This window comes from Vreelandella aquamarina (assembly GCF_900110265.1).
Classification (GTDB): domain Bacteria; phylum Pseudomonadota; class Gammaproteobacteria; order Pseudomonadales; family Halomonadaceae; genus Vreelandella; species Vreelandella aquamarina.
The window spans coordinates 1-55953 of sequence record NZ_FODB01000017.1 but is presented as its reverse complement, the minus strand read 5'-3'; the positions used below and the strand labels follow the sequence as shown (position 1 = coordinate 55953).

56 protein-coding genes, 1 other RNA gene and 1 pseudogene (1 of these 58 only partly in view) are annotated in these 55953 nt (G+C 56.1%); 29 read left to right on the top strand and 29 right to left on the bottom strand.

What is annotated here, in order from left to right:
- The 3 genes from BMY49_RS06585 to BMY49_RS06575 all read right to left on the bottom strand — a co-directional run.
- Positions 1-45, bottom strand: partial view of a 16S rRNA (uracil(1498)-N(3))-methyltransferase gene (locus tag BMY49_RS06585; protein ID WP_074211226.1) — the start only. The gene continues 723 nt to the left of window position 1, outside the view; only the first 45 of its 768 coding nucleotides appear in the window; its start codon is at positions 43-45; its stop codon lies off the left edge, out of view.
- Positions 46-48: 3 nt separating this feature from the next.
- A complete protein-coding gene (gene secB, locus BMY49_RS06580; protein ID WP_044628537.1) occupies positions 49-558 on the bottom strand; it encodes a protein-export chaperone SecB in 510 nt (169 codons plus the stop codon).
- 64 nt (positions 559-622) lie between these two features.
- Positions 623-1045, bottom strand: a complete 423-nt coding sequence (locus BMY49_RS06575) for a rhodanese-like domain-containing protein (RefSeq protein WP_062361468.1) — start codon at positions 1043-1045, stop codon at positions 623-625.
- A 254-nt stretch (positions 1046-1299) separates the two neighbouring features.
- Between BMY49_RS06575 and gpmI the strand changes: the two genes are divergently transcribed.
- The 3 genes from gpmI to BMY49_RS06560 all read left to right on the top strand — a co-directional run bounded on the left by gpmI (position 1300) and on the right by BMY49_RS06560 (position 5408).
- Positions 1300-2862 carry a 2,3-bisphosphoglycerate-independent phosphoglycerate mutase gene (gpmI, locus tag BMY49_RS06570; protein ID WP_074211228.1) on the top strand — a complete coding sequence of 521 codons (1563 nt, stop codon included), beginning with the start codon at positions 1300-1302 and terminating at the stop codon, positions 2860-2862.
- Entirely contained in the window at positions 2862-4019 is a 1158-nt protein-coding gene (locus tag BMY49_RS06565; protein WP_074211229.1) for a murein hydrolase activator EnvC family protein, read from the top strand. Before gpmI ends, BMY49_RS06565 begins: the two co-directional genes overlap by 1 nt.
- Positions 4020-4106: 87 nt before the next feature.
- Positions 4107-5408 (top strand): S41 family peptidase, encoded by a 1302-nt coding sequence (locus tag BMY49_RS06560; protein WP_044628541.1) that lies wholly within the window; start codon positions 4107-4109, stop codon positions 5406-5408.
- Here BMY49_RS06560 and BMY49_RS06555 read toward each other — a convergent pair whose 3' ends face one another.
- The 4 genes from BMY49_RS06555 to BMY49_RS06540 all read right to left on the bottom strand — a co-directional run bounded on the left by BMY49_RS06555 (position 5409) and on the right by BMY49_RS06540 (position 10010).
- Positions 5409-6665, bottom strand: a complete 1257-nt coding sequence (locus BMY49_RS06555) for a UbiH/UbiF/VisC/COQ6 family ubiquinone biosynthesis hydroxylase (RefSeq protein ID WP_089675232.1) — start codon at positions 6663-6665, stop codon at positions 5409-5411. It abuts the gene before it with no gap.
- A gap of 43 nt (positions 6666-6708) precedes the next feature.
- The gene (ubiH, locus tag BMY49_RS06550) at positions 6709-7947 is read right to left on the bottom strand and encodes a 2-octaprenyl-6-methoxyphenyl hydroxylase (RefSeq protein ID WP_044628543.1); all 1239 of its coding nucleotides are present in this window, start codon (positions 7945-7947) and stop codon (positions 6709-6711) included.
- Positions 7948-8064: 117 nt separating this feature from the next.
- Complete coding sequence (gene pepP / locus BMY49_RS06545) at positions 8065-9402, bottom strand: Xaa-Pro aminopeptidase (RefSeq protein WP_058577297.1); 1338 nt, start codon at positions 9400-9402, stop codon at positions 8065-8067.
- A gap of 29 nt (positions 9403-9431) precedes the next feature.
- On the bottom strand, positions 9432-10010 hold the full coding sequence (locus tag BMY49_RS06540) for a UPF0149 family protein (protein ID WP_044628545.1): 579 nt from the start codon (positions 10008-10010) through the stop codon (positions 9432-9434).
- Positions 10011-10177: 167 nt separating this feature from the next.
- Here BMY49_RS06540 and BMY49_RS06535 point away from each other — a divergent pair, with 167 nt between their 5' ends.
- The 3 genes from BMY49_RS06535 to BMY49_RS06525 all read left to right on the top strand — a co-directional run bounded on the left by BMY49_RS06535 (position 10178) and on the right by BMY49_RS06525 (position 11370).
- Positions 10178-10486, top strand: coding sequence for a cell division protein ZapA (locus BMY49_RS06535; protein ID WP_044628546.1), 309 nt, complete (start codon positions 10178-10180; stop codon positions 10484-10486).
- A gap of 59 nt (positions 10487-10545) precedes the next feature.
- Positions 10546-10728, top strand: a non-coding RNA gene (gene ssrS, locus BMY49_RS06530) — 6S RNA.
- 21 nt (positions 10729-10749) lie between these two features.
- Positions 10750-11370 (top strand): 5-formyltetrahydrofolate cyclo-ligase, encoded by a 621-nt coding sequence (locus BMY49_RS06525; RefSeq protein ID WP_082051408.1) that lies wholly within the window; start codon positions 10750-10752, stop codon positions 11368-11370.
- Positions 11371-11776: 406 nt separating this feature from the next.
- On the opposite strand, the gene ilvA is transcribed toward BMY49_RS06525, so the two are convergent.
- On the bottom strand, positions 11777-13291 hold the full coding sequence (gene ilvA, locus BMY49_RS06520; protein ID WP_044628548.1) for a threonine ammonia-lyase, biosynthetic: 1515 nt from the start codon (positions 13289-13291) through the stop codon (positions 11777-11779).
- Positions 13292-13449: 158 nt separating this feature from the next.
- Between ilvA and rpiA the strand changes: the two genes are divergently transcribed.
- Positions 13450-14121: a ribose-5-phosphate isomerase RpiA gene (gene rpiA / locus BMY49_RS06515; protein WP_089675231.1), complete on the top strand. Its 672-nt coding sequence runs from the start codon at positions 13450-13452 to the stop codon at positions 14119-14121.
- On the opposite strand, the gene waaA is transcribed toward rpiA, so the two are convergent.
- Genes waaA through BMY49_RS06500 form a run of 3 tightly spaced genes read right to left on the bottom strand, consistent with a single transcriptional unit; the run spans position 14116 to position 17919 of the window.
- Positions 14116-15402 carry a lipid IV(A) 3-deoxy-D-manno-octulosonic acid transferase gene (gene waaA / locus BMY49_RS06510; protein WP_089675230.1) on the bottom strand — a complete coding sequence of 429 codons (1287 nt, stop codon included), beginning with the start codon at positions 15400-15402 and terminating at the stop codon, positions 14116-14118. The two genes, rpiA and waaA, sit on opposite strands and share 6 nt — an antisense overlap.
- Positions 15402-16832: a bifunctional D-glycero-beta-D-manno-heptose-7-phosphate kinase/D-glycero-beta-D-manno-heptose 1-phosphate adenylyltransferase HldE gene (hldE, locus tag BMY49_RS06505; RefSeq protein WP_089675229.1), complete on the bottom strand. Its 1431-nt coding sequence runs from the start codon at positions 16830-16832 to the stop codon at positions 15402-15404. The genes waaA and hldE overlap by 1 nt, the downstream gene beginning before the upstream one ends.
- Positions 16822-17919: a glycosyltransferase family 9 protein gene (locus BMY49_RS06500; RefSeq protein ID WP_074211234.1), complete on the bottom strand. Its 1098-nt coding sequence runs from the start codon at positions 17917-17919 to the stop codon at positions 16822-16824. Before BMY49_RS06500 ends, hldE begins: the two co-directional genes overlap by 11 nt.
- Here BMY49_RS06500 and BMY49_RS06495 point away from each other — a divergent pair.
- Entirely contained in the window at positions 17918-18652 is a 735-nt protein-coding gene (locus BMY49_RS06495) for a 3-deoxy-D-manno-octulosonic acid kinase (protein ID WP_089675228.1), read from the top strand. The genes BMY49_RS06500 and BMY49_RS06495 overlap by 2 nt on opposite strands.
- On the opposite strand, the gene BMY49_RS06490 is transcribed toward BMY49_RS06495, so the two are convergent.
- Complete coding sequence (locus BMY49_RS06490; RefSeq protein WP_167359357.1) at positions 18637-19710, bottom strand: glycosyltransferase family 4 protein; 1074 nt, start codon at positions 19708-19710, stop codon at positions 18637-18639. The genes BMY49_RS06495 and BMY49_RS06490 overlap by 16 nt on opposite strands.
- An 84-nt stretch (positions 19711-19794) precedes the next feature.
- Between BMY49_RS06490 and BMY49_RS06485 the strand changes: the two genes are divergently transcribed.
- On the top strand, positions 19795-20880 hold the full coding sequence (locus BMY49_RS06485; RefSeq protein WP_074211235.1) for a glycosyltransferase family 9 protein: 1086 nt from the start codon (positions 19795-19797) through the stop codon (positions 20878-20880).
- On the opposite strand, the gene BMY49_RS06480 is transcribed toward BMY49_RS06485, so the two are convergent.
- Both BMY49_RS06480 and BMY49_RS06475 read right to left on the bottom strand, forming a co-directional pair.
- The gene (locus BMY49_RS06480) at positions 20818-21579 is read right to left on the bottom strand and encodes a glycosyltransferase family 2 protein (RefSeq protein ID WP_062372240.1); all 762 of its coding nucleotides are present in this window, start codon (positions 21577-21579) and stop codon (positions 20818-20820) included. The genes BMY49_RS06485 and BMY49_RS06480 overlap by 63 nt on opposite strands.
- A gap of 75 nt (positions 21580-21654) precedes the next feature.
- Positions 21655-22575, bottom strand: coding sequence for a glycosyltransferase family 2 protein (locus BMY49_RS06475; RefSeq protein WP_062361519.1), 921 nt, complete (start codon positions 22573-22575; stop codon positions 21655-21657).
- Between the two features lie 144 nt (positions 22576-22719).
- Here BMY49_RS06475 and BMY49_RS06470 point away from each other — a divergent pair, with 144 nt between their 5' ends.
- Complete coding sequence (locus BMY49_RS06470; protein ID WP_074211236.1) at positions 22720-24372, top strand: sulfatase-like hydrolase/transferase; 1653 nt, start codon at positions 22720-22722, stop codon at positions 24370-24372.
- On the opposite strand, the gene waaF is transcribed toward BMY49_RS06470, so the two are convergent.
- Positions 24362-25408 (bottom strand): lipopolysaccharide heptosyltransferase II, encoded by a 1047-nt coding sequence (waaF, locus tag BMY49_RS06465; protein WP_062361526.1) that lies wholly within the window; start codon positions 25406-25408, stop codon positions 24362-24364. The two genes, BMY49_RS06470 and waaF, sit on opposite strands and share 11 nt — an antisense overlap.
- Positions 25401-26357: an ADP-glyceromanno-heptose 6-epimerase gene (gene rfaD / locus BMY49_RS06460; RefSeq protein WP_054641217.1), complete on the bottom strand. Its 957-nt coding sequence runs from the start codon at positions 26355-26357 to the stop codon at positions 25401-25403. Before rfaD ends, waaF begins: the two co-directional genes overlap by 8 nt.
- A gap of 109 nt (positions 26358-26466) precedes the next feature.
- Between rfaD and glyQ the strand changes: the two genes are divergently transcribed.
- The 3 genes from glyQ to gmhB all read left to right on the top strand — a co-directional run bounded on the left by glyQ (position 26467) and on the right by gmhB (position 30239).
- Positions 26467-27438, top strand: a complete 972-nt coding sequence (glyQ, locus tag BMY49_RS06455; RefSeq protein ID WP_054641216.1) for a glycine--tRNA ligase subunit alpha — start codon at positions 26467-26469, stop codon at positions 27436-27438.
- Positions 27438-29504 (top strand): glycine--tRNA ligase subunit beta, encoded by a 2067-nt coding sequence (glyS, locus tag BMY49_RS06450; protein ID WP_074211237.1) that lies wholly within the window; start codon positions 27438-27440, stop codon positions 29502-29504. Before glyQ ends, glyS begins: the two co-directional genes overlap by 1 nt.
- 174 nt (positions 29505-29678) lie before the next feature.
- Positions 29679-30239, top strand: a complete 561-nt coding sequence (gene gmhB, locus BMY49_RS06445; protein WP_058577310.1) for a D-glycero-beta-D-manno-heptose 1,7-bisphosphate 7-phosphatase — start codon at positions 29679-29681, stop codon at positions 30237-30239.
- Positions 30240-30356: 117 nt separating this feature from the next.
- Here the strand turns inward: gmhB and gyrB are convergent, their stop codons facing one another.
- The 4 genes from gyrB to dnaA all read right to left on the bottom strand — a co-directional run bounded on the left by gyrB (position 30357) and on the right by dnaA (position 36659).
- Positions 30357-32777: a DNA topoisomerase (ATP-hydrolyzing) subunit B gene (gyrB, locus tag BMY49_RS06440; protein ID WP_062361536.1), complete on the bottom strand. Its 2421-nt coding sequence runs from the start codon at positions 32775-32777 to the stop codon at positions 30357-30359.
- A gap of 39 nt (positions 32778-32816) precedes the next feature.
- Positions 32817-33920: a DNA replication/repair protein RecF gene (recF, locus tag BMY49_RS06435; RefSeq protein WP_054641215.1), complete on the bottom strand. Its 1104-nt coding sequence runs from the start codon at positions 33918-33920 to the stop codon at positions 32817-32819.
- Between the two features lie 107 nt (positions 33921-34027).
- Positions 34028-35131, bottom strand: coding sequence for a DNA polymerase III subunit beta (gene dnaN / locus BMY49_RS06430; protein ID WP_044628566.1), 1104 nt, complete (start codon positions 35129-35131; stop codon positions 34028-34030).
- A gap of 58 nt (positions 35132-35189) precedes the next feature.
- Positions 35190-36659 carry a chromosomal replication initiator protein DnaA gene (gene dnaA, locus BMY49_RS06425; RefSeq protein ID WP_058577312.1) on the bottom strand — a complete coding sequence of 490 codons (1470 nt, stop codon included), beginning with the start codon at positions 36657-36659 and terminating at the stop codon, positions 35190-35192.
- A 534-nt stretch (positions 36660-37193) separates the two neighbouring features.
- Here dnaA and rpmH point away from each other — a divergent pair.
- The 4 genes from rpmH to mnmE all read left to right on the top strand — a co-directional run bounded on the left by rpmH (position 37194) and on the right by mnmE (position 41033).
- On the top strand, positions 37194-37328 hold the full coding sequence (gene rpmH / locus BMY49_RS06420) for a 50S ribosomal protein L34 (protein WP_009723348.1): 135 nt from the start codon (positions 37194-37196) through the stop codon (positions 37326-37328).
- Between the two features lie 13 nt (positions 37329-37341).
- Positions 37342-37743: a ribonuclease P protein component gene (gene rnpA, locus BMY49_RS06415; protein ID WP_089675226.1), complete on the top strand. Its 402-nt coding sequence runs from the start codon at positions 37342-37344 to the stop codon at positions 37741-37743.
- A gap of 115 nt (positions 37744-37858) precedes the next feature.
- On the top strand, positions 37859-39541 hold the full coding sequence (yidC, locus tag BMY49_RS06410; protein ID WP_044628569.1) for a membrane protein insertase YidC: 1683 nt from the start codon (positions 37859-37861) through the stop codon (positions 39539-39541).
- A 121-nt stretch (positions 39542-39662) separates the two neighbouring features.
- Positions 39663-41033 (top strand): tRNA uridine-5-carboxymethylaminomethyl(34) synthesis GTPase MnmE, encoded by a 1371-nt coding sequence (gene mnmE, locus BMY49_RS06405; protein ID WP_089675225.1) that lies wholly within the window; start codon positions 39663-39665, stop codon positions 41031-41033.
- A 284-nt stretch (positions 41034-41317) separates the two neighbouring features.
- On the opposite strand, the gene BMY49_RS06400 is transcribed toward mnmE, so the two are convergent.
- From BMY49_RS06400 to BMY49_RS06390, 3 genes are all read right to left on the bottom strand, one after another.
- Positions 41318-41875, bottom strand: coding sequence for a DUF927 domain-containing protein (locus BMY49_RS06400; protein ID WP_082051405.1), 558 nt, complete (start codon positions 41873-41875; stop codon positions 41318-41320).
- Positions 41876-41888: 13 nt separating this feature from the next.
- On the bottom strand, positions 41889-42086 hold the full coding sequence (locus tag BMY49_RS06395; RefSeq protein WP_082051406.1) for a helix-turn-helix transcriptional regulator: 198 nt from the start codon (positions 42084-42086) through the stop codon (positions 41889-41891).
- Between the two features lie 254 nt (positions 42087-42340).
- Positions 42341-43231 carry a LysR family transcriptional regulator gene (locus tag BMY49_RS06390; RefSeq protein WP_208596176.1) on the bottom strand — a complete coding sequence of 297 codons (891 nt, stop codon included), beginning with the start codon at positions 43229-43231 and terminating at the stop codon, positions 42341-42343.
- Between the two features lie 138 nt (positions 43232-43369).
- On the opposite strand from BMY49_RS06390, the gene BMY49_RS06385 reads away from it, so the two are divergent.
- From BMY49_RS06385 to BMY49_RS06360, 7 genes are all read left to right on the top strand, one after another.
- The gene (locus BMY49_RS06385; protein ID WP_089675223.1) at positions 43370-44191 is read left to right on the top strand and encodes a DODA-type extradiol aromatic ring-opening family dioxygenase; all 822 of its coding nucleotides are present in this window, start codon (positions 43370-43372) and stop codon (positions 44189-44191) included.
- Between the two features lie 45 nt (positions 44192-44236).
- Positions 44237-45031 (top strand): SDR family NAD(P)-dependent oxidoreductase, encoded by a 795-nt coding sequence (locus BMY49_RS06380; protein WP_089675222.1) that lies wholly within the window; start codon positions 44237-44239, stop codon positions 45029-45031.
- Between the two features lie 63 nt (positions 45032-45094).
- Entirely contained in the window at positions 45095-46045 is a 951-nt protein-coding gene (locus BMY49_RS06375; RefSeq protein ID WP_089675221.1) for an aldo/keto reductase, read from the top strand.
- Between the two features lie 18 nt (positions 46046-46063).
- Positions 46064-46663 carry a cytochrome b gene (locus tag BMY49_RS06370; RefSeq protein ID WP_208596175.1) on the top strand — a complete coding sequence of 200 codons (600 nt, stop codon included), beginning with the start codon at positions 46064-46066 and terminating at the stop codon, positions 46661-46663.
- 287 nt (positions 46664-46950) lie between these two features.
- The gene (locus BMY49_RS17755; protein ID WP_244154925.1) at positions 46951-47415 is read left to right on the top strand and encodes a hypothetical protein; all 465 of its coding nucleotides are present in this window, start codon (positions 46951-46953) and stop codon (positions 47413-47415) included.
- Positions 47412-47882: an FUSC family protein gene (locus tag BMY49_RS17750; protein WP_244154924.1), complete on the top strand. Its 471-nt coding sequence runs from the start codon at positions 47412-47414 to the stop codon at positions 47880-47882. The genes BMY49_RS17755 and BMY49_RS17750 overlap by 4 nt, the downstream gene beginning before the upstream one ends.
- Positions 47883-47943: 61 nt before the next feature.
- Entirely contained in the window at positions 47944-48291 is a 348-nt protein-coding gene (locus BMY49_RS06360; RefSeq protein ID WP_089675220.1) for a helicase-related protein, read from the top strand.
- A gap of 43 nt (positions 48292-48334) precedes the next feature.
- Here the strand turns inward: BMY49_RS06360 and BMY49_RS06355 are convergent, their stop codons facing one another.
- The 6 genes from BMY49_RS06355 to rdgB form a co-directional block, all read right to left on the bottom strand.
- The gene (locus BMY49_RS06355; RefSeq protein ID WP_044628575.1) at positions 48335-48658 is read right to left on the bottom strand and encodes a HigA family addiction module antitoxin; all 324 of its coding nucleotides are present in this window, start codon (positions 48656-48658) and stop codon (positions 48335-48337) included.
- A gap of 14 nt (positions 48659-48672) precedes the next feature.
- On the bottom strand, positions 48673-48966 hold the full coding sequence (locus tag BMY49_RS06350; protein WP_044628576.1) for a type II toxin-antitoxin system RelE/ParE family toxin: 294 nt from the start codon (positions 48964-48966) through the stop codon (positions 48673-48675).
- A 377-nt stretch (positions 48967-49343) separates the two neighbouring features.
- The gene (locus BMY49_RS06345; RefSeq protein WP_089675219.1) at positions 49344-50189 is read right to left on the bottom strand and encodes a 23S rRNA (adenine(2030)-N(6))-methyltransferase RlmJ; all 846 of its coding nucleotides are present in this window, start codon (positions 50187-50189) and stop codon (positions 49344-49346) included.
- Between the two features lie 85 nt (positions 50190-50274).
- Positions 50275-50946 carry an OmpA family protein gene (locus BMY49_RS06340; RefSeq protein ID WP_062361041.1) on the bottom strand — a complete coding sequence of 224 codons (672 nt, stop codon included), beginning with the start codon at positions 50944-50946 and terminating at the stop codon, positions 50275-50277.
- A 78-nt stretch (positions 50947-51024) separates the two neighbouring features.
- A complete protein-coding gene (gene hemW / locus BMY49_RS06335) occupies positions 51025-52194 on the bottom strand; it encodes a radical SAM family heme chaperone HemW (protein ID WP_089675218.1) in 1170 nt (389 codons plus the stop codon).
- Entirely contained in the window at positions 52187-52795 is a 609-nt protein-coding gene (gene rdgB / locus BMY49_RS06330; protein WP_054641669.1) for an RdgB/HAM1 family non-canonical purine NTP pyrophosphatase, read from the bottom strand. Before rdgB ends, hemW begins: the two co-directional genes overlap by 8 nt.
- 285 nt (positions 52796-53080) lie before the next feature.
- Here rdgB and BMY49_RS06325 point away from each other — a divergent pair, with 285 nt between their 5' ends.
- The 5 genes and pseudogenes from BMY49_RS06325 to BMY49_RS06305 form a co-directional block, all read left to right on the top strand.
- The gene (locus BMY49_RS06325; RefSeq protein WP_044628581.1) at positions 53081-53776 is read left to right on the top strand and encodes a LuxR C-terminal-related transcriptional regulator; all 696 of its coding nucleotides are present in this window, start codon (positions 53081-53083) and stop codon (positions 53774-53776) included.
- A 221-nt stretch (positions 53777-53997) separates the two neighbouring features.
- A complete protein-coding gene (locus BMY49_RS17745; protein WP_228168954.1) occupies positions 53998-54309 on the top strand; it encodes a curli production assembly/transport protein CsgE in 312 nt (103 codons plus the stop codon).
- Positions 54309-54719: a curli assembly protein CsgF gene (locus tag BMY49_RS06315; protein WP_044628583.1), complete on the top strand. Its 411-nt coding sequence runs from the start codon at positions 54309-54311 to the stop codon at positions 54717-54719. The genes BMY49_RS17745 and BMY49_RS06315 overlap by 1 nt, the downstream gene beginning before the upstream one ends.
- A 55-nt stretch (positions 54720-54774) precedes the next feature.
- Positions 54775-55605, top strand: a complete 831-nt coding sequence (locus BMY49_RS06310; protein WP_089675217.1) for a CsgG/HfaB family protein — start codon at positions 54775-54777, stop codon at positions 55603-55605.
- A 111-nt stretch (positions 55606-55716) separates the two neighbouring features.
- Positions 55717-55953: pseudogene (locus BMY49_RS06305) on the top strand (IS1380 family transposase); the annotation flags it as partial.

Genomic DNA, 55953 nt, shown 5'->3' with positions numbered 1-55953 from the left:
GCCGTGTAGCGCGATCCAACCAGCGGCGTTTAACGAACCCGACATAGCTTAGTGCGTGTTCTCAGCCGCTTGGCTTGCCTGCTGCGCTTCGCGCTGCTTGCGCTGGGCGTACATGGCTTCGAAGTTGACCGGCGCCAGCATCAGCGGCGGGAAACCTCCACGGTTGACCAGGTTGTCAACACACTCACGGGCGTACGGGAACAGCAGGTTAGGGCAGAACGCACCCAGCGTTTGCTCAAGCTGTGCGCCTTCGATGCCGGAAATACGGAACAGGCCCGCCTGCTCGACTTCTGCCAAAAACGAGGTGGTGCCAGTTTCGCTGTCGTTGACCTGCGCGGTCACTTTGACGACCACTTCATACTGGTCGTCGGCCACTTTCTGGCTGGTGGTGTTCAGGTCCAGATTCACCTTCGGCTTGAACGCCTGCTTGAACACAGAAGGAGAGTTCGGCGCTTCAAAGGAAATGTCTTTCACGTAAATACGCTGTAAAGAGAATTTCAGCTGGGGCTTTTCGCCTTCTGCGGCGCCTGCCTGCGGGGTGTTGTTATCTTCCGCCATGGGATACTCCTAATTGTTCATCCAATAAAAATATGCGCAGCTGCGCAGCTACTTATGCTCTCGTTTACTTCTTAACCACCGGAAGGCCATCCGACTGCCACTGCATCATGCCGCCGCGCAGCTTCATTGCCCGCTCAAACCCGGCTTTGGCAAGCTTTGCCTGGGCAGCGCCCGAACTTTGACCATGCTTGCACACCACGATGATCGGCTGGCTCTTCACTTTCTCCAGCTCGTTCATGCGGCTATCCAGGCTGCTTTGGGGAATGTTGCGAGCGCCAGCGATATGTCCGGCTTTGAAGTCTTTGCTCTCACGAATGTCCAGCACCACCGCGTCTTCGCGGTTGATGAGCTGAGTGGCCTGGGTAGAGGACACCGCATTCGAGGAGGCGCTACGCGTTTCATAAACAATCCACGCTATGAGCACCAGCAAAAATGCCCCCACGAGGAGGGGGTGGTTCATTACGAATTCGAACAGCTGATCGATCATCGCGAACACAATCTCTTGGTCTATGCAGAAAAAAGCGGCCTAACCGCCCTCAGAAACGCGACAAGTATACACGTCACAGGGCATACCGCGCAGGCCATGACGCCCGACGGCTGCCTGCGTTATGATGCCCCAAGCGCGCGCCTGTCGCGACCCCGATTATCAGGTGTTGTCTGAAAACTGGCTGAGCCGCCCTCACCAGCGTTTCAAACTGCACCTCATGTCGCTTGGCTGACTCAAATACGAGGGAATTTTCAATGACAACACCTGCACCGCGCCCCGTTGCGCTGATTATCCTAGACGGCTACGGCCACAACCCCGACAACGCCCACAACGCTGTCGCTGCGGCCAATACCCCAGTGATGGACGCACTGTGGGCTAACCGCCCTCACGCCTTCGTGCATACCGATGGCCGTCATGTGGGGCTACCCGACGGCCAGATGGGCAACTCCGAAGTCGGCCATATGAACCTGGGTGCCGGGCGTATCGTTTACCAAGACTTCACGCGCATCACCAAAGCCATTGAAGATGGCGACCTGGATACCAACGAGGTGCTCACCAAGCCCATCGACGCAGCAGTCGCCAATGGCCGTGCCGTGCATCTGCTGGGCCTGCTCTCTCCAGGCGGTGTCCACAGCCACGAAGACCACTTTATCGCCATGGCCGAGCTGGCAGCGCGGCGCGGTGCCCAGCGCATCTACGTGCACGCCTTTCTAGATGGCCGGGATATGCCGCCGCAAAGCGCACTGGCGTCTATCGAGCGCGCCAACGCCCGCCTTTCAGAACTGGTCGGGGCCGATAACGGTTTTGTGGCTTCCATCATTGGTCGATTCTTCGCCATGGACCGCGACAACCGCTGGGAGCGCATTGAGCAAGCCTACCGCCTGCTCACCGACGGCCACGCCGATTACACCGCCACCAGCGCGGAAAGCGGACTACGCGACGCCTACCAGCGCGGCGAAACTGACGAATTTGTGGCGGCGACCAGCGTGCCGGTTAACGGTAACGCCATCACATTACAAGATGGCGACGCAGCGATATTCCTAAACTTCCGCTCCGACCGCGCTCGTGAGCTGACCCGCGCCTTCACCGATGCAGAGTTCACCGGCTTTGAGCGCCGTGCGCGCCCAACGCTTGCCGGTGATGGCTTGGTCATGATGACGCGTTACGCAGCGGACATCGCCGCGCCAGCCGCGTTTCCGCCCACCGACTTAACCGACACCCTAGGCGAAGTGGTCGCTAAGCGCGGCCTCACCCAACTGCGGATTGCCGAAACAGAGAAGTACCCCCACGTGACGTTCTTCTTCTCCGGCGGTAACGAAGCTGAGTACGAAGGTGAAGAGCGCATCCTGGTGCCGTCGCCTCGTGATGTGAAAACCTACGACGAAAAGCCGGAAATGAGCGCCTATGAGATTACCGACAAGCTGGTAGAAGCCATTGATAGCGGCCGTTTCGATCTCATGGTGTGCAACTACGCCAATGGCGACATGGTAGGCCACACTGGGGATTTCGACGCCGCCGTGAAAGCGATTGAGACCGTCGATATTTGCGTTGGCCGCGTGGTGGAAGCGATTGAGCGCGCGGGCGGTGCCTGCCTGATCACTGCCGACCACGGCAATGCCGAGCAGATGGTTCACCCGGAAACCGGTGCACCGCAAACTGCCCACACCACCTTTGTGGTGCCGCTAGTATACGTTGGTGAGCGCGCCGCCCAGCTCGAAGATGGCCGCCTGTGCGATCTTGCCCCCACGCTGCTGACCATGATGAATCAGCCACAGCCTGAGGCGATGACCGGAACTCCGCTGCTGCGCTTCGAGTAATGCCCATGTGGCAACAGCTAGCTCGAACGGCCTTATTAACGACGGCCTTGCTAATGCTGGGCTATTCGTCGACGGCGATGGCACAACAGGACGAGCAGGCCGCCAGAGAGCAGCTCGATGCCCTCGGTCAACAGATTGACGCCATGGCCGAGCGGCTGAGTGCCACCGGCCAAGCGCGGAACAGCGCCCAGCAAGAGCTAAGGGAAGTGGAAACAGAGCTGGCCCAGACCCACCAGCGGCTGGACCAGCTACAGGCCGAGCGACGCCAGCTCGCCGATGAAACCACCCAGCTACGCCAGCACCGCGAACGCTTAGAGGGTGAACGCGATGCCCAGTACGCCGCGCTAGGTCAGCAGCTTGCCGCGCTTTACCGGCTGGGGCCAACGCCCCAGCTGAAGCTGCTGCTCAACCAAAGCGATCCCGCTGAACTTGACCGCATGCAGGCCTACTTAAACCGGCTAACACAGGCGCGCCAGCAGCGCTTGACCGATATCGCCCGTCTGGATACCGCGCTTGTGGATACCGAGCAGGCGCTGGCCGAGCGCCAGACCCGGCTGGATGCCCTGGCGGACGAACTGGAAGCGCAAAGCGCGCTGCTGGCCCGCCGTACCGAGGAGCGGCGCAGCGTCGTGACCACGCTGGATGATCGTTACGAGAGCGAAGCCGACCGCCTGGCCGATCTCAGCCAGAGCCGCGAACAGGCCGAGCAGCAGCTCCGCGCGATTCAAGCCGAACTGGCGCGGCTGGCAGAGCCCACGCCTACCACCAACATCACCCGCACCCAAGGCGATTTGCCTTGGCCCGTGCAAGGCAGCATCACCGCCAGCTTTCAGCGGCGGAACGGGGTTCACTACAACGGCATCGTGATTCAGGCCAGCGAAGGCACGGCAGTCACGGCGGTTCATTCAGGCCGTGTGGTGTTTGCCGACTGGATGCGAGGGTTCGGTAACTTATTGATCATCGACCACGGTGACCAGATCATGACGCTCTACGCCCACTTGCAGCAGTTCAGCGCCCGCCCGGGGCAGCAAGTGAGCCGTGGCGATGAAATTGGCCGTGTAGGCAGTAGCGGCGGCCAAGCCAGCCCCTCGCTTTACTTTGAGGTGCGCCACAGCGGCGAACCAATTAATCCGCAACGTTGGATTGCGCGCCGTTGACGGGATAAGCTGGTGATAGTGGCTTTATGATGAACGTCTCAACCTGAGCAGCGCGGCTGGCGCTGCCTTTCGCCTAGCGGAGTCCGCATGACGCTATCTGTTACCGAGGTATCGGCCCCTGCCAAGCGCTTCTTGGCTACCCTGCTTCCGCTCGCGCTGCTGGCTGCTCCGCTACCCTTGGCAGCCCAACCGGCGAACAGCGTTGCCGACGACCTGCCACTAGAAGAGATACAAACCTTCGCGGAAGTATTCGAGCGCATCAAACGCGGCTATGTAGAAGAAGTGGATGACCGCACCTTACTGCGCAATGCCATGCGCGGCATGCTCAACGAGCTAGACCCTCACTCGGCCTATTTAGACGAGGAGGAGTATCAGAGCCTGCGAGAGTCTACCCAAGGTGAGTTTGGCGGTATCGGCATTGAAGTGGGCACCCAGAATGGCCAACTGATGGTCGTCACGCCCATTGATGACACGCCCGCTTCACGGGCCGGCCTGCTGTCTCAGGATATTATCGTCGCCATCGATGGCACCCCCACCGATAGCCTATCGCTGCAGGAAGCCGTCAACTTAATGCGCGGCGAACCCGGCACGCCACTGCGTTTAACTATTTTGCGCTCAGGTGAAGAGTCGCCCCGAGAGTTCACGCTCACCCGCGAAGTGATCCGCAGTGAGAGTGTCAAACATGAAACGCTGGAGCCAGGCTACGGCTACCTGCGTATCAGCCAGTTTCAGTCACGTACCCCCGAACAGGCGCGCCAAGCCATTGAGCGCATGATGCGCGATCAGCCGCTGGAAGGTTTAATTCTGGATCTGCGTAATAACCCCGGTGGCGTTCTTCAGGCGGCGGTCGGAGTGACGGATCTCTTTCTAGATGAAGGGCTGATTGTGTATACCGAAGGGCGACTCTCGGATACCGAAATGTCGTTTTCTGCCTCTCCGGATACGCCCGCTGGCGACATACCGCTCGTGGTGCTAATCAACAGCGGCAGCGCATCAGCGGCTGAAATTGTCGCAGGCGCTCTGCAAGACCAGCGCCGGGGCGTCATCATGGGCACTGAAAGCTTTGGTAAGGGCTCGGTACAGCAGATCATGCCGTTGGGCAATGGCGAAGGTTTGAAGCTCACTACCGCCCTTTACTACACCCCGAATGGCCGCTCGATTCAGGCGCAAGGCATCGAGCCGGATGTCGAGGTGGTACGTGGCCGCCTGGAAGTGGCGGAGGCACGACGCGCCATTCGTGAGGCGGACCTGGACGGACACCTCGGTAGCCAAAGCGACATGCCTCCCGAGCGCGCCGCCATGTCTCAGCGGCTGCGCGACGACTACCAGCTCAGCGAAGCCCTTAACCTGCTGAAAGCGCTGAACGTGGTGGATCGCCGCCGCGGCTAGCTAGCGGCACGACGCCGGCAGGCGGCCCCGCTCTCCGGTCGCCTGCCGCATCACCACACGCTTAAGCGGCACGAGCTGGTTCATGCCACTCATCCCCAGGTTGCGCGCCAGCGTAAACACTGGCTGATGGCTGCCAAACAGTACCTTAAAGCCTTTCATTAAGCCCAGCATGGCCGTGTTATCCAAGCGCCGACGGCGCTCATAGCGACTCAGCGTGGCCAAGCTACCCCAAGGGGCACCCCGGTGCCATGCCGCCACCACCTCTTCGGCTAATACCGCCGCGTCCATTAATCCCAAATTAACGCCCTGCCCGGCCAGCGGATGAATGCTATGGGCGGCATCGCCTACTAGAGCAAAGTTGGGCTGCACATAATGCTGGGCGTGGCGCTGCACCAGCGGAAACCGATAGGCGCTATCCACGGGCATGACATCGCCCAGGCGATGGTCGAAAGCCTCGCCAAGCGCCTTCCCCAGTGCCTCAGCAGAGTAAGCGGTGAGTTCACTGGCATGCTCAGGCGTTGTGGACCATACAATGGAACAGAAGCGATCATCTCCATTGACAGTGAGCGGTAAGAAAGCCATCGGACGACCACCGATAAAGGCTTGGCGAGCGGTAGCGCCGTGGGACTGTGCGCAGCGCACCGTGGTGACAACCGCCTCTTGCTCCATGGACTCCTCCGCCACCGAGATGCCTGCTAGCTCTCGCAAGGCAGAGCGTGCGCCGTCGGCAGCGATCACCAGCGGCGTTTGTAGCTGGCTACCGTCCTCCAGTACCAGCCAGCGGCCGCTGGCCGTGGTTTGCAGTGCCGACACGCTGATGCCATCGAAGCGTGTCAGGGTCGGCTGCTTAGCAGTTTGCTCATTCAGCGCGGCCTGCGTGACATCGTTTTCCACAATATGGCCAAGCACGGCGGTGCCCGCTTCGTCCGCCGAGAAGTGAATATGGCCACTACCCTCAGCATCCCACACCTGCATATAGCGGTAAGGCGTTACCCTTGCCGCCGCCATGGCGGGCCATACGCCCAAATGCGTGAGCAGCCGTTGGGACACCGGGGTCAGCGCGCTAACGCGGGGGGCAGGAATCTCGCCAGCGACGTCATCCAGGCGCAGCGGCGATGCCTTGGCTTCCACCAGCGCCACCTGCATTCCCGCTTCTGCCAGTAGCCCGGCCAGCGCAGCGCCCACCATACCCGCGCCAACAATTACCGCATCGAAACGCGTGACGGGCGGCTTAGCTGCTTGTGATTGCGTTGTCATAACACTCCTTGGCTTGGGTCATTGAGGGCACTGGATAAGAGCGTCAGCGCTCCAGGCCCATCGCGCGGCGTGCCAAGCCACGGCGCAGCGGGCCAATCAAATTAAGGCCGATCAACCCAGCGCCACGGGCGTGGGGCAGCAGCGGCAATGAGTAACCAAACAGCCGCACTAAGCCGTCACTAAAGCGGATCACATTGGCGCGGTCTTGGGCGCGGCGGCGCTCAAACGCCTGCAACGTGCTCATATCTCCCAAGGAGCGCTGCTGCTGAGCACCTTGGGAGAGCGCTTCAACCAAATCCATCACCGAACGCAGCGCTAAATTGAAGCCCTGGCCAGCTACCGGGTGCAACGCATGGGCCGCATTGCCCAGCACGGCTAAGCCGGGGCGCACAGGCTCTTCTGCAGTCACCAGCGAAAGCGGATAGCTAAACCGCTGGCCAATGCGGGTAAAGCGCCCGACTCGGTCGCCAAACGCCTGCTGAAGCTGGCTCAAGAAGGCATGATCCGGTAGCGATAATCGTGCCTGCTCGCTACCGCTGGCATGGGTCCAGACCAGCTCCATAGCCTGCCCCGGCAGTGGCAGCAGCGCGATGGGTCCCTCGGAGGTAAAGCGTTCGTAAGCAATCCCTTGATGGGGCTGGCTAATGCCCACATGGGCAATGACCGCCGTCTGCTCATAGGAGTGGCGGCGGCTAGCAATCCCTAGCTGTTCCTTCAGCCCCGAGCGGCCGCCATCGGCCAAAATGGTCAGCGCGGCCGTTAGCTCGCTGCCATCGGAAAGCCGCAAATGGTGGCCGCTGGCCGTGGGAGTCATCTGTGCCACCGTGGCTGGGCAGTGCCACTCAATCGGTAATTGCTGCAGCTTCTGATGCAACACGCGTCCCATCCAAGCGTTGGGTATCACGTGACCCAAGGCAGCGACGCCTAGCTCTTGTGCATTAAGACGCGTCGCGCCCAAACGGCCCCGCTCGCTGATATGAATACGATTAATCGGTGTGGCCTCGACCTGCATCGCTTCCCACACGCCTAGCTGTCGAAAGCGCTGTGCCGAGCCTTCAGCAATGGCGCTGGCGCGGGCATCAAAGCTTGGCTGCCACGTCGTTTCCTCGGCGCTCTGCGGTAGCGCATTGGCCTCAATGATGGCGACGCGCCAGCCATAGCGCTCAATCAGCGGTGCCAATGCACAGCCCAAGCTGGCACCCACCAGCCCACCGCCCACAATCACGATGTCATGGGTGGGCGACTGCTGCTGTGCAGGCGTTACCTGTTCTGCCCCATGCATTGGCTTCTCCTCTTCACAATACGCGCTTATATAACGCACTTACATTATAAGCACCTTGGCTAAACGTAATTTCGTAACGTAGTTTACATAAACAAAAAAACAGACCGTTTTTGCTGGTTATTTTTTAACCATCAACTGCTCTATTTCGTCTACCTGTTTCGGCACGCCATCAGTGAGAATGTCATGCCCCTGTTCGGTAACCACAACGTTATCTTCAATACGAATGCCAATACCGCGATAGGCAGCGGGAATATCGTCTTCATCAGGGATATAGAGCCCAGGTTCCACGGTAAGCACCATGCCTGGGGCAAGCAGGCGCGGCGTCGCTTCGTCCAAGCGGTAGGTGCCCACATCGTGTACATCCAACCCTAACCAGTGAGAAGTGGAATGGAGGTAAAAGCGCCGATAGCTTTCGTCATCAATGCGCGCCTGAACGTCTCCCTCTAAAAGCCCCAGCTCAATCAGGCCAACCGTAAGGTCATGCACCACGCCCTGATGGATGTCCGCTAGCGTAGCGCCAGGCGCAATGGCATCCACCGCACGCACCTGGGCATCTAACACCACTTGGTAAAGCGCCCGTTGAGCATCATCAAAGCGCCCACTCACCGGGAAGGTGCGCGTGATGTCGCCCGCATAGAGATCAAACTCTGCACCAGCGTCAATCAGTACCAGCGTGTCCTCCTCCAGCACATCACTGTTCTCAATATAGTGCAGTACACAGGCATTGGCGCCGCCGCCCACAATCGTGCCGTAGGCAGGCCCGCTAGCGCCGTGCCACACAAAAGTGTGCTCCAGCTCGGCCTGAAGCTGGTACTCACTTAGCCCGGCTTGGCAGGTGCGCATAGCGCGTACGTGGGCCTGGGCTGAAATGGCTGCTGCGTGACGCAGCAAAGCAATTTCAGCGGGGCTTTTGATGAGGCGCATCTCGTGAATCAGTGGACGGCTATCCAGCCAGCCTTTTAGTGCGGGCTTGCCTCGGCGCATGCCCGCTTGGGCATGGGCAAGCGCCTCTTCAGCGATGCTAACCGCGTCGGGGTTATCCAGCGGCGCATAGAGCAGCTCACGGCCATCCAACAGCTCTGGCAGCAGGTCGTCGCGCTCAGCGTTCTCGAACGCTTGGTCGATACCATGCAGGCTGACAACGCCCTGCGCTCCTAGTCGTCGGCCGGTCCAGGCTTCCATAGTGGGGTCGCGGTCTTGGCAGAACACTACACTTTGCCCTTCAGCGCGGCTTGGTAGCAGTACCAGCAGCGCGTCAGGCTCTTGAATGCCCGTTAGATAGTAGAAGTCGCTCTGCTGGCGAAAAGGGTATTCGCTGTCGTGGGAGCGGGTGACGAGCGACGCCCCAGGCACCACCAGCGCGGCGCTGGTTGGCAGCTGTGCCATCAGCGCTTCTCGGCGCCGACGATACTCGTCTGGTTGAATAGCAGCAGGGCGAGGCAGTGGCGTGAGCATAACGGCTCCTATGCAAGCGTGAAGTGGGTTCAATGAACGGGGGCGTCGGTTTGCTCTACCTGTGGCTTACCCGGGTGCTGTTCGGTGTACAGCAACATGGCCGCCATTCGGGCATGCTCGGTTAAAGCAAACAGGTCGTTCTCGTTTTCCGTGCTATCGTCGATATCGGTCTCCATCTGGCCAAGGCCCTCCAGATCATCAATCGCTTCTTTCAGCGTTTGCGACCAGCGCTCCCGAAGGGTGTCATCGGCCACCTCATCCACTACTTCCATAAAGCCAAGCGTCCACTCTTTCAGCCCTTGGGCCTGCTCTGCCAAAGAGAACAGCTCATCGGGAAGTAATGGCGCGTAGTTCAGGTCGCTGGCGCTCAGCGCTTCTAGGGTTTGACGACGCCAGCCTAGCAGCCGCTCGGCGCTGGCCGGGTCACGGGGTTGCTCTACCCCCAAACTGAGACACACTTCTTCCAGCCACGCCTCGGCCGTCACGTCGCGCAGAGCCAATAAGCCGCACAGCCGTCCATCCAAAAACGCAGGAGACTGCATACTACCGTGAAGTAAAAATACATCCGCTATGTCAGAAAATTCCTGGCGCTCGTCAATCAATGACATGATTCATGCTCGCTTTATACAGTGTAAAGATAAGACCACGAGGATAGGCGGGCGAGCCTGCGCGTTGACCCCGCACAAGCGGCTCTCTTATAGTGAACCCCGTCTATCCTTCCTATGTAGTGATGTTAACGCATCGGGCCCCTTGCTGGCCCGTGCTGGAGCCATTGATGAGTAACGCAAAGCGGCCAACGAAAGAGATCACCCTACTGGGTCGCAGCTATATGATTGCCTGCGACACGGGCGAAGAAGTCCAGCTTGAACGCGCTGCTCGCTATTTGGACCGCGCCATGCACGGCATTCATGCCCAAAGCAGCGTGCTGGGCAGCGAGCGTATCGCGATTATGGCGGCGCTAAATATTACCCACGAGCTGCTGGAAGCGCTGGATGAGCACCGCGCCGGAGAAGCCAACCTCAACCGCTTAAATGATCGGCTTGAGCGAGCACTTGCGGGCACTCGGCCGCGCAAAGAGCCTTAAGCCCTTCAACATCTTCAACCGATACTTTGGCATTAGCGGCGGCTCTGTTAGGATAGCGGTGTTCTCTGGGATGTACGCCAGTCGTTATAGTCCCTCGAGCCTATGCGCAGTACCCAGGGGGCCAAATGCTAGCCAGACCCGTGTGCATGTCCGTGCGTCGGAAAGCCTGACGGTTTGGCTGCGGCCACCCACCTGAACCAGTAGGTTCAGGGCCAGAACGACAGCGGCATTCTGGGGAACACTTTGTAATGACCTTCCGCGTTATGACTCACACCTTACCCAACGACAAATCTGCGCTACGTCGCGAACTCAAACGCCGACGCCGCACTCTCACCGCCGAACAGCAAAAGCAGGCGGCTCTGGCACTTTGCCAGCGTTTAAAACAGCTTCCTGAAATCCGCCGCACCAAGCGTATTAGTCTTTATCTGCCGGTCAACGGTGAGATCGACCCCACGCCGTTAATTCCTTGGCTGCGCCAGCGCCGGGTGGCGATCTACTTGCCTGTACTACGCCCTTTTAGCGCCAACAGCCTTTGGTTTGTGGCCTACGGCGATACCACGCCTATGGTCAAAAACCGCTTTGGCATTGCCGAGCCCTGCCCGCGCTTTGCTGCCCAGCGCCGCAACCGGCTGCCCGCGTGGGCGCTGGACACACTGATCGTGCCGTTGGTGGGTTTTGATCAGCAGGCTAACCGTATGGGCATGGGGGGCGGATTTTATGACCGCAGCTTGGCGTTTATGCGTCGACCTGGGCCAGCCCCCGCACTGATTGGTGTGGCCCATGCCTGCCAGCAGGTGGATACGCTGCCTGTTGAGCCTTGGGATATCCCTCTCAATGCGGTGGTGAGCGATATTGGCGTCGTTCGACCAACAAAAACGGGCTGATCAAAATGATCAGCCCGTTTTATGTGTTCACCTAGCAGGTATAGCGTTAGCACTTAGTACGCTGCTGTTAACCGTTGGTTAACTCCCCGACAGCGCCTGTGCATATCCAGTGGCTAATACACCCAGTAAAAACACCACTGTTAACGCCATCACCATATCAGGCTTTCTACGCCGCATGCCTCTTCTCCAACGTGTTTAACAGTTGCCAAATGCCCTTAGTGCGTCACCAAGTTTTTCATTTTGAGAAGATGACCCACTTCACTAATTTCGCTCACGACTATAGGGCCATAAGGGGCTCAATGACAACTGCTAATAGCACTATTTTGACCCCTTAATTAAACGTTTCAACAAACACCTCTCTGCCTAGCAGCTCTGGCATGCACCGTTAGTAAGCACTTACATAGTGTTACGCCATAAAGAGCCGGTAAGCGGGGTTATCACTCTCTTGCCAGTAGCGGTAGCCAATCGCGTCTAAATACTCCGCAACATGGGTACGATCTTCACTGGGCACCTGCATGCCCACCAGAACGCGGCCATAGGCAGCCCCGTGGTTACGGTAGTGAAACAGCGAAATGTTCCAGTCGTGTGGCAGCTGAGTTAAGAAGTTCATCAATGCGCCAGGACGTTCAGGAAACTCGAAGCGGTAAAGCTCCTCTTCAAAACGTTCGCTGGGGCGGCCACCGCTTAAGTGACGAATATGCAGTTTCGCCAACTCGTTATCGGTTAAGTCTTCTACCTGATAACCACCCTCACGCAGTTTATCAATTACTGCTTGGCGATCTTCCCCACCAGGCTTGACCTGCACACCCACAAAGATATGCGCTTCGCTATCATCGGCGTAGCGGTAGCTAAACTCGGTGACCATACGCTTGCCCAGCGTGCGACAGAATTTCTTAAAGCTGCCGGGTTTTTCTGCAATGGTGACGGCCAGAATGGCTTCGCGCTGCTCACCCAACTCGGTGCGCTCGGCAATATGCTGCAAGCGGTCGAAGTTGGTGTTGGCGCCAGAGTTAATACACAGCAGCGTCTCGCCTTCTGCACCAGTTTGCTGCACATACTTTTTAAGGCCCGCTAACGAGAGTGCGCCCGAAGTTTCAGCGACGGCGCGGGTATCTTCAAAAATATCTTTCACCGCGGCACACATCTCATCGGTGTTAACAGTGATCACATCGTCAACAAGGTCACGCACCAGCGAGAACGGGACCTCGCCAATTTGCGCCACCGCCACACCCTCGGCAAAGACGCCCACCTGGTCCAGCACCACGCGCTCACCGGCTTCCAGCGCAGCTTTCAAGCAGGCGCTATCCTCCGCTTCCACACCGATGATTTTGATATCCGGGCGAAGGTACTTCACATAGGCAGCCACCCCGGCAATCAGCCCGCCGCCGCCTACAGGGATAAAAATCGCATCTAACCGGCCACTATGCTGGCGCAGAATCTCAACGCCAATGGTGCCTTGGCCTGCCACTACGTCGATATCGTCAAACGGCGGAATATAGGTGTAGCCGTGCTCTTTGATCAGCTCCTGGGCATGCTCGGCGGCGGCGGCAAAGGCATCGCCTTTTAGCACCACTTTCGCCCCACGGGCACGCACCGCCTGAACCTTGATATCTGGGGTGATGCGCGGCATAACGATGACCGCTTTCACGCCCATCAGCTTAGCCGCCATGGCCAGGCCCTGGGCGTGGTTGCCCGCCGAGGCAGCGATAACGCCTTTGGCTTTCTGCTCTTCTGTTAGCTGAGCCATTTTGTTGTAGGCCCCGCGAATTTTGAACGAAAAGACCGGCTGCAAATCTTCGCGTTTAATCAAAATCTGGTTGTTGAAACGACGCGACAAAAAGGGAGCAGGAGAAATAGGTGTCTCACAAGCGGCTTCATAAACGCGGGCTTGGAGGATCTTTTTGACGGTTGCTTCGAGCATGCTGACATCCCAGAAAAATGACGTGACCCTGACGGGTGCGAACAAAACCTTTATTGGTAGCAGATTACGACTGGCAACGTCTAGCGGCGTTTCCATCGGCAGCCAGCGATTAGGTCGTTATACTAAGGGCGACTGCCTCTCCTGATACTGGAACCATCATGACACAAGATGAACTAAAAGCCGCCGTGGCGGATGCCGCCATTCGCGAAATAGAGCCTCACCTGGATAAAGACACGGTGCTGGGCATTGGCACTGGCTCGACAGCCAATCTGTTTATTGACCGCTTAGGCCCTCTGCGCGACCGGTTTAAAGGTGCTGTTGCCAGCTCGGAAGCCAGTGCCGAACGGCTGAAAGGCCTGGGTATCGAGGTGTTTGAACTGAACCATGTGGGCGACGTGCCTTTCTACATCGATGGTGCAGACGAAGTAAATGCTCACTTACACATGATCAAAGGCGGCGGCGCAGCGCTGACCCGTGAAAAGATTGTGGCCGCTTGCGCCAAACGCTTCATCTGTATCGCCGATGGTTCCAAATACGTGGCACAGCTAGGCCACTTTCCGCTGCCGGTGGAGGTGATTCCCATGGCGCGCTCCTACGTAGCGCGGGAGCTGGTCAAGCTGGGGGCAGAGCCCGTGTATCGCCAAGGGGTACTGACTGATAACGGTAACCATATTATCGACTGCTTCAACTTTATGATTGAGGACCCGGTGGCGATGGAAGCGCGCATTAATGCCATTGTCGGCGTGGTTACCAACGGCCTGTTTGCCGCACGCGGCGCCGACATACTGCTGCTGGGCAAGACTGATGGCGTAGAGCGGACGGCGCTATAAGTAGCGGCCAAGCCCATCCAGGGTGCGCGACAGCGCCCCCCGATGGGCTTCGATCACCGCCTGCCCTGCCTCACCCGCCTGCCGAGCACGCTGAGGGCAAGCGATATACTCTGCCAAGGCGCTTGCAAGCGCTGCTACGGAATCAACCACGGTCAGCGCCTTGGCCGCCAACAGCGGCTCGGCAACATCGCTGAAGTTCTCCAGCGACGGACCACACAGCACGGGCTTACCCAATGCGGCAGGCTCCAACACATTATGCCCGCCCAGCGGCACCAAGCTGCCACCCACATAGGCCACGCTCCCCGCGCCGTACAGCGCCGCCAGCTCGCCCAGCGTATCGCCCAGGTAAATCTGGGTGGCGGGTGTAACGGGTTGCTGCTGGCTACGGCGACTGACCTTCCAGCCCTCGCGCTCGCACAGTGCCGCCACCTCGTCAAAGCGCTGAGGGTGGCGAGGCACCAGCACCAGCAGTGCGTCTGGAAAGCGTTTGAGCAACTGCCGGTGGGCCGTAAGCAGCAGCGCTTCTTCCCCATCGCGGGTCGAGCCCGCGACCCAGACGGGTCGCTCTCCCCAAGCTTGAAGTAAGTGCTCACTTTCCGCCAACGCCTCTTCAGGCAGTACCTGTTCAAACTTCAGCGACCCCACCACGGTGGTGGATTCAGCCGCACACCCCAGTGCTTGAAAGCGCTCAGCGTCCTCTGACGATTTGGCGGCAAGCCACGTCACGTTGGCTAACGCGCTCTGCATCAGCGGGCGAAGACGCTGGTAGCGGGCAAACGCGCGGGGCGATAGTCGGCCGTTGACCACTGCAACAGGCACCGCCTGCCGGTGGCAGGCGTGAAGCAGATTGGGCCACAGCTCGGTTTCAAACAGGATGGCAAGCTCAGGCTGTACGCGGGCCACAAAGCGCTTGGCCGCGCCGGGGAAATCCAGCGGAAGCAAACGGTGGGCAAGACGAGGCTGATCGGTAGCGCCCTGTTCTGCTATCAGCGCCAACGCCTGCTGGGCACCGGTGGCGGTCATGGTGGTCAACAGCAGGCTATAGTGGGGAAAGCGCGCCAGCAGCCCTTCGATCAGCGGGCGGGCAGCGCGTACCTCGCCTACCGAGGCACAGTGCAACCAAATGCGCGGTGGGGGCGGCAGCGGTTCGAGGCACAACCCCAGCCGCTGGAGCCGTGAGTAAGTGGGCACTTGCTCACGCCAGATGCGCCAGCCAATCAGCGGCGCTAAGCCATACAGCGCCGCTGAGTAGGCCAGCCGTGGCCAGCGGGGGGCTGCCATTAACTTTCGCGGTCCAGAATGGAGCTGATCATCGCCGTGGTGGAAACGCCATCTTCAAAGCCCAGCACTTTCACCTCGCCACCGTTGGCAATCACGGCGCTGCCGCCAGCGATATCCTCGGGGCGGTAGTCGCCGCCTTTAACCAGGATATCCGGCAGTACTTGCTCAATCAGGGCGGCGGGCGTGTCGTCACTGAACGGCACCACCCAATCCACCGCACCGAGCCCGGCCAGCACTTGCATCCGTCGGTTCAACGGGTTGATGGGGCGCTTCGGCCCTTTCAACCGGCCAATGGACGCATCATCGTTCACCGCCACGACCAGCCGGTCACCCAGGCGCTTGGCCTGCTCCAGGTAGGCCACATGGCCTGCGTGGAGAATATCGAAGCAGCCATTGGTCATCACCACCCGCTCACCGCGCAGCTGCGCAGCGCGAACGGCATCGACCAGAGACGCTGGCTCGATCACGCCGAACTCGGCCAGCTTGTCGCCATGCAGCGCGGTGTAAAGCTCGGCAATGGAGAGCGTGGCGGTACCCGGCTTGGCCACCACCAGGCCCGCGCCCAAGTTGGCCAGCATCATGGCTTCCGGCAGCGCATGGTTAGCGGCCAGGGCCAGGCCCATCAGGCCAATCACGGTATCGCCGGCCCCCGTGACATCAAACACTTCCTGGGCACGGGTGGGCAGGTGCAGCGGTGCTTGGCCTTCACGAATCAGCGTCATGCCCTTCTCACTGCGGGTAATCAGCAGCGCTTCTAACTCAAGTTCAGCACGCAGCGCTTCGCCTCGCTCGGCCAGTATGGCGTCGGTGGCGCAAGGGCCTGCCACGGCTTCAAACTCGGTTAAGTTGGGGGTAATCAAGCTGGCCCCCCGGTACTTGGTGAAGTCTTGGCCCTTGGGGTCGATCAGCACTCGCTTGCCGTGGTGGCGAGCCATCTCGATCAGCCGCTCCACTTGGTTGAGCGTGCCCTTGCCGTAGTCCGATAAAATCACCACGTCACACTCAGGCAGGGCTTGCTCAACCTGTGTCAGCAGGCCGCTGGTATCCACACTGTCGAGGCGCTGCTCAAAGTCCAAGCGTAGCAACTGTTGGTTACGGCTCATCACTCGCAGCTTGGTGATCGTGGGAATCTCGGCACTGCGCTGAAAGTGAGTGCTTACATCAGATGCAGCCAGGCGTTTGGTGAGCAGCTCGGCATTCTCATCCTCGCCCACCACGCCCGCCAGTGCCGCATGGCCGCCTAATGACGCCACGTTGAGCGCTACGTTGGCTGCGCCACCGGGGCGGTCGTCGGCATCTTCCACGCGTACCACGGGCACCGGCGCTTCTGGGGAGATCCGCGAGGTGCCGCCGTGCCAGTAGCGGTCGAGCATGACGTCGCCTACCACCAGTACGCGGGCATGTTCCAGGGCGGTTAAATCAACTTTCATCCGAGGGTCCTGTTGTGGTCTGCGCTGCGGTATGCGCCAGCAGCGCGTCTAGCTTGGCAATCACATCGTCAGCCTTGATCAAGTCCATGGCATCGGCATGGCGTACTCGCTGCCCCCAGCTCACCTCGTCCACCGATTTATGCAGGTAGGTGCGTACCGCATCGGGGTAGGCATTGACGGCAAAATCGCGCCACAAGTAGGGGGCGGCCCGCTGAGGGTTGGTGGTGGCGTAAAGGCCAAGCGTCGGCGTGCCCATGGCGTTGCCCATATGCGCAGGACCCGTATCCGGGGCGATCACCGCGCGGGCGTTATCGATCAGCGCCAATACGCCTTTCAACGAGGTGCTGCCAATGGCGTTGATCACGCTACCTGACTGGCAGAGCGCTTCGATATGGTCACCCATTTCCCGCTCAAGCGGGCTGCCGCCACCGGTGAGTACGCTCTTCAGACCGTGCTGCACCCACGCGTGTTCAATCACGCTGGCGTAGCCTTCCACCGACCAGTTGCGGAAGTTGCGCAACCGCGCGTTGCTACAAGGGTTAATCACCAAATAAGGCGCATCGCCACTAATAGCGCGGGCTTCCTCATAGGCCACTGCGGGCACCGCGAGATTCCACTCTAGGCGGTCGTCTTCGACGCCCAGCAGACGCGCAAAATCCATGAACGACTCCAGCACATGGGCGTTCTCGTGGGGGGCTAGCTGGTGTTGGGTAAACCAGTGCTGGGCGTCCTTGGCACGGGCTTTGTCATAGCCGACGCGCACATTGGCTTTAAGCCCGAGCGAGAGCACGCTGGCGCGAATGGCCTGCTGCATATGCAGCAGCACATCGAAGCGGGTATCGGCCAGTTCGCGCCAGATAGCGCGCATGCCGGAGAGCCCCGTCGATTTGTCGTACACGACGAACTCGACCCCGGAAAGCCCGGCCAGTAAACTGTGCTCCCCCTTGCCGATAATCCAGGTAATGCGCGCGTTCGGCCACTGGCGCTGCAACGCTCGCACCGTGGGCACGAGATTGCATACGTCTCCCAATGCGGAGAGGCGCAAAATGGCAATATGGTTTGGTTGAGCAGGCAGAGAGGGCTTCATGCGCTTAGCGGCACTCCAGCAGAAAAATGGGCTGATTTTACATGATGCAGACAGTTTAAGTGACGCCTGCGCATCACACCAACTGTCCTCCCCGACTCACCCACTGAGCACGGCGCTGTTCGAGTCAGATTACTGGCAAGCGCAAGGCCTGGTAGTCGGCGAAGCACCTGGCCGGGGCAGCAGCCTGTTCCTGCAAGCACGCGACCACGAGCAGTGGGTGCTGCGCCCTTACCAGCGCGGCGGGCTCATCGCCAAGGTCAGCAAGCAACGCTATGTCTGGCTGGGGGCAGAGCGCACACGAGCGTTTCGTGAAGTGCGCTTGACCGCCGCGCTGTATGAGCAAGGGCTTCCCGTGCCTCGCCCAGTGGCCTGCTGTGTCACACGCTTTGGGCTGACCTATGAGGCGGCACTGCTGACCGTGCGCATTTCCGGCTCTCGGGCACTGGCCTCACTGCTCACCAATGGCGAGGCTGATGAGGCGCTATTAAAGCGCGTTGGCGCAATGATCAAGCGTTTTCACCAAGCAGGCCTGGACCACGTGGACCTCAACGCCCGCAACATTCTGGTGGATGAAGCAGGCAAGCCCTGGCTGATCGATCTCGACCGCTGCCGCCTGCGCCCGCCAGGCAAATGGCAAGCGGGCAACTTGCAGCGGCTGGAACGGTCTGTGGTGAAGTTTGCCAGTGCACGCCCGCACACTCACATCGTGGCGGGCTATCACTCGGGCAGTTGATATTCACGCAGCAGTTTTTTCGCGTGCACATCGAGCGCCATATGCGCGACCACCCATCGACGCGCCTCTTCACCCAGCACCCGCCTGGTCTCCGGCGCATCGATCAGTTCTTTCAGGGCAACGGACCACTCTTCAGCCGATAGCGGGTCGGCCAGGCGACCTCTTTGCTGGTCTATCAATTCAGGGATAGCACCGCTATTGGCCCCCACGACAGCACATTGGGCAGCCATGGCCTCGATGACGGTCAGCCCAAAGGCTTCATTACGCGAAGGGATACACGCGATATCGATGGCCTGGAGCAGCGCGGGTAAGTCCTGGCGAAATCCGAGAAAGTGGACGCGCTCTTGCAAACCAAGTGCTGCGACCTTTTGCTTGATCGCCGCCACAAATGATTCGTCAGCCCCTTCATCGGCAGTGACACCGCCAATGATCAAGCCATACCACAACGCTTGGCGATCCAACGATGCCAATGCTTCCAGCCACACCTCATGCCCTTTGCCGGGCGTCAGACGTCCTGGCAGTGCAATCAAACATCCGTCCTCAGGAAGGCCGAGCGCTGATTTGGCGTGCACCGCCCCTTGGTAGGCATCCACGTTCACGCCCAGCCCAAGGCAGTGAAGGCGCGCCTCCGAGACGGGCAATGCCTGCTTGTTACGTTGATAGGTCGCCCGACTGATCGAAAAGACTCTGGTTACCCGCGAATAGGCCAAACGGTGATACACACCTTTCTTGGGCCGTGTCACTCCCATATGCTCGGTAAAAAACAGCTTTAAGCGAGGACGAAAGAGGCTGAGCAGTGCCGCAACACGCAGGTCACTTGACTTATGGCAGTGCACGATATCGATACAGTGTCGGTCTATGTAACCCAGCAACGCGGGTAGTGAAAGGAGTGCTCGGGCGTTACTCGGCACCGTGAACACACTTGCCCCAGTTCCCTCTATACTGCTGGCGACACGCGACCCGGCGATGGCAAGGCCATGGTTCACCACTCCCAGGCGCTGCAATTCAGGCATAATACGCGACGGGTACATCTCCAGTCCGCCCCACCCTTTGGACATACAGACCTGCATAATATGGTGAGCCACTAATACCTCTCTGCCATGACGTTGACACGGTTGACCATTATCACCCAAGGAGCCTTCATGAATCATCCCCAGACTGCGCAACCTCGTATTTTAGTGGTCCGCAATGACAAGATTGGAGATTTCATGCTGGCTTGGCCAGCCCTAGCATGTTTGAAGCAGGCAACACCTGAACCCCACGTCACTGTGCTGGTTCCTGCCTATACAGCTCCCTTGGCCAAGGCGTGCCCATGGGTAGATGAGGTCATTATCGACCCTGGCAGCCAGGCCGATAAAGCAGCGCAGCAGGCGCTATTGTTTCACGTGAAACAATCGAAATTCGATGCACTGCTAACGCTGTTCTCGACACCGCGCATTGGTTGGCTAGGCATGAAAGCAGGCATTCCGCTGCGCGTTGCCCCGGCGACCAAGTGGGCGCAGGTGTTCTATAACGTACGGGTACGCCAGCGCCGCTCGCAATCAGCAAAGCCGGAGTACCAGTACAACGTCGATTTGGCCTGTGAACTGCTGGCTCGCCTTTCGCTAACGCTTTCCACCCTGCCCTCGCCCCCCTTCTGGCCGATGGATTTCGCGCAGCGTTATGAACAGCGACAAACGTTGGTCAACGACGCTTCAGAGCACGTGGTGGTGGTTCATCCTGGCAGCGGCGGCTCGGCTGTGAATTTATCGGTGGCGCAGTACGCCGCGCTGATCACTCAAGTTCACCAGCAGTGCCAGCACCTACCACTACGCTGGCTGATCAGCGCTGGCCCCAGTGAGCAGCCCCAGGCACAAGAGTTGAGGGAGCAGCTTGCCACAAATGGTGTTGTAGCAGACCACTTCCCCGACACCGCAGGTGTCGACGCCTTTGCCCTACAGCTTGGCGGAGCGGATATGCTGATTGCCGGCTCAACCGGGCCGCTGCATATCGCAGGCTGCCTGGACATTGCCACGGCGGGGTTTTATCCGGCCAAGCGCTCAGCCACGCCGCTGCGCTGGCAAACCTGCAACCGGGCGGAAAAGCGCCTGGCGTTTAGCCCGCCTTCAGGCGCTGACACACAGGACATGACCGCCATCGATCTCGACGCGGCAGCCCACCAGATCTCAGCGCTGCTTCTCGGAGGTCTGCGTACGAACCCAGAGATCCGCGTACTTAGCGAAGGTTGAGTGAGCGGACAGCAGGGCTAACAACAGCCCCTGCTTGCCATCTTTAAACCCCGCCTTAAGCACATACATTTTGAGAAAGCAGGCCAGCCCGTGGCTAATGCCCTGCCACAGCGTGGCCGTTTTCCCCTGTGCGGCGCGCTGCTCTGCCCAGGCCTGGGCGTAATGCGCAGATTTTTCAAGATAGTGGCGCAGGTCGCGGTAGGTGTAGTGAAGCAGGTCACCGGATAACGGCTTTTCAGCCAGCCCGGCTTCTACCACCAGCTTTTCATGCACCAGCGCAGCGTTATAGCCCGCCTGGTGTTTCGGGTAGAGGCGCAGCACGCGGTCTGGGTACCAGCCAGAGTGGCGAATAAAGCGGCCAAAGCACCACGACAGGCGGCTCACGCTATAGGCAGCAGGCGGCTGCTGAACAGCATCTTTAATGCTGTCGCGCAGTTCAGGCGTTACGCGCTCATCAGCATCAACCATCAAAATCCACTCACTGCTTGCCAGGGCTTCCGCCCTCTGGCGCTGAATACCAAAGCCTTGCCAATCGGCATTAACGCTCACATGGTCGGTAAATTCACGCGCAATCGCGCAGGTGTCATCCTGGCTACCCGCATCCAGCACCACGATTTCGTCGGCCCAGGTCAGCGTTTCCAGGCACTCACGTAAATGGTGCGCTTCGTTTTTGACAATTAACACAGCGGAAATAGACATAAAAAGTCCCATCAAAAACAAATAAAATTAAGCCGTCTATAAAATCACGCCTCTCTCTCATGCCAGCACTTAAAATCAATCTTTTTTTATTACCTGCTTGTACCTCAAGCTATCCTTTTTAGCAAACCCACCCAACATAGACGCAAAAACCCTTAATCCATTTCTACGTTTAAACACTCTAAAGAACAGCTTGAAAAAGAGAGCTAACTTTAGCAGCCCTCTTCCCAGCCTATTATAATGCTTATCTAGCAAGTGAAAATACGATATGTAGTACTCTTTTTCTAAAGAAGCTTCTTGACTAGAGCTCCCGCCTGAAGCGTGAAAAACCCGTGCAGAAGGAACAAAATAAACCTCACTACCTTGATCCCACACTCTCTTAGAAATATCCTCTTCCTCACAGTAAAGAAAGAAAACTGTATCAAAACCACCAATTTTGCAAAAAACTTTAGCATCAAAAAACATGCAGGCTCCACTAACAACTTCAACTTTTGCAGGGTGCTCAAGCTTCACTTTGTTGCTAGGAAATTTTCTCTTTGAAAAAATCCTCTGTATGCTATTTCCAAACAACTGCTTTGCTATATGCGGAAACTGCTTGTAAGAAGACGAGAACCGATTCTCTTTATCTAGTACACTCCCTGTTACCAACGCTGTTGTTGGATGGGTAATCAAAAATTTTTTAAAAATGCTCGCCGCATCATTAAGAACTTCACAATCATTATTTATAAAAAAATAGTAACGCCCCTTCGCAGCAGACACACCAAGCATATTTCCACCGGCAAAACCAAGATTTATAGGGCTTCTGATTATTTTAATATTTTCACCACTAAAAAAGTCGACATTCAAATTTTCAAAATCCTTCTCCTCTGAGGCATTATCTATAATTATAACTTCATAAGAAACATCCTTCGTATTTAATAAAATACTGCTCACCAAAGATTTTGTATAATTTGATGAATTATAATTAATTGTTATAAAAGAAACTTCAATATTTTCCATAGGAAATACCTAGTAATTAATAAGTGTCTATGTGGGTAGCTGGACGCAAAATATCTTATCATCCATAATCACACCATGAGTTAAAAGATATTTTTTTCGCAAACTGTATTCATACTTAATTTCTTAATGAACCAAGGATACGGCATGCCCCCCTTAAGGTCACTCAAACTTACCCCCTGGCTGCCTCTGGTTGTGATTGGCCTCAGTCTCGGCTATGCCGTTACTGTGCTAACTCGCCTGCCCTGGTGGACACTCTTTTTGACCGCAGCCGTATGGATTGGGGTCGGCCTAAAACTGCGTTGGGGTGCACCGCTCAATGCTCGCTACCGGGCTATGTGGCCGTGGTCGCTTGCGCCACTTAGCCTATTTAGCATCTATGTTTATTTGGCCGACAGCTTCGGAAACGTCGACCTCGGGGCGGTGTTTTTTCATTTACAGGCGGGCATGGCGGAGCATGGCGGGGCAGGTAAAATGCTGCTGGCACTGTCCTACACGCTCACCGTACTGGCGGTGCTGGCATCCGTAACGTGGTTGTCGCGCCACGATCAGCGCTGGCGATTAACCGAGCGCTTCTTTGCCATTGCGCTGCTGGCGGCTAACCCGCTGCTCTATGGCATTGGCCAGCGCAGTGCTGCCATTGTGACTGACGACGGCGCGTGGTTAGACCGCCGCTATGTGCCACCGCCTACCGGCGACCAGCCCGATGCCCCCAACCTACTGCTGATGTATTTAGAGAGCATAGAGCGCACCTACAGCAATGAGCTGTTTGGTGATGCGTATGCGGACTTAACCGCGCTGGGCGAACGCGGGCTGGTGTTTGAGGGCATTCACCAGATGGAGAATACCGGCTGGACAATGGCTGGGATGATCGCCAGCCAGTGCGGCGTGCCGCTCATGCCCGCAGGCCTGCTACACGATAGCCAGTTCGAGCCGCTTTCTAAGGTAGTACCCGGTGTTGACTGCTTGGGAGATGTGCTGGCTGAACAAGGCTATCGGCTTAGCTTTTTGGGCGGTGCCAGCACGCAGTTTGCCGGGAAGGGGCTTTTCTATCGCGGCCACCAGTTCAATACCGTGAAAGGCAAAGAGGAGCTGCTGCCTGAACTCGATGACCCAGAGTATGTGAATAGCTGGGGGCTGTATGACGATACGCTATACGACTTTACTGCTGACGAAATACGCCGCCTGAACGAAGAAGATAACGGCCCCTGGGCGGTGGTGAACTTGAGCATCGCGGGGCACGCGCCTAGTGGGTTCCCCTCACAGACCTGCCAGGACCGCCAGGGCGAATTCGATGGTCAGGATATTCTCTACTCGGTGGAGTGCTCTGCGCGCCAAGCGCGTGATTTTATCGAACAGTTAGAGCAAGAGGGGCTGCTGGAGAATACGCTGGTCGTAGTGTTAAGTGATCATCTCACCATGCGCGTATCGGTATGGGATCAACTCACCGCGCTGGATCGCGACAATACGCTCATCATGCTAGGTGATGGCATTAGGCCACAGCGGGTGCGTCGAAGCGCTACCATGCTGGATGTGTTTCCCACTATTTTGGATGCCATGGGCCTGCCGCTGAACGATAACCGTGCCGGGTTAGGTGCGTCACTGCTGAGCAGTCAGCCCACGCTGGTCGAAATTCATGGGCTTGAGACGCTGAATGAGCGGCTACGGGAGGAGACAGCCCTCCAGCATCGACTCTGGGAAGGGCTCGCCCCACAGCGGCGTGAAAGCGAAGAGAGCATCGCTGAACAGGTCACAGAGACACCCGCCGATCTCGCCGACGAAGTAGAGATTATGCGCTAACGATCACCCCGTTAGCGTTCTGCCGGTCAGCACGCATGGCTTGGTAAACGCGCTCTACGTCTAGCTCATTTAAGCAGTTGGTGTGGCCCAGGGGGCAAGTTCGCTGAAAGCACGGAGAGCAGGAGAGCCCCAGGTAGTGAATTACCGCATTGTTCGTGAGCGGTGGCGTGTAGGCAGGTGAGGAGGAGCCATAAAGCGCATGGATTCTTACGCCCACGGCGGCTGCCACATGCATCAGGCCCGAATCGTTGGTCACAACCTGACGGCAGTCGGCCAGCAAATCCACCGCATCCGCTAGCTGCGTTTTTCCACATAGGTTATGCGCGTGAGGTAAGCCCTGCACAATGGCTTGCCCCGCCGCCTGATCTTTGGCCCCGCCCAGTACGCGCACCTCAAAGCCATCTTTGATCAGCCTTGCTGCCAGTTGGTGGAAGTACTCAAGCGGCCACTGTTTGGCCGGGCCATACTCTGCGCCCGGCATCATGCCTATGGCGGGGCGTGATGACAGTGCGTGGGTAAGACGCAGGTTCACCAAATTATCCCGATCAATGGTGAGCCGTGGTTTGGGGATCGCAAACTGACCGGTTTGCGCCTCCTCCAAAGGCAGCCCTAGTGACACAAAGCGTTTAACGGTTTGGTCCAGCACCTGCTTGTCTAGCTTGCGGCGCTCTTTTAACAGCCCGTAGCGGTGCTCACCTAAAAAACCCACCCGCTCGGGAATGCGCGCCATAAAGGGCACCAGCGCTGCTTTCCAGGAGCGCGGCAGCACGATGGCGCGGTCAAAGCGGCCGCGTAATCTGGCCGCCAGCTCGCGGCGGCTTGCCAGCCCAAACTCACCGTGGCCCACCGCCAATGGCAACACCTCATCTACTTCTGGCATACGCTCAAGAATCGGCTGAGACCAAGCGGGGGCGACCACCCCAAGGGTGGCACCCGGGTAGCGCGCTTTTAAGGTCATAAACAGGCTCTGTGCCATGACCATATCGCCTACCCAGGAGGGGCCTACTACCAGCAGTCGCTTGGCAGAGTTAGCCATTTAGCCACTCCAAGTACGCCTTAACGCCCTGGGCGACGGTTTTGAATTCCACATCACAACCTGCCGCACGCAGTTGGCTAATATCGGCACGCGTGTAGCTTTGGTAGCGCCCTTTCAACTCTTGGGGGAAGGGAATGTAGTCGATTTCGCCCTGGCCATAGAAGTCGATGACCGCTTCGCCAATCGCCTTGAACGGCTCCGCACGGCCAGTGCCCAAATTGAAGATGCCCGAGGCGCTGGGGTTGTCCAGGAACCAGAGATTTACATCGACCACATCGCCTACGTAGACAAAATCGCGGCTCTGCATGCCCGCCTCATAGCCGCCGTAAGCACCGAACAGCTTCAGCGTTTCGCCGTTACGGATCTGCAGGTGGTTGTGGTACGCCACGCTGGCCATCTTGCCTTTATGCTGCTCTCGCGGCCCGTAAACGTTGAAGTAGCGGAAACCTACCACCTGCGTGGTCAGCTCGTTCCAGCGCGAGCGAACGTGCTGATCGAACAGCAGTTTGGAGTAGCCGTAGACGTTGAGCGGCTTTTCATACTCTGGCGCTTCCTTGAACACCTCGCTGCCGCCGTAGGTCGCCGCTGACGACGCGTACAGAAAAGGAATACCCAGTTTTTCACAGTAGTTGAGCAACACTTTGGAGTACTCGAAGTTATTCTCCATCATATAGTGCCCATCCCACTCGGTTGTATCCGAACAGGCCCCTTCATGGAAAATCGCATCGATGGTGGGCAAGTCCACCGTTTCACCACGTAGCGCGGCTTTCACGCGGGCGATGAAATCGTCTTTATCCAAGTAGTCAGCCAGCGTGCAGTCCGCCAAATTGACGAATTTGGTGCCATCGCGCAGGTCGTCGACCACCATCACATCGTCACGGCCGCGAGCATTTAGCGCTTTGACAATATTGGCGCCGATAAACCCGGCACCGCCTGTTACCACGATCATCTCGTTCTCCTTACCAAAAGCGGCTCTTTGGCTAACGTGCCTATAACCCATCTGCCTGTGATTGTATACTTGACGGCTTATGAATTCATGGCCAACGGTGCTTTCCGCGATGAGTGTTTCGACAAACCAATCGACACCCGATGTGTCGACCTTTCAAGGCTTGATCCTTGCTCTGCAACAGTACTGGGCAGAACAGGGCTGCGTCATCCTCCAGCCCCTCGATATGGAAGTCGGCGCGGGCACCTTCCACCCCGCCACCTTCCTGCGGGCGATTGGCCCAGAAACTTGGAACGCTGCCTACGTTCAGCCTTCCCGCCGTCCAACCGACGGCCGCTACGGCGAAAACCCCAACCGCCTGCAGCACTACTACCAGTTTCAGGTGGTGATGAAGCCCTCCCCCAGCAACCTACAGGATCTTTACCTAGGCTCGTTGAAGCGTTTGGGGCTCGACCCGCTGATCCACGACGTGCGCTTCGTGGAAGACAACTGGGAGTCCCCCACGTTAGGTGCCTGGGGCCTTGGTTGGGAAGTATGGCTCAACGGCATGGAAGTGACTCAGTTCACCTACTTCCAGCAGGCGGGCGGCATCGAGTGCTACCCCGTCACCGGCGAGCTGACCTATGGGCTTGAGCGTATCGCCATGTACCTGCAGAACGTCGATAGCGTTTACGACCTGGTATGGGCCATCGCGCCGGACGGCAGCAAAGTGAGTTATGGCGATGTCTACCTGCAAAACGAGCGCGAGCAGTCTGCGTATAACTTTGAGCACGCAGATGTGGATCAGCTCTTCGCGGCGTTTGATCACCAGGAAAAAGAGTGCAGCAAACTCTTGGCCGCAAGCCTGCCGCTGCCCGCTTACGAGCAGGTGCTGAAAGCGTCCCATACGTTTAACCTGCTGGACGCACGCCACGCGATCTCCGTCACGGAACGTCAGCGCTTCATCCTGCGCGTACGCACCATGGCGCGTGACGTCGCTACCGCCTACTTCGAGTCTCGTAAAGCAGCAGGCTTCCCCATGGCACCGGAAGCATTACGCCGTGAACTGTTACAAGAAGAGCTCGCCGAGCAGGGAGACGCATAATGGCCGTTGATACGCTTTTATTAGAACTGGGCGCAGAAGAACTTCCGCCAACCGCGCTGGACGCGCTCTCAGACGCGTTTGCTGCCGGCATTGAAAAAGGCCTACAGGAAGCCGAAATTCCCTTCCAAGCGGTGACCGCCTACGCCACGCCGCGCCGCTTAGCCGTACAAGTCACCGGGCTTGCCGACAAGCAGCCAGACCGTGAAGTAGAGCGCCGAGGCCCTGCCCTGGCCGCCGCGTTTAAAGACGGTGCCCCCACCAAAGCGGCAGAAGGTTTTGCCCGCTCCTGCGGTGTCAGCGTGGATGATCTGATCCACCTGGAAACCGATAAGGGCACCTGGCTTGGCTACCGCGAACAGCAGCAGGGCGACAGCGTTCAAGCGCTACTGCCTGAGATGGTGCGTAAAACACTACAGTCGCTGCCGGTGCCCAAGAACATGCGCTGGGGTGCGTCCCGCGTTGAGTTCTCCCGCCCGGTTCACTGGCTGGTGGCGCTGTATGGCAACGAGGTGATTACCGCCGAAGCCCTTGGCCTTCAAGCCAGCCGTACCACCTACGGCCATCGCTTCCACGCGCCGGATGCAATTCAACTTGAGCATGCCGACGACTACCTTGCGGCACTGGAAAATGCCTACGTATTGGCAGACCGCCAGCGTCGCCGGGAGCGTATTCGTGAGCAGGTGCTCGCCGAGGCCGAAGTCCAGGAAGCCAACGCCGTCATCGACGAGGACCTGCTGGTAGAGGTCAGCGGTTTGGTGGAGTGGCCCGTCGCACTGACCGGCAGCTTCGACGAGCGCTTTTTGGAAGTGCCCGCGGAGTGTCTGATCTCCTCCATGAAGGCCAACCAGAAGTACTTCCACCTGCTGGATGATCGGGGCAAGCTGAAACCGTTGTTCATCACTATCTCGAACATCGAGAGCCAAGACCCTGATCAGGTGATCTCCGGCAATGAAAAGGTCATTCGCCCACGCTTGGCGGATGCGGCCTTCTTCTACGACACCGACCGCAAGCACACGCTAGCCTCGCGCATTCCGCAATTAGAAAGCGTGGTCTTCCAGCAGCAGCTGGGCACGCTGGCGGATAAAGCCCGCCGCAGCACGGCCATCGCCACTTTCATCGCTGAGCGCATCCAGGGTGACGTGGCTCATGCGCAACGCACCGTGGCCCTGGCCAAATGTGATCTCGTTACCGAAATGGTACTCGAATTCCCCGAGCTGCAGGGCATTATGGGCCGCTACTACGCCGAGCAGGATGGCGAACCGGCGGAAGTCGCCCAGGCGTTAGAAGAGCAATACCTGCCCCGCTTTGCCAGCGACGCGATTCCGCAAAGTTTGACCGGCCAAGCGCTGGCACTAGCTGATCGTTTAGATACCCTGGTGGGCATCTTCGGTATCGGCCAGCGCCCCACGGGCGCAAAAGACCCCTTCGCCCTGCGCCGCGCCTCCATTGGCGTGCTGAACATTCTGGTGAAAGGCGAGCTGAATCTCGACTTGCGTGAACTGCTGCAAGTGGCGGCTGATCAGCACCAGAATCTGCCAAAAGCCGACGGCCTAGTAGAAGACGTACTGACGTATATGCTCGACCGCTTCCGCGCCTGGGGCCAGGAGGAGGGTATCTCTGCTGAGATGTACCTCGCCGTCCGCGCTCGTCCGGTCACCAAACCGCTGGATTTTGCGCGTCGCTTACGTGCCGTCAAAGCCTTTGCTCAACGTGAAGAAGCCGCAGCCCTGGCCGCTGCCAACAAGCGTGTTTCCAACATCCTGAGCAAGCAGGAGCATGATGGCAGCACTCAGGTAGAGGCCTCGCTTCTTCAAGAAGCGGCGGAAAAAGCGCTGTTTGAAGCGGTCACGGCTAGCCAGCAACAGGTGGCTCCGCTGTTCGCAGCAGGTGATTATCAGCAAGCGCTAGACGCGCTCGCCACGCTGCGTGAGCCGGTCGATGCCTTCTTTGATCAAGTGATGGTCATGGCGGATGACGATGCCATTCGCCGTAACCGCCTTGCCCTGCTTGCCAGCCTGCAGGCGCTGTTCCTGGAAGTGGCCGACATCTCTCAGCTACCCCAGTGATACGATGAGTGTTTAGAGCGTCGACTGCTCTGAAGGCGTAACCGATAGCCCGGCTTTTGATAAGTCGGGCTTTTTATTGAGCACATGAATGTTTCACGTGAAACACTCGCTCATTCGCACTTCAGGGCTTACGCTAATGTTGACGTTTTTGCCCACCGCATTAAGAGGAGCCCCATGATTACTGCTCAGCAGCTTGTGATACTGGATCGCGATGGCGTGATTAATCACGACTCGGATGCTTATATCAAATCCCTTGCCGAATGGATCCCCTACCCTTCTGCCATTAGCGCGATTGCCCGCCTTACCCAGGCAGGCTTTACCGTGGCGGTGGCTACTAATCAATCCGGCATCGCCCGTGGCTTCTACGATGAAGCTACGCTGAACACTATGAATGAGCGCTTACATGGGCTGGTGGAAGCGGAAGGCGGCCAAATTGCCCATATCGCTTACTGCCCTCACGGCCCCGATGATCAGTGCGGCTGCCGTAAACCGCTTCCTGGGTTATTTACCGAGATACAGGACAAACTAACGCTTTCCAGTCTGAAAGGCAGTTGGATGGTGGGCGATAGCCTACGCGATCTGCAAGCGGGTGAATCGGTGGGATGCCGTAGCGTTCTCGTGAAAACGGGTAAAGGGGAAAAGACCCTCGCAAAAGGGGACGGGCTAGAGCATGCCTTGGTCTACGCTGATTTAGCTGCCTTTGTTGACGATTTAATTGCAGGTGTCTTGGACTAACCTTTCCACAATTTTCATACTAGCCTTGAACACCACCACCCATAAAAAAACCGCAGGCGCTTCGCCTACGGTTTTTTGCTTTTCAATGTTTCACGTGAAACACATTGAAGAGGCTTTTTAGATATCGAGGTTAGCAACGAGCGCGTTGGTCTCGATAAAGTCGCGACGCGGCTCAACTTCATCACCCATCAAGGTGTTGAACATCATATCCGCCGCTACCGCATCTTCAATAGTAACCCGCAGCATACGACGGCTATCCGGATCCATGGTGGTTTCCCACAGCTGGTCTGGATTCATCTCACCTAGCCCTTTATAGCGCTGCACAGAGAGGCCACGCTGGCCTTCCTGCATTAGCCAAGTCAGCACTTCAGAGAAGTGTGCAACGGGCTTCTGGCGCTCACCACGGGCGATGTAGGCACCTTCATCCAACAAGCCGTTGAGGGTTTCCCCTAAGCCTGCCATGGCGCGGTAATCAGCACTTTCAAAGAAGTCCAGGCCCCACACGTATTCTGTGGTGACGCCGTGGGCAATCAGCGATACCGCCGGTAAATGCAGGCCACGCTCTGTGTCTTCTTGCAAGTAGAACTGATAGCGCGGGCCGCCTTCATAGGCCACCATGTCATCCATGGCTTTCTGCAGCTCGGCAATCCAGTTTTCCATGGTGACGCGGTCTTTCAAGCTAGGCTCACCCTGTAGCGCGGTAGCATGTACTACCTGCTTCAATACTTCGATGGGGTAAACCCGCGCCAAACGGTCAATTCGCTTCATCACGTTGCGATACTGATTCACCAGCGCTTCTAGCTGTGAGCCAGCAATGCCCGGCGCATCCGCATTAACGTGCAGCCCTGCTCCATCCAGTGCGGTGGTGGTCAGGTAATCAATCATGGCCTGCTCATCTTTCAGATAGAGCTCTTGCTTACCACGTTTGATTTTATAAAGCGGCGGCTGGGCAATAAAGATATGCCCACGCTCAATCAGCTCGGGCATTTGACGGAAGAAGAACGTCAGTAGCAGCGTACGAATATGCGAACCGTCTACGTCGGCGTCAGTCATGATAATGACCGAGTGGTAGCGCAGCTTATCGGGATTAAACTCTTCCCGACCAATGCCGCAGCCCAGCGCCGTGATTAGCGTGCCCACTTCAGCGGAGGAAAGCATTTTATCGAAGCGCGCTTTTTCGACGTTCAGGATTTTACCTTTCAACGGCAGAATGGCCTGGGTACGACGATCACGCCCCTGCTTGGCACTCCCCCCCGCCGAGTCACCCTCCACCAGGTAAAGCTCCGACTGGCTTGGGTCTTTCTCCTGGCAATCGGCTAGTTTGCCCGGCAAACCCGCGATATCCAGAGCGCCTTTGCGGCGGGTCATGTCTCTAGCTTTTCGCGCCGCCTCACGGGCACGGGCCGCGTCCAGCATCTTGTTGACGATGGCTTTGGCTTCGTTGGGTTTTTCGATCAGGTAGTCGGCAAACAAGCGACCCATCTCCTGCTCCACCGCCGTCTTCACCTCGGACGAGACGAGCTTGTCCTTGGTTTGCGATGAAAACTTCGGATCGGGCACTTTGACGGAGATGATCGCCGTCAGGCCTTCACGGGCGTCGTCGCCCGACGTGTTCACTTTGGCTTTTTTCAGCAGACCTTCCGCTTCGATATAGTGGTTTAGCGTACGCGTTAGCGCAGCGCGGAACCCTGCCAAGTGGGTACCGCCATCCCGCTGAGGAATGTTGTTGGTGTAACAGAAGATGTTCTCTGTGAAGGCATCGCTCCACTGCATTGCCACTTCGACTTCCACACCATCATCACGCCCAGCGTTGAAGTGAAATACCGGGTTCAGAACGGTTTTGTTTTTGTTCAAGTGGTCAACGAAGGCTTTCAAACCACCTTCGTAATGGAACAGCTCCTCTTTGCCGCTACGCTCATCCATCAGGCGAATGGCTACACCCGAGTTGAGGAAGGAGAGCTCACGCAGGCGTTTCGCCAGAATATCGTAGTGGAATTCGATGTTGGCAAACGTCGCCGGAGACGGGCGAAAATGCACGCGGGTACCGCTTTTTTCCGTTTTTCCTACGACGCTTAGCGGCGCTTGCGGCACGCCGTGATGATAAATTTGCTCAAACACCTCCCCTTGGCGCCAAATCGTCAGGCGCAGCTCTTCTGAGAGCGCGTTCACCACCGACACACCCACGCCGTGCAAGCCGCCCGATACTTTATAAGAGTTATCGTCGAACTTACCGCCCGCGTGGAGCACCGTCATGATGACTTCCGCCGCAGAGACGCCCTCGCCCTCGTGTAGCTCGGTCGGAATACCCCGGCCATTATCGCTCACGGTTACCGATTCATCCGCGTGGATGACCACTCGAATTTCGCTACAGTGGCCTGCCAAGGCTTCATCGATGGAGTTATCCACCAACTCGAAAACCATGTGGTGCAGCCCGGTGCCGTCGTCGGTATCACCGATGTACATGCCTGGACGCTTACGTACTGCGTCTAGCCCTTTGAGCACCTTGATGCTTGATGAATCGTAAGCCTGCTCGCTCATTGACCACTCCGTCGTGAAGTCTGTCTCGTTCCGTGTCGTCTACCCATCTGGCTGGCACTGGCTAAACCCTTGCTCGGAGTGTTTCACGTGAAACATCTCAACGGCAGTAGTGGGCTGCCAGACATCGCTTAGCGCGGTGGGCTCGACGCTGGTAATAAATGCTTGGCACTGCATCTCTTCAAGCAAAGCGCAGAACTGGCGGCGGTGATGCTCGTCCAGCTCTGCCGGTAAATCATCTATCAAATAAATGCAGTGCCGCTGTGCGGTACTTTCCAGAAGCCTTCCTTGAGCGAGCTTTAATGCACTCACTACCAGCTTCTGCTGGCCTCTGGAAAGCACCTCAATTGCGGGCTGCTTGTTCAACCGAATACGCAAATCGGCGCGCTGTGGGCCCTGCTGCGTAAACCCCATCTGCTGGTCGGTTTCTCGGCTATCGTGCAGTACATCTGCCAGCGAGCGTTGTTTATCCCAGCCTCTGGCATAGCGGAGTGTTAACCCGGGCAGCGGCAGCAATTTTTTCAGTGTTTCATCAAATACGGGCAAGAACTCACTAAACCATGCTTGGCGTAGCCTATCCATCTGCTCTCCCCAATGGGCGAGCTCCTGCTCCCACACCGCTATTTCACTGGCCGCTATTCTACCACGCCTAAGGAGTGCATTCCGATGTTTCACCGCCCGGCGAGTCCGCTGCCACGCGTCTAGGAAGTGATGTTTCACGTGAAACACTCCCCAGTCTAAGAACTCACGGCGACCAGCGGGTGACCCTTCCAGCAAACGAAAAGCATCAGGATTAATAAGCTGGAGCGGCATAGCTTCTACCAGCTCAGCCAATCGGACACCCTTTTCGCCACGCAAACGCAGCTCCAGCTCACGCTGAGCCCGCATTCGCCTTACCCCCAGCGTCACCTCAGGATCTCCTGCCAAGCGGCCGTACAGCGTCATATACGGCGCCTCTGACTGAATGGCATTCTTCAGCTGACGAGTACGAAAAGAGCGTCCCATGCCTAGAATATGAATACCTTCCAGAAGACTGGTCTTACCGCTACCGTTCACGCCATAGATAACATTGATACGTGGTGACGGATGAATCGTAACCGGAGCCAAGTTACGCAGTCCGTGAAAAGTGAGTTGTGTCACGCTCATCCGCTAATGCCACCTAGTAAGACCATGAAACGCGCTATCCGTTGCCAAATGCGAAAACGGCGCTTCTGACAATGTAGAAGCGCCGTTTTCATTCAGTCCCAATGCGGTTATAAGCGCATCGGCATAACAACATACAGCGCATCACCACCGCCAGGCTCTTCCAGCAGGGCACTGCTGTTCGGGTCGGCTAGGGTAATTTGTACGCGCTCTTCATCAAGCACAGAGAGCACATCCACCAGATAGCCAACGTTAAAGCCCACTTCCATGGCGCTACCGCTGTACTCCACGGCAATGTTCTCTTCCGCTTCTTCCTGCTCAGGGTTGTTGGCCATTACTTTGAGGTTATTTTCCTCAAGATACAGCCGAACACCACGGTACTTTTCGTTGGAGAGAATGGCGGTACGTGACAGCACTTGACGAAGCTCGGCACGCTCGGCAATCAGCACCTTATCGCCATTGCGCGGCACTACGCGCTCATAATCGGGGAATTTGCCGTCAATAAGCTTAGAGGTAAACGTGAAGTCACCTGTATGCGCACGAACATGCGTTGATCCCAAGGTAAGGCTGACAGGTTCATCGCTGTCATCCAACAGGCGAGAGAGCTCTAGGATACCTTTACGGGGCACAATCAGCTTTTGAGACTGGCTTACTGCCACGTCAATGGGACGCGAGCACATCGCCAAACGGTGTCCATCGGTCGCGACCGTACGCAGCAAATTGCTCTGAATTTCCAGCAGCATACCGTTTAGGTAATAACGCACATCCTGCTGCGCCATGGCAAAGGAGGTGGACTCAATCAAATGCTTAAGCGTGCCACGGGGAACGCTGAGTTCCTGACTGCCATCGGCATCTTCAATATTAGGAAATTCTGCTACAGGAAGTGTAGAAAGTGTAAAGCGCGAACGACCACTACGTAATATCGCGCGCCCCTCTTCGACCGCTAACTGAATGTCGGACTGATCGGGCAGCGATTTACAAATATCCATCAGCTTTCTAGCCGGCACCGTAGCAGCGCCCGCTTGGTCAACTTGGCTGGCGACCGTGCGGCCTACTAGCTCAACTTCTAGATCCGTACCGGTCAGAGCGACCTGATCGCCTTCAACTTGAATCAGTACGTTAGAGAGCACAGGCAGCGTTTGGCGCCGTTCTACTACGCCCGCCACCAGAGTCAGCGGGCGAAGCAGCGCCTCTCGGGAAATGGTAAATTTCATCGAAACTCCGGTTTTCTATCCTGAAAGGCCTGCCCATGGCAGGCGTAAACAAAAAAGGTTAACTGGTTAGCAGACGAAGAAGGTTTTTGTAATCCTCACGGATATCCGCATTCTCTTCCTGCAGTGCTTTTACTTTTCGGCAGGCGTGCAGCACGGTGGTGTGGTCGCGGCCCCCAAATGCATCGCCAATTTCTGGAAGGCTATGGTTGGTTAGTTCTTTCGCCAGCGCCATAGCGACCTGTCGCGGGCGCGCTACCGAACGGGAGCGCCGCTTAGAGAGCAGATCCGCCACCTTGATTTTGTAATATTCAGCCACCGTGCGCTGAATATTATCCACCCCCACCTGCTTATCCTGCAGCGCCAGTAGGTCTTTCAGCGACTCGCGGATAAAGTCTTGAGTAATGGTTTTACCCATAAAGTGGGAGTCGGCAATGACCTTTTTCAACGCGCCTTCAAGCTCACGCACGTTAGAGCGAATCTTCTGAGCGATAAAGAAAGCAGCATCGTGGGGTAGATCCACTTTGGCTTGATCGGCTTTCTTCATCAGAATCGCCACTCGGGTCTCAAGCTCCGGCGGCTCAATGGCGACGGTCAGCCCCCACCCAAAGCGCGACTTCAGCCGCTCTTCAACGCCACTGATCTCTTTGGGGTAGCGGTCAGAGGTAAGGATCATCTGCTGACCACCCTCTAACAGCGCGTTGAACGTGTGGAAAAACTCTTCCTGAGAACGCTCTTTACCGGCAAAAAATTGAATATCGTCAATCAGCAGGGCATCGACGCTGCGATAGAAACGCTTAAAGTCGTTAATCGCATTAAGCTGCAGCGCCTTCACCATATCAGCAACAAAACGCTCGGAGTGCAGGTAGACCACGCGGGCATTTTCACGTCGGCCCGCCAGCGCATTACCCACTGCATGCATTAGGTGCGTTTTACCTAAGCCAACACCACCGTATAAAAACAGCGGGTTATAAGCGCCACCAGGATTTTCGGAGACCTGACGAGAAGCCGCACGCGCCAGCTGGTTAGACTTACCTTCCACAAAGGTGTCGAAGGTAAAATTAGGGTTTAGGCCACTACTGTGCTTCAAGCTGCCTTCTACCTGCACCTGGCGCTCGTTACCACGACGGCTAGGGCCACTCTCTTCACGTAGCTGGTCGATTTCACGCTCATCGCCAATATCGCCCCGGGGGGGCGTATGGACCGCAGGTGAAGCCGGTTGAGCGGGAGCTGCCGAGACCGGATTGCCAAGCTCTCTAGGCTGTGGCGCAGGGGCTGCAGCTCGTCGGCTGCCCACGGTCAGGCTCACTTTGGGAGGCTTAGAAGGGGCAAGCTCGCGCATTAGCTCACTAATACGCTTGGCGTACTTATCACTCACCCAGTCGCGCACAAAACGATTCGGCGCCAACAAGCGTAGCTCATTGGACTCTCCTTCTTCTGCCTGCAGCGGACGTATCCAGGTATTGAACTGCTGTGAATTCAGTTCGTCCTGCAGGTAGTCCAGGCACTGTTGCCAAAGCGCGAGTGACACTCATCTCACCATCGGTTGAAAACGGCCGACCATTGTAGCGCCCAACGAAGTGGTTATCCACACGCACTAACGGCTCTTTTTCACCTGTGGACAACTTTAGGTAAGGGTTCAGGAAAACCCAGTGATGCCATGGGTACAACTCTATTTTGGGCTGTTTTGTCTTCGGTTGACCACATCAAACTCACAGTTTATTCGCTCGTTATTCGATGCTTATACACAGATTTTTTATTATTTTAAGCTGTTGATAAAATTGTGCTAAAACCACTTATCCACAAATAGTATCCCCACTATTAATAACAGTAGGTTTTAAATAACTTCATTAGTAATAGTAGTGTGCCCCAAGTTGAATCGACTCCACAGCGGAGACGCGCCGCCATTGCCTTTTTCGAGCTTTTTATGCAAGGAAAAATTGCACCCGGCGCGGGAAGTCTCTACAATTTCCGGTCTTGAATTGAAACTCCCCGGCTAGTTCCTCACTGGACCGGGTCTTTTGGAATTCACTTTCCGTCCTAAACCACGTGGGAATAACGAGTTATGAAACGCACTTTTCAACCCAGCGTTCTCAAGCGCAAGCGCGCGCATGGCTTCCGTGCTCGTATGGCAACCAAAAACGGCCGTGCCGTTATCGCACGCCGCCGCGCCAAAGGCCGCAAGCGTCTGAGCGCCTGATCTCGGATTGCGTGTGTCGCAACAAGGCTTTCCCCGGTGCTTACGTTTGCTAAATGCCGGGGATTTTAGTCACGTGTTTGAACAGGCAGACCTGAAAGTTCATGGCAAAGGTATGATGGCGCTCGCGCGCATGAGTACCCGGGGACATCCCCGCATTGGACTGGTGGTCAGCAAAAAAAATGTGAAGCTCGCTGTTGATCGTAACCGCTTCAAGCGACTCGTTCGGGAATCCGTTCGTCTGCGTCAAGATCACTTACCCTCTGTGGATATTGTGATATTGGCAAAGCGCGGCGCTCAGGATATCGATAACGCAACGCTCACTCGCCAGCTACACGGCATGTGGAAACGGCTTCAGCGCGACGCACAGGCGGTGTCTGCATCTCCCCCGCCTAATGGCGTAACACGTGACGCTTGACGACGCACCTCGCCGCTCGACCTTGGCCTGCCGCTTGGCAGGCTTTCGTGTGTCATGGGTCGAGTAAATGACACTGCGCCATTAGCATGTTCACCACCCATCGGGCAGAACCCTCATGGACGTAAAACGACTTTTATTACTGATTCCACTGGCCGTACTAGCCTACCTTCTAGTTATACAGTGGAATCAGGATTACGGGCAGACCACCTACGATTCGACGCCAGAGATTACCCAAAGCAGCAATGGGGCTCCTGCGAACGAAAGCGGTAGCGACGATCTCTCCGTCCCCAGTACTTCTGCGCCTAACAACGCTATTAGCGAAGGCGTTGGCGATGAGCAAAGCGACACCGCCAGCCGTGACTTCATTGCGGTCACCACGGATGTTCTAGACGTACGCATCGACCCCTTCGGTGGCGATATCGTCTACGCAGCCTTGCCGCAGCACAAACTAACGCTGGATTCCGACCGTAATTACGTGCTGTTGTCAGATAATGCCACGCGCAGCTATGTTGCTCGCTCCGGCCTTCAACTGGATGGTCAGGCAAGCCGCATTGCTTTTACTCCCGAGCGTAACGAGTACCGCTTGGGCGATGACGAAGAGCAGATCAGCGTCGATTTGACAGCTAACGTGAATGGTGTCGACGTCATCAAACGTTTGACATTCGAGCGCGGTAGCTATGCGGTCAATGTGAGTTACTACCTGGCCAACAATACCGAAGCACCGGTTTCCGCACGATTCATTGGCCAGCTAGCCCGTGACAATAGCCCTGACCCCTCTAGCGGGGTGGCCATGGGGATGAATTCTTACCTAGGGGCTGCTTATTCCACGCCTGAAGCGCGCTACGAGAAGATCGATTTCGATACGATCCAAAAACGTAACTTCGAGAATCGCGAGGCCCAAGGCGGATGGATAGCGATCATCCAGCACTACTTTGTGTCCGCCTGGGCACCGCCTCAAAACCAGCAGAATCTCTACTACGTAACGACCGATTCTCGAGATCGTAACGTAGTGGCCTTCGCTGGCCCCACCAGCAGCGTGGCTCCCGAGGGTGAAGCCACGCTGAGCGCAACGCTTTACATGGGCCCGAAGGTGCAAGACTACCTCGAGCAAGTCGCACCGAACCTCAAGCTCACCGTGGATTACGGTTGGTTGTGGTTCATTGCCAACCCGCTGTTCTGGCTGCTGGATAAGATCCACGACATCGTGGGCAACTGGGGCTGGTCCATCGTACTACTCACCGTATTGGTGAAGTTGGTGCTGTTCCCGCTCTCTGCGAAGGCCTACAAGTCGATGGCGCGTATGCGCAAACTGGGCCCAGAGATGCAGCGTCTTAAAGAGATGTATGGCGATGACCGCCAGAAAATGTCTCAAGAGATGATGAAGTTCTACCAGAAAGAGAAGATCAATCCGCTGGGTGGCTGTTTGCCGATTCTGGTACAGATGCCGGTATTCATTGCCCTTTACTGGATGCTGCTGGAATCCGTTGAGCTGCGCCACGCGCCGTTCATATTCTGGATCCAGGATCTCTCGGTGAAAGACCCCTACTTCATCTTGCCGATTCTGATGGGTATCTCGATGTTTGTTCAGCAGATGCTGAACCCGACACCGCCAGACCCCATGCAGGCGAAGATCATGAAGATGCTGCCGATTATCTTCACCTTCTTCTTCCTGTGGTTCCCGGCAGGCTTGGTCATCTACTGGGTGGTCAACAACATCATCTCGGTGGCGCAGCAGTACTTCATTACGCGCAGCATCGAGAAGGATCCAAGCGTCGGCAAAGGGATGCGAACCAAGTAATCGCCCCCTCTGCTACTCCCAGACCCCCGCCTTTGCGGGGGTCTGGCGTTTTAGGGCGAAGGTGCTCATCATGAGTGCCATCGCGAAACACTCTCTCCCTCTTTCGTCTTTAGGAAGCGTCATGGCCGACCGACTCTATACCCAAGACACCATTACCGCCTTGGCAACCCCCCCTGGCCGTGGCGGCGTGGGCATCATTCGCGTGTCAGGCCCCGCCTGCCGTACGATAGCCGCTGAGATACTGGGTGACTGCCCTGCTCCTCGTCACGCCCACTATGGCCCGTTTCATGGCGCTGAGGGCACTATTGACGAGGGCATCGCGCTGCTGTTCAACGGCCCTCACTCCTTCACCGGTGAAGACGTGCTGGAGCTGCAGGGCCACGGCGGCCCCATCATTATGGATATGCTGCTTGAGCGCTGCCTGCAGCTAGGCGCTCGCCTGGCACGGCCAGGGGAGTTCTCCGAACGGGCGTTTCTAAACGACAAGCTGGATTTAGCCCAAGCGGAAGCGATTGCCGACCTGATTGATGCTACCTCCCGCTCCGCCGCTGAAAACGCCGTGCGCTCGCTTCAGGGCGAGTTCTCACAGCGGGTCTCCGCCCTGGTCGAACGGCTGATCGAACTGCGCGTTTACGTGGAAGCCGCCATCGATTTCCCAGAGGAGGAGATCGACTTTCTCGCCGATGGCCATGTCGCCACGCACTTAGAGAGTGTTCAGCAGGCGCTGGTTGCTGTTCGTAAGGCCGCAGGGCAAGGCGCTCTGCTACGCGAGGGCATGAGCGTGGTGATTGCAGGACGCCCCAATGCAGGTAAATCGAGCCTACTGAACGCGCTGACCGAGCAGGATACGGCTATTGTGACGGACATCGCGGGCACCACTCGTGACGTACTCCGGGAGTACATTCACCTAGACGGCATGCCGCTGCATATTATTGATACCGCCGGGCTGCGTGATACGCCCGATGCAGTAGAGAAAATCGGTGTTGCCCGGGCATGGGAAGAGATCGAAAAGGCCGACCGCGTACTGCTTATGGTGGATGCATCCACCACAGCGGCTACCGACCCAATGAGCATCTGGCCTGAGTTCGTGGAGCGCCTCCCCGATCAAAGGAGGCTTACCCTGGTGCGTAATAAAATCGATGCCAGTGCTGAAGCGCCGGGCATTGAATTATCCACAGCCACTCCGATTATTCGGCTATCTGCGAAAACCGGAGAGGGTGTGGATAGTTTGAAAACGCATCTGAAAGAGGTGATGGGCTTCTCTGCAACCACAGAGGGCCGATTCTCCGCCCGCCGCCGCCATCTGGATGCCCTTGACCGCGCCATGGCTGCACTCGATACCGGGCGAGCACAGCTAGATGGCTACGGGGCAGGCGAGCTGCTTGCCGAAGACCTAAGGGATGCTCAGCAGGCGCTAGGAGAGATCACCGGTGAATTTAGCGCCGATGATCTGCTCGGCGAAATTTTTGGCAGCTTCTGCATCGGGAAGTGAAACGGCCAAAAAGATCGAAAAGCATCCAACAAAATAAAAACAAGTAATTGTTTTATAAAGAATTTTATTCTATTTCTTTGCAGGAAATTTGATCCGTTTTGCCCCCTCTTGCTCCGTATGTGCTCCGAGTATAAGTTTTCGGAGCACTCGGAGCACAAAAGGAGCAAAACATGAAAATCACTATCCAGAAACGCGAACCAGACAAGAACGGCCACCGTTCCTTGCGACTGGTCTACTATCATGGTTCCAAGACGGGTCAGAACGGTTCTCGGGCGCAGAAGCGCTCATATGAGCCCCTGAACCTGTTCCTCTACGACAAACCCCGCCTTACAAAAAATGGCTAAGAGATTGCCTCGGCACAACTGACCAACATACGTTTGCCAGTCACTCAGGCTGCCGGACTCCTGCAACGTCGGAGAACCAGACAGTTGGCCTACAAAATGGTGTGGTTCGTCAGCGGCTCCAATCGTCCAGTTACTCGTAGCGAACACAGAGCCGTGCCAACCCGTGCGATTCACCACTGTCGCCGGTTCGGCCAGCGCCATCTGTTCCAACAGATAGTGTTGAAGCCGGTTCCAGCTTGCTCCACCTGGTGCTAATGGGTAGCCACTATCAACCAACATATCCCTGATTTGTCGGGAGTGTTCGCTGTTGAGGTCACGGGCATAAACAACTTCACGAATAATTTCACCGTCATAGTTTTTCCACTCCAAAAGAGCCCCGTGTCCGTGCCGTTTGTCTGGTAGGCGTGTTCGCGATAGCACTCGAATCCAGTCGCCAACACGTTGCCAGCGTTCAGAATGCAGATAAAACAAACCATTTTCGTTCAATTTATATTGCATTGCCTCACCCCACTCACAAATTGTCCAACCAGGTCTTTACATCCTGATAGCGAAAGCGCACCGCTCGACCCCGGGGGTTCGGTTTTACTGGTGCGGGAAATCTGCCCTGCTTTACGTATCGCCTCAAGGTTGCCTGCGACATTTTCAGAACCGTGCAAACCTCTTCATAAGTCAGCAGACACTCTGTGGTGGTGTTTGATTGTTTAGTCATAAATACTCCTGTTTGCTTTTGAATCGTCAGAGCAATGATCAGAAATATTCGTCTTGAGGGAGAACCGTAGAATTACCCTTAAAGGGCACAAAGGCGGGGATGATTAATAAGTTATTGATATTCAAAGAGTAAAAAACCGAAAAAACAGTAAAAATAACGTTTTCCGGGCGAATTAAGGCTTTTTTGCGAACTAAGTCTGACTGTTGGAACAGTGTACAGGTGTAGAGAGGGGCCTTGATTAGAAAGGATAAGATTTACGACGGCCCACATGGCGAGTTCTCAAAAACCTCAACCAGATAGTCGATCATCGCTCTTACTTTGAGGGGTAACCGACGATCAAGCGCGAATAGCACGTGCAGGCCGCCGAGTTCCAGGGGAGGATGATCAAGTTGAAAAGCAACCAGAGTGCCACTGGCCAATGCCTCGGACACGATAAAGCTGGGCTGATATATGATGCCCTGGCCCTGAACGGCGGCAGCAAGAAGTGCGTCGCCATTGTTGGCCATGAGGTTACCTGTTACAGGCACCTGGATCTGACCATCCTGGCCGAATGCCCAGGTACCACTGCGTTGCGCTGAGGAAAGGCTGTAGCTTAGGCAATTGTGGTTTGAGAGTTCGGCAACCCGGTTAGGGGTTCCATGTTTTTGCAGATACTCAGGCGAGGCGCAAAGTCGCATCGGGCAATTACCGAGGCGGCGGGCCCTGAGGTCGCTATCAGCGAGGTGTCCGATGCGGACAATCAGATCCCAGCTGTCTTTAAGTAGATCCTGTTGGGTGTCGCTCAGGCCAAGATCCACTTCAACAAGGGGGTAACGGCGGGTGAATTCCGGTATCAACGGCGCGATGAAGCGTGTACCAAAGGATAACGGTGCATTCAGACGTAATCGGCCCATGGCCTGATGTCGCTGGGCAGACACTTCGGACTCCGCTTCTTCAAGATCCTGAAGAATGCGCTGACAGGCCACCAGGTATTCCCGACCGGTTTCTGTTAGTGTTAATTGACGAGTGGTTCGATGAAGCAATTTCGCGCCGAGCCTGGTTTCCAGTGAATCCAGATGTTTTGTGGCCATTGCCGGCGACATGTTCAGCTCCCGGCCGGCGGCAGACAGACTACCTCTGGAGACTGCCTGAACGAATACCTGCATGCTTGTGTATCGGTCCAGCATCTATTTCCTACCTTCAGTTAAAACAGATCCCTTTTTGAGTCTATTCTCCTTTTATTGGTGTCAATATAACCTGTTCATTGTGATATCTGAACTGTTTAAACCTTCGGAGGCCTGTCGATGCCCACGCAACCAAGAGTACCTGTCAGACAGCCGGTATTTTTTATTCCCCATGGTGCCGGCCCGTGTTTCTTCATGGACTGGAATCCCCGCAATACGTGGGACGGTATGGCCGACTTTCTTCAAAGCGTCATCGGGCGTTTGCCAGAAAAGCCGACGGCCATCCTGCTGGTATCCGCCCACTGGCGCACTCCAGAGTTTCGTGTGACCGCCGGCAACCAGCCCGATCTCATTTATGACTATTACGGTTTTCCCGACCACACCTATGAGTTGACTTATCCGGCTCCGGGTGCGCCGGCATTGGCGCATCGCATAAGTCGTCTTCTGGTCGGGGCACAGCAAAACACCCTTGAGGATTCCGCGCGAGGTTTCGATCACGGAATGTTTATTCCGCTCAAAGTGATGTTCCCAGATGCTGATATACCCGTGGTCCAGTTGTCGTTGCGCCAGGATCTGGACCCTGAGGCGCACCTGCAAGCGGGCAGGGCTCTGGCACCACTGCGTGACGAGGGTGTGTTGATTCTCGGCAGTGGCATGAGCTTCCACAACATGCGCGGCTACGGTGACAAGCGGTTTACGCCGCTTTCCGAGGCATTCGATGACTGGCTGACGGACGCGATCGAAGGTGACTCCGGAGTTCGTTATCAGCGCCTGAGGGAATGGTTTCAGGCACCGCATGCCCTCGATTGTCATCCGCATGGAGACGAGGAACACCTGATCCCATTGATGGTGGCAGCGGGGGCGGCGGACGCGGCGCCCGGTAAGAAGGTTTACTCAGAACAGGTGATGGAAACCCAATTGTCGGCGTTTCAATTTGGCTGAGTGGGCGATGGCCCCTCAAAAATCATTGGCAAGAGGAACAGAATAATGAAGATTGAACTTACCGGAAAACAAGCGTTGGTAACCGGATCCACTGCGGGCATCGGGTTGGCCATTGCCCAGGGACTGGCCGAGGCCGGTGCCTCGGTAACCGTCGTAGGGCGTGACCAGGCCAAAGTGGATAAGGCCCTGGCCGAGATAGCCAGAACCAGCGGTCGGGACGATGCAAAAGGCATTATCGCGGACCCGGGTACCGCTGAAGGCTGCCGAACCATCATCGAACAGCTGCCTGAGGTGGATGTTCTGGTCAACAATCTGGGTATTTATGGCGGCGTTCCGTTCTTTGACATTGACGATGCTGCCTGGGAAGAGATCTTCCAGGTAAACGTGATGAGTGGTGTTCGACTCGCCCGGCATTATGCCATCGGCATGAAGGCCCGCGGCTGGGGCCGTATCCAGTTCATCTCCAGTGAATCGGCGCTGAATATTCCCTCCGAGATGGTGCATTACGGCGTGAGCAAGGCGGCGCTGCAAGGGGTTTCCCGGGGACTGGCCAAGGTTCTTGCCGGTACCGGTGTGACCGTGAACAGCATCCTTCCCGGTCCGACCCGTACTGAAGGCACCAAGGCCATGATGGCCGACCTGGCGGCTGAGCGGGGAGTCTCTCCCGAAGAAATGGAAACTCTGTTCCTGGACGAAAACCGACCTTCCACGCTGCTCAGACGTTTTGCGGAACCGGAAGAAGTTGCCAGTCTCTGTGTCTATGCCGCGTCTCCACAGGCCAGTGCCACCACAGGTGCAGCCCTGCGTGTTGAAGGTGGCATTGTGGAAAGCATTGCCTGAAATCATCGGCCGGGGCCACCCGGCCGATTCACCCACTGACAGTTATTTTTTGAGGGAGGCATCATGAGTCTTCAGAAGAAACCCCTTGGGAAATCCGGTTTGGAGATAGCCCCACTGGTGTTTGGCGGAAACGTGTTTGGCTGGACAGCCGATGATAATCGCTCTTTTCAGCTACTCGACCGGTTCGTGGAGCAGGGCTTCAACGCCATTGACACGGCCGACGTTTATTCTGCCTGGGCACCGGGCCTTGAGGGTGGCGAGTCGGAAGCGGTTATCGGTCGATGGCTGAAAAAGCATGGACGTCGTGATGACGTTATTCTCATGAGCAAAGTCGGTATGCTGGAGCGTCGTAAAGGGCTCTCTGCAGCCAATATCGAAGCTGCAATTGAGGATTCGTTGTCACGTCTGGGTACTGACTACCTGGATGTATACTTCGCCCACATTGATGATCAGGAAGTCCCCTTGGAGGAAACACTGGCCGCATTTGACCGGCTGATCAAGGCCGGTAAGGTGCGGTCCATCGGCGCCTCCAATTATTCGTCCGATCGACTGGAGCAGGCGCTGGCCGTATCCCATGACCATGGGTTCACGCGCTATGAGCTGATCCAGCCACTGTACAACCTACATGGCCGGGCTGATTTCGAGTCGTCGCTGGCGAAAGTCGCAAGCAAGTGCAGTCTTGGCGTGGTGAGCTACTTTTCCCTGGCCAGTGGATTTCTGACCGGCAAATACGCTCAGCTGTCAGACCTCGACGGCAACCCCCGGGCTGACTTTCTCAAAGGTTATTTCAGCGACCGTGGGCTGCGCATTCTGGATACCCTGATGGCCGTTTCGCAGGAGCTCTCAGCAAAACCGTCCCAAGTGGCACTAGCCTGGCTGCTCCACCAGCCGGAACTGACCGCACCGATTGTCAGTTCCACATCGCTGTCTCAACTGGATGAGATATTGGCTTCGGTGAACCTGTCACTACCGGAAGAGGCGCTACTCAGGCTGGACGCCGCCAGTAGACAGTGACATTGAGATGAGGTCTGATTGAGTGTACATTCTGGCCTCAACTTCCCCGGCACCACCTACAATGGTAATGAAATCCAAAAAACGGAGAACCAAATCATGGTCCACGACTCACGTGAGCGGTACGGCGCTCTCACCAAACTGTTGCACTGGTCGATGGCCCTGCTGGTGTTCTGGCAGCTGCTCAAGTTTGGTGATCGAATCGCCGACGGCGAACACTGGGTAGGACAAACGCTGGTGCCCTGGCATATCTCCATAGGCTCGCTGATGCTGCTGCTGATTCTGGTACGCCTGGCCTGGGCCGCTGGCCAGCGCCATCAGCGCCCGCAGCAAGATCCAGCGCAGGCTATGTTGGTCAAGGCCGGTCATGGGGCGTTGTATCTTGGCCTGCTGCTGATGCCGATAACCGGGATGATGGTCATGCTGGGGGGTGGCTATGGCGTTACGGCGTTCGATATCGAGATTTTTGCTGAGGGTGAGGAAATTGCCTGGGCCCAAGCCGTGGGACAGCTCCATTCGCCAATCGCGTGGATTTTGACCGTTTTGATTGTTGGTCATATTGGTATGGCACTGATTCATCACTTTGTGAAAAGAGACGAAACACTTAAACGTATGGTGTGATGAGGGAATCTCCAAAACCAAAAAATCTCGTTAGGGCGCGCCTCGATTGCGGAAACTCCGAATAGATCAACGAAGCACAAGGTTAGTATGCTAATCACGTAGGTGGTTATCTAAATTTGTCGGAGGTCGGGTGCATCCACGCTTATCCAGATTAAAAAGTCGATTAGCCGCAACTCGGTTTCTGCTTTCACGGCCACAGTTAAAAGAAAGCCTTGCTATAGTTTAATCAGCCTGGTTTCAGGAATTCGGCCCTGGCCGGACTACAAGTCGCTATCGCGGCGCTGGTTGTGCTTCCGCTGATCCAGCTATCTGCCTTTTCTCACCTGATTGGTTTTGCTTCGCTAGGTACCTTAGTGGCTTTGTTCGGCCGCTTTGCGGCGCCGTCACGCCGGGGTATTACTGTTTTCCTTTGTTTACTGTGCCAGACGGCAACCGTCTTTTTGATGTCCCTCGTGGCTTGGCTGGAGGTGCCCATGGTTGGCCAACTAGCCATTCTGGCACTGGTGTGCGGTATCCTGTTTTACATCGTCAACGTTGCCAATTTCGGCCCGCCAGGTGCGTTGATCTTCATATTCGCCGCCAGCGTCTCAATGGGGCAGGTTGATGACTTTTCCTCTGTCATCGAACGCTCGGCTGCCACTGCATTGGCGGCAGGCCTTGCATGGCTGGTGGTGATGACCACCGAGGTGTTCCGCCACGATACACCGGTGGCACAGGATTGGTTCAAAGGCCGGCCCGCCAGGCCCGCATGACGTTGGGCTCCGCCGTGGCAGCTTATGTTGCTTATGGGTTTGGTGGGCAGCATGCTGGTTGGGCTGCCATGGGCGCTGTCGCCGTGTTACAGGGTAGCCATTTGCATATCAGCATGAGTCGAGCCCTACAGCGCACCGTAGGCAACGTATTTGGCGCTCTTCTTGTAGCTTTGGTGCTGCTAAGCCAGCCCTCTGTTTGGACCATTATTGTTCTGGTGGTGATACTGTCGTTCGCCACCGAGATCATCATCGGATCGAATTACGGGCTGGGCCAGATTCTGGTTACACCCATGGCGCTGCTGATGAGTTATCTGGCGGCGCCTGACCTTGCCGGCATGGCCATGGTGCAAGAGCGGGTAGTGGATACCCTCATAGGAACTACTGTCGGGATCTGTTTTGCAATCCTGTTTTCGACCCTGGACGACCGTGCTCATTTGCTCACTCATCACATAAATCGCAGAAGGTAAGTTGCAGCTATTTGGACAACTGGGTTGAAAATTACCGGAAAGCAGCGCCCGCAACCGGGAGATAATTCGGGATGTCGTACATAGTGTGAAAAATCATGCAAACTGCCTTTTGCTCACAGAGCGACGCGATCATGCTGAGACGTTGGCCAGGCTGTTGGAAGCTGAATCCATATCGTCGGTAGTATTGCGCGGAGGGATGCGCGTCAGAGAGCGTCAAACGGCGGAATCGCAGTTATATAAAGCTCAAGTTATTGTTGCAACCGGGAAGTACATAGGAGAAGGCTTTGACTTGCCTCGACTGGACGTCAGTCTGCCAATGCTTGAACGCATGTTCCGAAAGCGCGAGAAAGGCTACAAGGCAATGGGGTATCAGTTTGCTCACTCCTGGCCGAAAACCCGACTGCTCTAGAGGTTGAGGGACACAGTGAACAGATGGAAACCCGATATGTTCTTCAGGCCTGCTTTAGTGGCAGTACTTGCGGCTTTACCCGTTTCACATTTTTCGCTTCCTGCTCATAGGCACGATGACGAACATCCCATAACTCAACTGCGTGCTGAACATTCAGCCAGAACTCTGGCGTATTCCCCAAAGCCGCTGCGAGTTTGATGGCCATGGGTGCTGTCAGCGTGCCTTTGTCATGCGCAATCCGGCTGAGTGTATTTCTGTGCACACCCATTGCTTCGGCAAGCTCACTGATTTCGATGTTCATCGGCTCCAGAAACTCGCTGACCAGCATTTCGCCAACTGTCACTGGACGACGTTTTGTATTCCTCATTACCATAACCTCCTCTAGCCCTTGTAAACATGCGGGTCTAGATATGTATCTTGGGCGGTGCCATCTTCCCAGCGAAAAATCAGGCGATACTGTTTGTTAACCCGAATGGAACACCATCCAGAAAGGTTTCCCTGCAAATGTTCAAAACGGTTACCCGGCGGAATCCTCAAGTCTGACTCCTGCGTCGCGGCATCCAGAATCTGAATCTTTCTGAACAGAGCGCCTTCAATAGTGCTGGGTATTTTCTTGTGGCTTTGGTCTTCGTCGTAGAAAGCCTCCAGCCATATATCCCTGAATTCAACCGCCATAGTTACCTGATCGCTTTTTAGTCATTTTATGCACAACAACGTTGTGCGTCAAGTCCGTTCAAAATGAGAACGGATCCGTTTAGAAAACGATGTTACTATAATTTTGTTTGGCAGAAGGGGCTGAAATAGCGATCTCAAGGCACTGATTTCATAGAGATAAAAGCGTATACAAGGCTCCCAGTTTCCCACTTATCCCAGTTTAAAATGGGTCGTCAGGGGCCGACGCCGAGGAAATTTGCCAATATTTACACTTTTTTTCGCAAATTTCAGCACTCCAATAGTGCTCCACGATCCTCATAAACCTATGTTTTTAAAGTGTTTTATACATTCTGCATCGGTAAATAGTCCCCACCACTCGCCGCCGCCACTCGCCGCCACTACTCACCTACAAGCCATTTAGCGCGGTAGTGGCTGTCGCTCCCCAGCAGTGGTGTCACCTGCGACATCGCTGCAGCAAGCTGCTCATCCAGCCCCCAGGGCGGATTGATGACCACCATGCCGCTACCGTACATCCCGTGCGCACTCTCCCCCGCGGCCCGTAACAGCAGCTCGCTGTGCCAAATCTTGCGAATGCCACTCGCTTCAAGGCCGCTGAGCAACGTTTCGTGATGCCCAGCAGGCAGCAGCGGGTACCAAATCATCACCACGGCGTGGCGCGCTTTTTCCAGGGTATAAGCAACGGTTTCAACGACCCCTTGATACTCCGCTTTGCGCTCGTAGCTAGGGTCTACTAACACGCACATTCGTGGCGACGACACCGGCACCAACTGTTTCAGCCCCTGCAACCCATCGCCATATACGCGACGTGCCTGCTTTGGCAGCGTCTGACCACTCAAATGTTCATGCTCACCCGGGTGTAGTTCAAATAGACGCAGTTGGTCATGGTCACGTAGCGCCTTAGCAAGCCACCAGGGTGACCCCGGGTAGTGAGATAGCACATCAGCGTTGGGTTGCGCTGAATTCAAAGCGGTAAGCCAACGGCTAAGCAACGGGTCGCTCAGCTGCTGTCGTGCCTGCCAGAGCGGAGCGATGCCTTCCCGATACTCTTGAAGCCGCTGGGTCTCTTTGGAGGCTAGCGGATAGAGGCCTCTCCCCGCATGACTATCAACATATGTAATTGCTGATTTTTTACGTAATAAATAATCAGCCACCGCAAAAAGCGTTAAATGCTTCTGGACATCGGCAAAGTTTCCGGCGTGGTAGGCGTGTTGATACGACAGCATGGCAGCTCGCTAGCAATTGAACAAAAAAAAAGCCCGCTATGTGAGCATAGCGGGCGTTGGACGGCAATGCCGAGATTAACGCATATTACTGGCCGTTGCCGGTAGGCGTCAGGGTGATTTCTACACGACGGTTCTGCGCGCGGCCCTGCTCGGTAGCATTGCTTGCCACCGGCTGGTTAGCACCATAGCCCATGGTGTTCAACCGCATGGAGGACACGCCGTTCTGACTCAGGTAGCTACCAACCGACTGGGCACGGCGCTCTGAAAGGCGCTGGTTGTAGCTGGCATCACCGGTACTGTCCGTGTGGCCGGCAATGTTTACACGGGTATCGGTGTACTGAGTGAGAACATTCGCCACTTCGTTCAGGGCGCTGCGCGCATCAGCTGTGAGTTCAGCGGAATCAAACCCGAACGTGACGCTGCTAGGCATGTTAAGCACAATATCATCGCCACGGCGGTCAATTTCAATACGCGAGCCTTGCAGATTGTCACGCAACTGCTGCTCTTGACGGTCCATATAAGCACCCATACCCGCGCCGGCAGCCGCGCCTACTGCGGCGCCAATTAGCGCACGGTCACGACGGCTCGTACTGCCATCACCGGATAAAGCGCCCGCCGCTGCACCAATCGCTGCACCAATGCCGGTGCCCATGGCGGTGCTCGAGCGCTGCGTTTGACCGCCGTAAGGATCGGACGTCGCGCAGCCAGCCAGTAATATCGCCGCTGCCAGTGGGGTCAGTAGTCGAGAAATACGCATCACTCACTCCTTGCTTATGATTGGGTTATTGCCTTATTGATCGCTGGTCACTTGTACTGATCACTTCACTTGTACTGATCACTCTTCGCTGATTAAGGCCAGCAACTCATTTAAGAATAATAGACCTTGAGGCGATGCACGCAGCTTTTCAGGCATTTCCATTAAAAGTCCTTTTTCTTGAGCACTGTGTAAACGCGCAAGTAACAGTGCCTCTGGTTGGCCAGTGTGAGCCGCCCAATCCGCCAATGGTACCCCTTCGGTTAAACGCAGCGCGTTCATGGCAAACTCAAGGGGCAGCTCCAGGGGTTCGATGAGCTGCTGACCTGCCACAAAACCACGTGGGTCGTTAGCGCGACGCAGGTAGGCATCGGGTTGGCGTGTTTTCCAACGCCGCTCAATCTGCCACGCCCCCTGGGAGTCTATTTGGGTGAGTTTTCCATGAGCGCCTGCGCCAATCCCCAGGTAGTCGCCAAATCGCCAGTAGTTCAGGTTATGGCGGCTCTGTAGCCCTGGGCGGGCATAAGCGGAAATTTCGTAGCGCTTTAAGCCAGCCTGTTCAAGACGCTGGTGACCTGCTTCCTGAATGTCCCACAACGCCTCCTCCTCCGGCAAAGGAGGAGGGTGAGAAAAAAACGCCGTATTGGGCTCCAGGGTGAGTTGGTACCACGAAAGATGCTCAGGATCGAGGGCAAGCGCCTGATCAATATCTTCCATGGATTGCTCAGGTGTTTGTTGGGGCAAGCCGTGCATGAGATCGATATTGAGGTTATCGAATCCCGCCGCTCTGGCTTCACCGATGGCAGTCACCGCTTCGTTGCCGGTATGAATTCGCCCCAACGCACTCAGTTGAGTGGGGCGGAAACTCTGCACCCCCAAAGACAATCGATTGATACCGGCTTCCCGATAACCAATGAACCGCTGCTGCTCGGTCGTGCCTGGATTGGCTTCCAGGGTGATTTCAATGCTAGGCGAAAAGGCGAGCCGCTCACGAATGCCATCGAATAACTGTCGATAAAACGTCGGCGATAGCAAGCTAGGCGTGCCGCCACCAATAAAAATGGTTTGAAGAGTACGGCCAGACGCCAGCGCCAAATCGCCGTCCAAATCACTCAGCAAGGCGGCCAAATAGGCCACTTCGGGAAGTTCGCGGTTGTCGGGCTCATGGGAGTTGAAATCGCAGTAAGGACATTTGCGAACACACCACGGCGTATGAATATAAAGCGAGAGCGGCGGCAATCGATTAGCCATGCGCCACCTTTAGAATGTCCACCAACGTGTGTAACGCACGGCCTCGATGGCTCAAGCGGTTCTTCGTTTCACTGGGTAGTTCTGCCACGCTCATCCCCTGATCGGGTAGCCAGAACAGCGGATCGTAGCCAAAACCGCCCTCGCCACGCGGATGAGCCAATACTTCTCCTTCCCAACTACGCTGGACGATCACCGGTACCGGGTCTTCTGCATGGCGTAAATAGACCAACACACACCAGTAACGCGCCGTGCGCTGGCCTTCCGCGCACTCACTCAGCGCTGCCAGCAGTTTCTCGTTGTTACGCTCGTCACTTTTCGGCTCACCGGCATAGCGAGCAGAGTAAATGCCAGGCGCTCCATGCAACGCATCGACCTCCAGACCTGAGTCGTCGGCGAGCGCCGGTAACCCGCTTACGCGACTCGCTTCACGCGCCTTTAACAGCGCATTTTCAACGAACGTTAGTCCTGTCTCTTCGACATCGTGCACATCAAACTCCGCCTGGGGGCGAACATCCAGCCCAAGGGGTGATAGCAACTGATTGAATTCTTTTAATTTTCCAGAATTTCCACTGGCTAAAACGAGCGTATTGGCTGCATTCATAGGGGTGACTCCTTCACATGATGGGGTCAGTTTACGCCTATAGAGAACACAGCTAAAGGCGACTCAATGTTACTCAGTGTATCTTATCACTCAGCACAGTCATGACCATCATCCACTGTTAAATGCATCTAAAAACAATAGCTTGAACTATATGTTACAAAAAAGTAATAACAAAGTTCAAATTACTTTTATGATTATTTTGATAACAAATCTTTACGAAATGCATCTTATAGGCAACACTCATTTGGTCACCTACTCACGCTTTACGCTCATGAGGCCTCCCCAATGTCCCAAGAAAAAACGCACGGCTTGGTGTACATCGTCACCGAAAAAAGCCCCCAGTCGCAGCTTTTTGCCGACTATTTACACGAACACACGGGCTGTACGGTCAGCATTCATTCACCGCGCAGGCCGCTGCCTGCCACCCTTCCCAACAAACTGCTGATCCTTATCGATAGCGATCACATCGGCGTAGAGGAGCTACCCGAGTGGCAGGAAAACCTTCCCGATAGCCTGGCCAAAACCTCACTGGCCGCTTTCAACATCCGCGATATGGACCACGCGCTGGAGGCTTTGTCCTGTGCCCAACTCAAGGGGGTCTTTTATCGTAACGAAAGCCTGGAAGTGATTTGTAAAGGTATCCACGCGCTGTTGGAGGGGGAGCTGTGGATGTCGCGGGATTTGATGGCCCGTTTGATTCTTTTTTACCGAAAGTACCAAAGCAACGCGTTTCGCCCTGCCTGCGGCTTGACCAACCGAGAAATGGAGATCATTTCGTTACTCAGTGCAGGCTCTTCCAATCAACAAATTGCCGACAAACTCTTTGTGAGTGAGCACACGGTTAAATCACATCTTTACAACATCTTTAGAAAAATCAACGTGCACAATCGAATTCAAGCGCTCAATTGGATCCATCAAAACCTGGGACCCATTTTGCCTAATATCGAAACGGCGCGCAGCCTGCAGCGGCATCCGCAATGACTCAATGAGAGATAAGCATCATGGCTGCTAAGCATAAAATTTCTATTGCTCTCTTATGGTGTTTAACAAGCATTGCTAACGCTCAACCAAATGAGCCAGCCGATGCATCGTCACTTACCAGAAATGAGCAGGCCGAGGTAGATGCGATTAACCAATTATCGAGCCCGGACGGACCAGAGATACAAGGCCGGTCAACTGGCAGTAGTGAACTGACCGGAATCATGGTCGACCGTACCATCACCATGGCAGGAAAAACGTTCTACCGCGCCTTTAGCCAGCGAGCAATGGATAACGTCATCATTGGCAATGCCACTATCACCATTCAAGAGCGCCCTGATGCTCGATGGGGCAGTCAGGTATGGGTCATGGAAGGCAGCCGGATGTACTTTAGAACGCAGCTTTCTCCAAGAATCAGCGAGGCTGATCGCGTAGCGGGAGACGCTGTAAAAATCGTCGAAGACGCACTACTCCAACAGCAGCTCTCAGCCGCTTTGACCTCGGACAGAGACTTGGGGAAAGAGGAGATATTTTGATGAAAACGTTAAAGAAAGTCGCCAGCATAGGACTAATGACGATAGCGGTAACGCAAGCACAGGCAGGCAACTTGATCTATCAGCCCATCAACCCTTCGTTTGGTGGTGACCCTTTTGTGGGTAGCTACTTATTAGGTAAAGCACAGGCACAGGACACGACGACGGACCCGAACACACGCAGTGTACAGTCTCTATCATCAACGGAACGTCTACTACAAAACTTGGAGAGCCGGTTGATCTCCCAATTGATTTCTGATGTCAGTCGTGGAGAAGTCGACGAAGGTAGTTTCGATAGCGACGAGTTTGGCGTTGTCGTCAGTGATAGTAGCGGACAGTTAGTGGTTCGTGTCGTCGATAAAATAACCGGCGACGTGACTGAAATTAGCGTAGGCGGTTTATTCAACCCTTAATGATCAAAAGTACACGTTACAACAAAGTACGGCTTAAGGTATTCAGGGGAACACCATGAAAATAATTGCCTCGATCGTCATTGCTGGGCTACTCAGCGGGTGCGCTGGAATGGTAGCCACGTCAGAAAATTTAGAAGGAGCCCAGGCAACGCTAACGCCGAGGGGCGCCACTTATCAAGACTTGGTCTCTTTACCGCCTCCTGCGGGAAAAATATTCGTTTCTGTATATGACTTTAGAGATCAAACCGGACAATATCGACCCGCCCCAGCCAGCACTTTTTCAACCGCTGTCACACAAGGGGCCGCCGCCATGCTTACAGGTGCGCTGGCTGATTCAGGCTGGTTTATACCTTTAGAAAGGGTGGGATTACAGAACCTGTTGACCGAACGACGCATCATTCGCGCTGAATTCGAGCGTTTTGGCCAGCCCGATACCTTGCCTTCACTTCGCGCTGCATCCGTGATGCTCGAAGGAGGCATTATCGCTTATGAATCCAATGTCCGCACGGGCGGTGCGGGGGCGGAGTACTTTGGTATCGGGGCATCGGGTCAGTATCAAGTCGATCAAGTCACGGTGAATTTGCGCGCGGTAGAAATATCCACCGGTGAAATACTTGCCAACGTCACTACCACCAAAACCATTTACTCTAAAGAGCTCAGAGCTGGCGTGTATCGCTTCATCGACTTTAGGCGTTTGCTAGAAGCAGAGGCAGGTATCACCACGAATGAGCCCGTGCAGTTAGCGGTAATGTCCGCTATCGAATCTGCAGTGATTCACTTGATTGCCCGTGGGGTAGAAAACCGTCTTTGGAACCTATCACCAGGGACCAATCTACAGGATACGGTTCTAGGTGACTACCTCAACGAACCTATACCTATGCTTTAAGTAGCTATTCTATCTATTACCTGAATCCGTGAGACCGGCCCCCGGAAGCACTTCTAACCCACTGACCTGCATGGCAATATAGCCATTATCGCCATTCACCCAGACAGTGCCATGCCCAACATAAAGTTCCGCGCCAGTCGCCGCACCCTCACCAGCCACGCCGGGCTGTCCATCATCGGGCAATGCTTCGAGATCGCTGGCGTCGACAGCATCGACAGCCGCTTCCCCACCACGCTGGGCATGCGCACCAGTGACGTGATCAAGAGCTACCTGGGCCTGCTGTGTCTGGGCATGAGCGACTATGACGCTGTCGAGAACTTCCGCCGCGACAAGCCCTTCCAACAACTG

What these genes read in the sequence shown, in the direction of transcription:
- dnaN (WP_044628566.1), bottom strand. Translation starts at nt 35,131, where the DNA reads ATGAAATTTACCATTTCCCGAGAGGCGCTGCTTCGCCCGCTGACTCTG.
- waaA (WP_089675230.1), bottom strand. Translation starts at nt 15,402, where the DNA reads ATGGCAGCCCCCCGCTGGCCACGGCTGGCCTACTCAGCGGCGCTGTAT.
- yidC (WP_044628569.1), top strand. Translation starts at nt 37,859, where the DNA reads ATGGACGTAAAACGACTTTTATTACTGATTCCACTGGCCGTACTAGCC.
- BMY49_RS06350 (WP_044628576.1), bottom strand. Translation starts at nt 48,966, where the DNA reads ATGGCGGTTGAATTCAGGGATATATGGCTGGAGGCTTTCTACGACGAA.
- BMY49_RS17750 (WP_244154924.1), top strand. Translation starts at nt 47,412, where the DNA reads ATGACGTTGGGCTCCGCCGTGGCAGCTTATGTTGCTTATGGGTTTGGT.
- hemW (WP_089675218.1), bottom strand. Translation starts at nt 52,194, where the DNA reads ATGGCTAATCGATTGCCGCCGCTCTCGCTTTATATTCATACGCCGTGG.
- BMY49_RS06540 (WP_044628545.1), bottom strand. Translation starts at nt 10,010, where the DNA reads ATGTCATTGATTGACGAGCGCCAGGAATTTTCTGACATAGCGGATGTA.
- BMY49_RS06400 (WP_082051405.1), bottom strand. Translation starts at nt 41,875, where the DNA reads ATGCAATATAAATTGAACGAAAATGGTTTGTTTTATCTGCATTCTGAA.
- secB (WP_044628537.1), bottom strand. Translation starts at nt 558, where the DNA reads ATGGCGGAAGATAACAACACCCCGCAGGCAGGCGCCGCAGAAGGCGAA.
- BMY49_RS06495 (WP_089675228.1), top strand. Translation starts at nt 17,918, where the DNA reads ATGCGCTTAGCGGCACTCCAGCAGAAAAATGGGCTGATTTTACATGAT.
- BMY49_RS06380 (WP_089675222.1), top strand. Translation starts at nt 44,237, where the DNA reads ATGAAGATTGAACTTACCGGAAAACAAGCGTTGGTAACCGGATCCACT.
- BMY49_RS06490 (WP_167359357.1), bottom strand. Translation starts at nt 19,710, where the DNA reads ATGTCCAAAGGGTGGGGCGGACTGGAGATGTACCCGTCGCGTATTATG.
- waaF (WP_062361526.1), bottom strand. Translation starts at nt 25,408, where the DNA reads ATGGCTAACTCTGCCAAGCGACTGCTGGTAGTAGGCCCCTCCTGGGTA.
- BMY49_RS06475 (WP_062361519.1), bottom strand. Translation starts at nt 22,575, where the DNA reads ATGGAAAATATTGAAGTTTCTTTTATAACAATTAATTATAATTCATCA.
- BMY49_RS06310 (WP_089675217.1), top strand. Translation starts at nt 54,775, where the DNA reads ATGAAAATAATTGCCTCGATCGTCATTGCTGGGCTACTCAGCGGGTGC.
- recF (WP_054641215.1), bottom strand. Translation starts at nt 33,920, where the DNA reads ATGAGCGTGACACAACTCACTTTTCACGGACTGCGTAACTTGGCTCCG.
- BMY49_RS06390 (WP_208596176.1), bottom strand. Translation starts at nt 43,231, where the DNA reads ATGCAGGTATTCGTTCAGGCAGTCTCCAGAGGTAGTCTGTCTGCCGCC.
- BMY49_RS06340 (WP_062361041.1), bottom strand. Translation starts at nt 50,946, where the DNA reads ATGCGTATTTCTCGACTACTGACCCCACTGGCAGCGGCGATATTACTG.
- BMY49_RS06470 (WP_074211236.1), top strand. Translation starts at nt 22,720, where the DNA reads ATGCCCCCCTTAAGGTCACTCAAACTTACCCCCTGGCTGCCTCTGGTT.
- BMY49_RS06535 (WP_044628546.1), top strand. Translation starts at nt 10,178, where the DNA reads ATGAGTAACGCAAAGCGGCCAACGAAAGAGATCACCCTACTGGGTCGC.
- BMY49_RS06485 (WP_074211235.1), top strand. Translation starts at nt 19,795, where the DNA reads ATGAATCATCCCCAGACTGCGCAACCTCGTATTTTAGTGGTCCGCAAT.
- BMY49_RS06560 (WP_044628541.1), top strand. Translation starts at nt 4,107, where the DNA reads ATGACGCTATCTGTTACCGAGGTATCGGCCCCTGCCAAGCGCTTCTTG.
- BMY49_RS06325 (WP_044628581.1), top strand. Translation starts at nt 53,081, where the DNA reads ATGTCCCAAGAAAAAACGCACGGCTTGGTGTACATCGTCACCGAAAAA.
- rpmH (WP_009723348.1), top strand. Translation starts at nt 37,194, where the DNA reads ATGAAACGCACTTTTCAACCCAGCGTTCTCAAGCGCAAGCGCGCGCAT.
- mnmE (WP_089675225.1), top strand. Translation starts at nt 39,663, where the DNA reads ATGGCCGACCGACTCTATACCCAAGACACCATTACCGCCTTGGCAACC.
- BMY49_RS06355 (WP_044628575.1), bottom strand. Translation starts at nt 48,658, where the DNA reads ATGAGGAATACAAAACGTCGTCCAGTGACAGTTGGCGAAATGCTGGTC.
- ubiH (WP_044628543.1), bottom strand. Translation starts at nt 7,947, where the DNA reads ATGCATGGGGCAGAACAGGTAACGCCTGCACAGCAGCAGTCGCCCACC.
- BMY49_RS06500 (WP_074211234.1), bottom strand. Translation starts at nt 17,919, where the DNA reads ATGAAGCCCTCTCTGCCTGCTCAACCAAACCATATTGCCATTTTGCGC.
- BMY49_RS06555 (WP_089675232.1), bottom strand. Translation starts at nt 6,665, where the DNA reads ATGACAACGCAATCACAAGCAGCTAAGCCGCCCGTCACGCGTTTCGAT.
- BMY49_RS06575 (WP_062361468.1), bottom strand. Translation starts at nt 1,045, where the DNA reads ATGATCGATCAGCTGTTCGAATTCGTAATGAACCACCCCCTCCTCGTG.
- rfaD (WP_054641217.1), bottom strand. Translation starts at nt 26,357, where the DNA reads ATGATCGTGGTAACAGGCGGTGCCGGGTTTATCGGCGCCAATATTGTC.
- BMY49_RS17745 (WP_228168954.1), top strand. Translation starts at nt 53,998, where the DNA reads ATGGTCGACCGTACCATCACCATGGCAGGAAAAACGTTCTACCGCGCC.
- BMY49_RS06315 (WP_044628583.1), top strand. Translation starts at nt 54,309, where the DNA reads ATGAAAACGTTAAAGAAAGTCGCCAGCATAGGACTAATGACGATAGCG.
- hldE (WP_089675229.1), bottom strand. Translation starts at nt 16,832, where the DNA reads ATGAAAGTTGATTTAACCGCCCTGGAACATGCCCGCGTACTGGTGGTA.
- BMY49_RS06565 (WP_074211229.1), top strand. Translation starts at nt 2,862, where the DNA reads ATGCCCATGTGGCAACAGCTAGCTCGAACGGCCTTATTAACGACGGCC.
- ilvA (WP_044628548.1), bottom strand. Translation starts at nt 13,291, where the DNA reads ATGCTCGAAGCAACCGTCAAAAAGATCCTCCAAGCCCGCGTTTATGAA.
- rdgB (WP_054641669.1), bottom strand. Translation starts at nt 52,795, where the DNA reads ATGAATGCAGCCAATACGCTCGTTTTAGCCAGTGGAAATTCTGGAAAA.
- glyS (WP_074211237.1), top strand. Translation starts at nt 27,438, where the DNA reads ATGGCCGTTGATACGCTTTTATTAGAACTGGGCGCAGAAGAACTTCCG.
- gyrB (WP_062361536.1), bottom strand. Translation starts at nt 32,777, where the DNA reads ATGAGCGAGCAGGCTTACGATTCATCAAGCATCAAGGTGCTCAAAGGG.
- BMY49_RS06385 (WP_089675223.1), top strand. Translation starts at nt 43,370, where the DNA reads ATGCCCACGCAACCAAGAGTACCTGTCAGACAGCCGGTATTTTTTATT.
- BMY49_RS06525 (WP_082051408.1), top strand. Translation starts at nt 10,750, where the DNA reads ATGACTCACACCTTACCCAACGACAAATCTGCGCTACGTCGCGAACTC.
- rpiA (WP_089675231.1), top strand. Translation starts at nt 13,450, where the DNA reads ATGACACAAGATGAACTAAAAGCCGCCGTGGCGGATGCCGCCATTCGC.
- pepP (WP_058577297.1), bottom strand. Translation starts at nt 9,402, where the DNA reads ATGCTCACGCCACTGCCTCGCCCTGCTGCTATTCAACCAGACGAGTAT.
- BMY49_RS06375 (WP_089675221.1), top strand. Translation starts at nt 45,095, where the DNA reads ATGAGTCTTCAGAAGAAACCCCTTGGGAAATCCGGTTTGGAGATAGCC.
- BMY49_RS06480 (WP_062372240.1), bottom strand. Translation starts at nt 21,579, where the DNA reads ATGTCTATTTCCGCTGTGTTAATTGTCAAAAACGAAGCGCACCATTTA.
- BMY49_RS06395 (WP_082051406.1), bottom strand. Translation starts at nt 42,086, where the DNA reads ATGACTAAACAATCAAACACCACCACAGAGTGTCTGCTGACTTATGAA.
- BMY49_RS06345 (WP_089675219.1), bottom strand. Translation starts at nt 50,189, where the DNA reads ATGCTGTCGTATCAACACGCCTACCACGCCGGAAACTTTGCCGATGTC.
- glyQ (WP_054641216.1), top strand. Translation starts at nt 26,467, where the DNA reads ATGAGTGTTTCGACAAACCAATCGACACCCGATGTGTCGACCTTTCAA.
- gmhB (WP_058577310.1), top strand. Translation starts at nt 29,679, where the DNA reads ATGATTACTGCTCAGCAGCTTGTGATACTGGATCGCGATGGCGTGATT.
- gpmI (WP_074211228.1), top strand. Translation starts at nt 1,300, where the DNA reads ATGACAACACCTGCACCGCGCCCCGTTGCGCTGATTATCCTAGACGGC.